The 57,671-nt window shown below is 62.2% G+C and carries 45 protein-coding genes, 3 tRNA genes and 1 pseudogene (2 of these 49 only partly in view); 33 read left to right on the forward strand and 16 right to left on the reverse strand.

Annotation, left to right across the window (positions count from 1 at the left end; genetic code table 11):
* From AC54AF_RS00920 to AC54AF_RS00965, 10 genes are all read left to right on the forward strand, one after another.
* Positions 1 to 408, forward strand: the end of a protein-coding gene (locus AC54AF_RS00920; RefSeq protein WP_496634653.1) for an efflux RND transporter permease subunit. The gene continues 2,691 nt to the left of window position 1, outside the view; 408 of the gene's 3,099 nt are visible here — the last part of the coding sequence; its start codon lies beyond the left edge, outside the window; the stop codon is at positions 406 to 408.
* A gap of 171 nt (positions 409 to 579) precedes the next feature.
* Positions 580 to 662, forward strand: a tRNA-Leu gene (locus AC54AF_RS00925).
* Positions 663 to 1,386: 724 nt separating this feature from the next.
* Positions 1,387 to 2,727: a trigger factor gene (tig, locus tag AC54AF_RS00930; RefSeq protein WP_496634956.1), complete on the forward strand. Its 1,341-nt coding sequence runs from the start codon at positions 1,387 to 1,389 to the stop codon at positions 2,725 to 2,727.
* A gap of 84 nt (positions 2,728 to 2,811) precedes the next feature.
* A complete protein-coding gene (gene clpP, locus AC54AF_RS00935; RefSeq protein WP_369811567.1) occupies positions 2,812 to 3,429 on the forward strand; it encodes an ATP-dependent Clp endopeptidase proteolytic subunit ClpP in 618 nt (205 codons plus the stop codon).
* A gap of 200 nt (positions 3,430 to 3,629) precedes the next feature.
* Positions 3,630 to 4,898 (forward strand): ATP-dependent Clp protease ATP-binding subunit ClpX, encoded by a 1,269-nt coding sequence (gene clpX / locus AC54AF_RS00940; protein ID WP_010398446.1) that lies wholly within the window; start codon positions 3,630 to 3,632, stop codon positions 4,896 to 4,898.
* Positions 4,899 to 5,171: 273 nt separating this feature from the next.
* A complete protein-coding gene (lon, locus tag AC54AF_RS00945; RefSeq protein WP_131686103.1) occupies positions 5,172 to 7,583 on the forward strand; it encodes an endopeptidase La in 2,412 nt (803 codons plus the stop codon).
* A 204-nt stretch (positions 7,584 to 7,787) separates the two neighbouring features.
* On the forward strand, positions 7,788 to 8,060 hold the full coding sequence (locus tag AC54AF_RS00950; RefSeq protein ID WP_010398442.1) for an HU family DNA-binding protein: 273 nt from the start codon (positions 7,788 to 7,790) through the stop codon (positions 8,058 to 8,060).
* A 125-nt stretch (positions 8,061 to 8,185) separates the two neighbouring features.
* Positions 8,186 to 8,262, forward strand: a tRNA-Asp gene (locus AC54AF_RS00955).
* Positions 8,263 to 8,279: 17 nt separating this feature from the next.
* Positions 8,280 to 8,356 (forward strand) — tRNA-Asp (locus AC54AF_RS00960).
* A gap of 410 nt (positions 8,357 to 8,766) precedes the next feature.
* Positions 8,767 to 10,692 carry a SurA N-terminal domain-containing protein gene (locus AC54AF_RS00965; protein ID WP_496634655.1) on the forward strand — a complete coding sequence of 642 codons (1,926 nt, stop codon included), beginning with the start codon at positions 8,767 to 8,769 and terminating at the stop codon, positions 10,690 to 10,692.
* Positions 10,693 to 10,761: 69 nt separating this feature from the next.
* Here AC54AF_RS00965 and AC54AF_RS00970 read toward each other — a convergent pair whose 3' ends face one another.
* Positions 10,762 to 11,394 (reverse strand): arylesterase, encoded by a 633-nt coding sequence (locus AC54AF_RS00970; RefSeq protein WP_496634958.1) that lies wholly within the window; start codon positions 11,392 to 11,394, stop codon positions 10,762 to 10,764.
* A gap of 55 nt (positions 11,395 to 11,449) precedes the next feature.
* Between AC54AF_RS00970 and AC54AF_RS00975 the strand changes: the two genes are divergently transcribed.
* Positions 11,450 to 12,202, forward strand: a complete 753-nt coding sequence (locus AC54AF_RS00975) for an ABC transporter ATP-binding protein (RefSeq protein WP_496634657.1) — start codon at positions 11,450 to 11,452, stop codon at positions 12,200 to 12,202.
* A 117-nt stretch (positions 12,203 to 12,319) separates the two neighbouring features.
* On the opposite strand, the gene AC54AF_RS00980 is transcribed toward AC54AF_RS00975, so the two are convergent.
* The gene (locus AC54AF_RS00980) at positions 12,320 to 13,873 is read right to left on the reverse strand and encodes an NAD(P)H-hydrate dehydratase (protein ID WP_496634659.1); all 1,554 of its coding nucleotides are present in this window, start codon (positions 13,871 to 13,873) and stop codon (positions 12,320 to 12,322) included.
* 130 nt (positions 13,874 to 14,003) lie between these two features.
* On the opposite strand from AC54AF_RS00980, the gene AC54AF_RS00985 reads away from it, so the two are divergent.
* Complete coding sequence (locus AC54AF_RS00985; protein WP_496634660.1) at positions 14,004 to 17,576, forward strand: hydantoinase B/oxoprolinase family protein; 3,573 nt, start codon at positions 14,004 to 14,006, stop codon at positions 17,574 to 17,576.
* Here the strand turns inward: AC54AF_RS00985 and AC54AF_RS00990 are convergent.
* Entirely contained in the window at positions 17,558 to 18,529 is a 972-nt protein-coding gene (locus tag AC54AF_RS00990; RefSeq protein WP_496634662.1) for an AraC family transcriptional regulator, read from the reverse strand. The two genes, AC54AF_RS00985 and AC54AF_RS00990, sit on opposite strands and share 19 nt — an antisense overlap.
* Positions 18,530 to 18,705: 176 nt before the next feature.
* Here AC54AF_RS00990 and AC54AF_RS00995 point away from each other — a divergent pair, with 176 nt between their 5' ends.
* From AC54AF_RS00995 to AC54AF_RS01005, 3 genes are all read left to right on the forward strand, one after another.
* Positions 18,706 to 19,752, forward strand: a complete 1,047-nt coding sequence (locus tag AC54AF_RS00995) for an alcohol dehydrogenase catalytic domain-containing protein (RefSeq protein WP_131686097.1) — start codon at positions 18,706 to 18,708, stop codon at positions 19,750 to 19,752.
* A 308-nt stretch (positions 19,753 to 20,060) separates the two neighbouring features.
* Complete coding sequence (locus AC54AF_RS01000; RefSeq protein ID WP_496634663.1) at positions 20,061 to 22,487, forward strand: membrane-bound PQQ-dependent dehydrogenase, glucose/quinate/shikimate family; 2,427 nt, start codon at positions 20,061 to 20,063, stop codon at positions 22,485 to 22,487.
* 11 nt (positions 22,488 to 22,498) lie between these two features.
* Positions 22,499 to 23,134: a TetR/AcrR family transcriptional regulator gene (locus AC54AF_RS01005; protein ID WP_496634665.1), complete on the forward strand. Its 636-nt coding sequence runs from the start codon at positions 22,499 to 22,501 to the stop codon at positions 23,132 to 23,134.
* 28 nt (positions 23,135 to 23,162) lie between these two features.
* Here the strand turns inward: AC54AF_RS01005 and AC54AF_RS01010 are convergent.
* Positions 23,163 to 23,330 (reverse strand): annotated as a pseudogene (locus tag AC54AF_RS01010) (IS481 family transposase); the annotation flags it as partial.
* Positions 23,331 to 23,397: 67 nt separating this feature from the next.
* Between AC54AF_RS01010 and AC54AF_RS01015 the strand changes: the two are divergent.
* The 3 genes from AC54AF_RS01015 (at position 23,398) to AC54AF_RS01025 (ending at position 25,619) form a co-directional block, all read left to right on the forward strand.
* Positions 23,398 to 23,700: an HNH endonuclease gene (locus AC54AF_RS01015; RefSeq protein WP_131686092.1), complete on the forward strand. Its 303-nt coding sequence runs from the start codon at positions 23,398 to 23,400 to the stop codon at positions 23,698 to 23,700.
* Between the two features lie 230 nt (positions 23,701 to 23,930).
* A complete protein-coding gene (locus AC54AF_RS01020) occupies positions 23,931 to 24,416 on the forward strand; it encodes a MarR family winged helix-turn-helix transcriptional regulator (protein ID WP_496634667.1) in 486 nt (161 codons plus the stop codon).
* 108 nt (positions 24,417 to 24,524) lie between these two features.
* The gene (locus AC54AF_RS01025; RefSeq protein WP_496634669.1) at positions 24,525 to 25,619 is read left to right on the forward strand and encodes a S41 family peptidase; all 1,095 of its coding nucleotides are present in this window, start codon (positions 24,525 to 24,527) and stop codon (positions 25,617 to 25,619) included.
* 137 nt (positions 25,620 to 25,756) lie between these two features.
* Here AC54AF_RS01025 and AC54AF_RS01030 read toward each other — a convergent pair whose 3' ends face one another.
* Positions 25,757 to 27,382 carry a response regulator gene (locus tag AC54AF_RS01030; protein WP_496634671.1) on the reverse strand — a complete coding sequence of 542 codons (1,626 nt, stop codon included), beginning with the start codon at positions 27,380 to 27,382 and terminating at the stop codon, positions 25,757 to 25,759.
* 337 nt (positions 27,383 to 27,719) lie between these two features.
* Here AC54AF_RS01030 and AC54AF_RS01035 point away from each other — a divergent pair, with 337 nt between their 5' ends.
* On the forward strand, positions 27,720 to 28,784 hold the full coding sequence (locus AC54AF_RS01035) for a GGDEF domain-containing protein (protein WP_496634673.1): 1,065 nt from the start codon (positions 27,720 to 27,722) through the stop codon (positions 28,782 to 28,784).
* 182 nt (positions 28,785 to 28,966) lie between these two features.
* Positions 28,967 to 33,004 carry a phosphoribosylformylglycinamidine synthase gene (gene purL, locus AC54AF_RS01040; protein WP_496634675.1) on the forward strand — a complete coding sequence of 1,346 codons (4,038 nt, stop codon included), beginning with the start codon at positions 28,967 to 28,969 and terminating at the stop codon, positions 33,002 to 33,004.
* A gap of 154 nt (positions 33,005 to 33,158) precedes the next feature.
* Here purL and AC54AF_RS01045 read toward each other — a convergent pair whose 3' ends face one another.
* On the reverse strand, positions 33,159 to 34,187 hold the full coding sequence (locus AC54AF_RS01045) for a toll/interleukin-1 receptor domain-containing protein (RefSeq protein WP_496634677.1): 1,029 nt from the start codon (positions 34,185 to 34,187) through the stop codon (positions 33,159 to 33,161).
* A 47-nt stretch (positions 34,188 to 34,234) separates the two neighbouring features.
* Complete coding sequence (locus AC54AF_RS01050; RefSeq protein WP_496634679.1) at positions 34,235 to 35,041, reverse strand: lipid II flippase Amj family protein; 807 nt, start codon at positions 35,039 to 35,041, stop codon at positions 34,235 to 34,237.
* 383 nt (positions 35,042 to 35,424) lie between these two features.
* On the opposite strand from AC54AF_RS01050, the gene AC54AF_RS01055 reads away from it, so the two are divergent.
* Positions 35,425 to 35,880 carry a tellurite resistance TerB family protein gene (locus AC54AF_RS01055; RefSeq protein ID WP_099763903.1) on the forward strand — a complete coding sequence of 152 codons (456 nt, stop codon included), beginning with the start codon at positions 35,425 to 35,427 and terminating at the stop codon, positions 35,878 to 35,880.
* A 70-nt stretch (positions 35,881 to 35,950) separates the two neighbouring features.
* On the opposite strand, the gene AC54AF_RS01060 is transcribed toward AC54AF_RS01055, so the two are convergent.
* The 3 genes from AC54AF_RS01060 to AC54AF_RS01070 all read right to left on the reverse strand — a co-directional run bounded on the left by AC54AF_RS01060 (position 35,951) and on the right by AC54AF_RS01070 (position 37,716).
* Complete coding sequence (locus AC54AF_RS01060; RefSeq protein WP_496634682.1) at positions 35,951 to 36,343, reverse strand: hypothetical protein; 393 nt, start codon at positions 36,341 to 36,343, stop codon at positions 35,951 to 35,953.
* A 32-nt stretch (positions 36,344 to 36,375) separates the two neighbouring features.
* The gene (locus AC54AF_RS01065; protein WP_496634684.1) at positions 36,376 to 36,825 is read right to left on the reverse strand and encodes a hypothetical protein; all 450 of its coding nucleotides are present in this window, start codon (positions 36,823 to 36,825) and stop codon (positions 36,376 to 36,378) included.
* A 183-nt stretch (positions 36,826 to 37,008) separates the two neighbouring features.
* Positions 37,009 to 37,716, reverse strand: a complete 708-nt coding sequence (locus tag AC54AF_RS01070) for a helix-turn-helix transcriptional regulator (protein WP_496634686.1) — start codon at positions 37,714 to 37,716, stop codon at positions 37,009 to 37,011.
* Positions 37,717 to 38,018: 302 nt separating this feature from the next.
* Between AC54AF_RS01070 and AC54AF_RS01075 the strand changes: the two genes are divergently transcribed.
* From AC54AF_RS01075 to AC54AF_RS01095, 5 genes are read left to right on the forward strand one after another with little or no spacing between them, the layout of a single operon-like run.
* A complete protein-coding gene (locus tag AC54AF_RS01075; protein ID WP_496634688.1) occupies positions 38,019 to 38,702 on the forward strand; it encodes a vWA domain-containing protein in 684 nt (227 codons plus the stop codon).
* A gap of 3 nt (positions 38,703 to 38,705) precedes the next feature.
* A complete protein-coding gene (locus AC54AF_RS01080) occupies positions 38,706 to 39,464 on the forward strand; it encodes a PP2C family serine/threonine-protein phosphatase (RefSeq protein WP_496634690.1) in 759 nt (252 codons plus the stop codon).
* On the forward strand, positions 39,461 to 41,800 hold the full coding sequence (locus AC54AF_RS01085; protein WP_496634692.1) for a hypothetical protein: 2,340 nt from the start codon (positions 39,461 to 39,463) through the stop codon (positions 41,798 to 41,800). The genes AC54AF_RS01080 and AC54AF_RS01085 overlap by 4 nt, the downstream gene beginning before the upstream one ends.
* 9 nt (positions 41,801 to 41,809) lie before the next feature.
* Complete coding sequence (locus tag AC54AF_RS01090; RefSeq protein ID WP_496634694.1) at positions 41,810 to 43,156, forward strand: toxin-antitoxin system YwqK family antitoxin; 1,347 nt, start codon at positions 41,810 to 41,812, stop codon at positions 43,154 to 43,156.
* Positions 43,141 to 44,289 (forward strand): toxin-antitoxin system YwqK family antitoxin, encoded by a 1,149-nt coding sequence (locus AC54AF_RS01095; protein WP_496634696.1) that lies wholly within the window; start codon positions 43,141 to 43,143, stop codon positions 44,287 to 44,289. Before AC54AF_RS01090 ends, AC54AF_RS01095 begins: the two co-directional genes overlap by 16 nt.
* Positions 44,290 to 44,332: 43 nt before the next feature.
* Here AC54AF_RS01095 and nadB read toward each other — a convergent pair whose 3' ends face one another.
* Complete coding sequence (gene nadB / locus AC54AF_RS01100; protein ID WP_353657322.1) at positions 44,333 to 45,946, reverse strand: L-aspartate oxidase; 1,614 nt, start codon at positions 45,944 to 45,946, stop codon at positions 44,333 to 44,335.
* A 204-nt stretch (positions 45,947 to 46,150) separates the two neighbouring features.
* Here nadB and AC54AF_RS01105 point away from each other — a divergent pair, with 204 nt between their 5' ends.
* The 6 genes from AC54AF_RS01105 to AC54AF_RS01130 all read left to right on the forward strand — a co-directional run bounded on the left by AC54AF_RS01105 (position 46,151) and on the right by AC54AF_RS01130 (position 53,189).
* Positions 46,151 to 47,539: a TIGR03013 family XrtA/PEP-CTERM system glycosyltransferase gene (locus AC54AF_RS01105; RefSeq protein ID WP_496634698.1), complete on the forward strand. Its 1,389-nt coding sequence runs from the start codon at positions 46,151 to 46,153 to the stop codon at positions 47,537 to 47,539.
* On the forward strand, positions 47,536 to 49,587 hold the full coding sequence (gene prsK, locus AC54AF_RS01110) for an XrtA/PEP-CTERM system histidine kinase PrsK (RefSeq protein ID WP_496634700.1): 2,052 nt from the start codon (positions 47,536 to 47,538) through the stop codon (positions 49,585 to 49,587). The genes AC54AF_RS01105 and prsK overlap by 4 nt, the downstream gene beginning before the upstream one ends.
* 12 nt (positions 49,588 to 49,599) lie before the next feature.
* Positions 49,600 to 50,955 (forward strand): PEP-CTERM-box response regulator transcription factor, encoded by a 1,356-nt coding sequence (gene prsR / locus AC54AF_RS01115; protein WP_496634702.1) that lies wholly within the window; start codon positions 49,600 to 49,602, stop codon positions 50,953 to 50,955.
* 92 nt (positions 50,956 to 51,047) lie between these two features.
* On the forward strand, positions 51,048 to 51,500 hold the full coding sequence (locus AC54AF_RS01120; RefSeq protein WP_496634704.1) for a hemerythrin domain-containing protein: 453 nt from the start codon (positions 51,048 to 51,050) through the stop codon (positions 51,498 to 51,500).
* Positions 51,501 to 51,526: 26 nt separating this feature from the next.
* A complete protein-coding gene (locus AC54AF_RS01125; RefSeq protein ID WP_496634706.1) occupies positions 51,527 to 52,408 on the forward strand; it encodes a hypothetical protein in 882 nt (293 codons plus the stop codon).
* Between the two features lie 211 nt (positions 52,409 to 52,619).
* Positions 52,620 to 53,189 (forward strand): DUF1439 domain-containing protein, encoded by a 570-nt coding sequence (locus tag AC54AF_RS01130; RefSeq protein ID WP_496634708.1) that lies wholly within the window; start codon positions 52,620 to 52,622, stop codon positions 53,187 to 53,189.
* Positions 53,190 to 53,212: 23 nt separating this feature from the next.
* On the opposite strand, the gene AC54AF_RS01135 is transcribed toward AC54AF_RS01130, so the two are convergent.
* Together AC54AF_RS01135 and AC54AF_RS01140 are read right to left on the reverse strand one after the other, a co-directional pair.
* Entirely contained in the window at positions 53,213 to 53,701 is a 489-nt protein-coding gene (locus AC54AF_RS01135; protein WP_496634710.1) for a hypothetical protein, read from the reverse strand.
* Positions 53,702 to 53,709: 8 nt separating this feature from the next.
* Positions 53,710 to 53,967, reverse strand: a complete 258-nt coding sequence (locus AC54AF_RS01140; RefSeq protein ID WP_496634712.1) for a DUF7661 family protein — start codon at positions 53,965 to 53,967, stop codon at positions 53,710 to 53,712.
* A 242-nt stretch (positions 53,968 to 54,209) separates the two neighbouring features.
* On the opposite strand from AC54AF_RS01140, the gene AC54AF_RS01145 reads away from it, so the two are divergent.
* Positions 54,210 to 56,258, forward strand: a complete 2,049-nt coding sequence (locus tag AC54AF_RS01145; protein WP_496634714.1) for a M13 family metallopeptidase — start codon at positions 54,210 to 54,212, stop codon at positions 56,256 to 56,258.
* A 44-nt stretch (positions 56,259 to 56,302) separates the two neighbouring features.
* Here the strand turns inward: AC54AF_RS01145 and fdx are convergent, their stop codons facing one another.
* From fdx to AC54AF_RS01160, 3 genes are all read right to left on the reverse strand, one after another.
* Positions 56,303 to 56,635, reverse strand: a complete 333-nt coding sequence (fdx, locus tag AC54AF_RS01150; RefSeq protein ID WP_496634716.1) for an ISC system 2Fe-2S type ferredoxin — start codon at positions 56,633 to 56,635, stop codon at positions 56,303 to 56,305.
* 88 nt (positions 56,636 to 56,723) lie between these two features.
* Positions 56,724 to 57,356: a carbonic anhydrase gene (locus tag AC54AF_RS01155; protein WP_131686068.1), complete on the reverse strand. Its 633-nt coding sequence runs from the start codon at positions 57,354 to 57,356 to the stop codon at positions 56,724 to 56,726.
* A 64-nt stretch (positions 57,357 to 57,420) separates the two neighbouring features.
* Positions 57,421 to 57,671, reverse strand: the 3' portion of a protein-coding gene (locus AC54AF_RS01160) for a DUF6331 family protein (RefSeq protein ID WP_496634718.1). The gene runs 142 nt beyond the window's last position; 251 of the gene's 393 nt are visible here — the last part of the coding sequence; its start codon lies beyond the right edge, outside the window; its stop codon occupies positions 57,421 to 57,423.

The raw sequence follows: 57,671 nt of genomic DNA on the forward strand, positions 1-57,671 counted from the left end.
CTGACGGGGCCGCTGGGCGTGGCGGGCGCTGCCTTTGCCTTGCTGCTGCTGCACCGTCCGCTGGGCTTCGTCGCCAACCTGGGCATCATCGCGCTGTTCGGCATGATCATCCGCAACTCGGTGATCCTGGTCGACCAGATCGAGCAAGACATCAACGATGGTTCGGCCCCATGGGACGCCATCATCGACTCGGCCGTGCGCCGCTGCCGCCCCATCGTGCTGACGGCGGCAGCCGCCGCGCTGGCCATGATCCCCCTGTCGCGCTCCGTGTTCTGGGGGCCGATGGCCGTCGCCATCATGGGCGGCCTGATCCTGGCGACGGCCTTGACCTTGCTGTTCCTGCCGGCGCTGTATGCGGCGTGGTTCCGGGTCAAGAAGCCGGCGCCGGTGAGCGCAAAAGAAGGCTAGCAGCCAGCGCCAGGGTGCTGGCATAAAAAAGGCGGCATTCCTCTGGGAAATCCAGTAGAATGCCGCCTTTGCTTTACCGAGGGCTTGCTCGTTTAGTCCGCGGTAGCCAGATCGCTCCCGAGTTGTTAAAATCAGGAGCAGCCTGTGGCAAGCAGTACGGTAGTAAAAAATGCGGATGTGGTGGAATTGGTAGACACGCTGGTCTTAGAAGCCAGTGCTTCGGCTTGGGAGTTCGAGTCTCCCCATCCGCACCAATCCGGGTTGTTCCAGCCCGGAGGTGCAGCGCCATCAAGTTGTTCTTCAGCCTCGTTGCAGGCGTCTTTCCTGTTTTCCACTTGCCTTGCCTGTCTTTCCGTCATTCGGAATGCCTTTGTTTGCGCTATTTTTTACCAGAGACCGGGCGGCGGGGCAGGGCTCGGACAGAGATTTGCCTGAAAAATGGCCAAATTGAGGTAAATCAAAGGTTTTTTGGCCGAAATCTTCGCTGTGAGCGCATTTCTTTGTTTCGGACGGGGCGCCAGTTCGCATATACTAATGAACGAAGCAGGCTGGAAAGCCTGTCTCTGGCGAAATAAAGAATGCCGGGGCAAGAGTAAAGACAGGGCACCCCCAGGCTGTGGCGACTGGTTCGCCGCCGCTGGTATCCTCTGTGGCCGGGCTGCAAAGCCAGCCACTTTCCCGAAGTCCTTTGTTATAATGCCACGCTTTACCGAATGATGGCCGGCCCTGCATTTACTTAGAAGCAAGGCTGGACGCTCGGAGCCCTGTCGCAGTACTGGAAGCGGCGGATTGTTTGGTGCCTGGTGCGGGTTCTCCCTCAGCCGGGTAGACCAGGTCCATTGTCCTGTTTGCAGTACTTTTACAGATGAATATGCGAGCGAGTGAAGCTGGACCCATGTCTTGCCGCCAGTGATGGCGCAAGGGGTCGGGTCTTCTTTTCTCGCACCAACAGTGTTTATTTTTTGGACGATTTTTTACATGGCAACTGCAGTCGAAACCTTGGGCAAACTCGAACGTCGTATCACGATCTCCTTCCCGCTGACGGACGTCCGCACGGAAGTTGAGAAGCGCTTGAAAGTGCAAGCCCGTACGGCTAAGGCACCGGGCTTCCGTCCGGGCAAAGTGCCGTTGAAAATGGTCGCAGCACAATACGGCTACCAAATTGAATCGGAAGTGCTGAATGATAAAGTCGGCCGCGCGTTCAACGACGCCGCCAACGAAAACAATCTGCGCGTGGCCGGTTTCCCGAACATCGTGCCGAAAGAAGAAGCAGGCGAAGGCCAGCTGGCTTTCGACGCAACCTTCGAAGTGTATCCGGAAGTCGCCATCGGCGACCTGACGGCCGTTGAAATCGAAACTGTGCAAGCCGACGTGTCGGAAGCCGAAATCGACAAGACCATCGACATCCTGCGCAAGCAGCGCGTGCACTTCCACACCAAGGGCGAAGCTGGGGAACACGGCGACGGCGGTGAGCCGATCGCTGCCAACGGCGACCGCGTGACCGTCGACTTCGTCGGTGCTATCGACGGCGTTGAATTCCCAGGCGGCAAAGCTGAAGGCTACGCTTTCGTGCTGGGCGAAGGCCGCATGCTGCCAGAATTCGAAGCAGCGACCCTGGGCCTGAAAGTGGGCGAGTCCAAGACTTTCCCATTGTCGTTCCCTGAGGACTACCATGGCAAGGACGTGGCTGGCAAAACCGCTTCGTTCACCATCACGCTGCAAAAGCTGGAATGGGCGCACCTGCCGGAAGTCGATGCCGAATTCGCCAAATCGCTGGGCGTTGCCGATGGCGACCTGGCCAAAATGCGCGAAGACATCAAAGTCAACCTGCAACGTGAAGTCGCTGGCCGCGTGAAAGCACGCAACAAGGAAGCCGTCATGGACGCGCTGATCAAAGTTGCTGAGCTGGAAGTGCCCAAAACGCTGATCGCTCAGGATTCCGAGCGCCTGGCCGAAATGACCCGTCAAGACATGGCGCAGCGCGGCATGAACGTCAAGGACGTACCTTTCCCAGCAGAACTGTTCGCAGAAAAAGCCGAGCGTCGCGTACGCCTGGGCCTGATCCTGTCGCAACTGGTGGGCGACAACAATCTGCAGGCAACGCCTGAGCAAGTCAAGGCGCAAATCGAAGATTTCGCCCAAAGCTACGAAGATCCACGCGAAGTGCTGAAGTACTACTACAGCGACCGTCGTCGTCTGGGTGAGATCGAAGCCCTTGTATTGGAAGAAAACGTCGTCACTTACGTGTTGGGCCTGTCGAAAGTCACGACGAAAGCAGTTGCTTTCGACGAACTGATGGGAAGCAACGCACAAGCGTAAACCAGTTGGTATCCGGATGCCATGATTGCTGAAAAGTACTGATGGCTTCCTCTAACTGCTTCACAAGGAAATGAAATGACAGGTATGAACCGTAATCCGGCGCTGGACACAGAGATGCTCGGCCTGGTGCCGATGGTGGTGGAACAAAGCGGTCGCGGCGAGCGCTCGTATGATATTTACTCGCGCCTGCTGAAGGAACGCTTGATTTTCATGGTTGGCCCGGTCAATGACCAGATGGCCAACCTGGTTGTCGCCCAGCTGCTGTTCCTGGAAAGCGAAAATCCGGAAAAGGAAATCTCGCTCTACATCAACTCGCCAGGTGGTTCGGTCTCGGCCGGCATGGCCATCTACGACACCATGCAGTTCATCAAGCCGGACGTCTCGACCCTGTGCACGGGCATGGCTGCCTCGATGGGCGCTTTCCTGCTGGCCGCTGGCGCCAAGGGCAAGCGTTTCTCGCTGCCGAACTCGCGCATCATGATTCACCAGCCGTCCGGTGGTTCGCAAGGCATGGCGTCCGATATCGAGATCCAGGCGAAGGAAATCCTTTACCTGCGCACCCGCTTGAACGGCATCATGGCCGAGCGCACGGGCCAGACGATCGAACAGATCGCCAAGGACACTGACCGCGACCGTTTCATGTCCGCCGACGAGGCCGTTGAGTATGGTTTGATCGACAAAGTGTTGACCAGCCGCGCTTGATGAGCCCCTACCGGTATTGCTAAGTACGTAAGTTAACGCCCGGGCGATCAAACGTTCGGGCGTTTCGCTTTTATTTCGGGTAGCATGGAGCTTGTGCGCGTTGTTGACTTGCGCCATGGGTCGTAGCCTTTCCGGGCAGCAACCATTATCCGGCTTGCGATTTTGCAATATTGTTAATGCAGTTCCAACCAAAATGCCTTATGTCAGACAAAAAATCCTCTAGCGGCGAAAAATTACTGTATTGCTCGTTCTGCGGCAAAAGCCAGCACGAGGTGAAGAAACTCATCGCCGGCCCGTCCGTGTTCATTTGCGACGAGTGCATCGACCTGTGCAACGACATCATCCGTGATGAAACGTCGAGCATCGAGACGGTGACCGGTACCAAATCCGACCTGCCGACGCCGCAAGAAATTGCCGCCTTGCTCGATCAGTACGTGATCGGCCAGCAGACTGCCAAGCGCATCCTGTCGGTGGCGGTGTACAACCATTACAAGCGCCTCAAGCACCTGGGCAAGAAAGACGACATCGAACTGGCCAAGAGCAATATCTTGCTGGTCGGTCCTACCGGCTCGGGCAAGACCCTGCTGGCACAGACCCTGGCGCGCATGCTCAACGTGCCGTTCGTGATCGCCGACGCCACCACCCTGACCGAAGCCGGTTACGTGGGTGAAGATGTGGAAAACATCATCCAGAAGTTGCTGCAAAGCTGCAACTATGACGTCGAGAAAGCCCAGCGCGGCATCGTCTACATCGATGAGATCGACAAGATTTCGCGCAAGTCCGACAATCCGTCCATCACGCGCGACGTGTCGGGCGAGGGCGTGCAGCAAGCCTTGTTGAAACTCATCGAAGGCACGATGGCTTCCGTGCCGCCACAAGGCGGCCGCAAGCATCCGAACCAGGATTTCGTGCAGATCGACACGACCAACATCATGTTCATCTGCGGCGGCGCCTTCGACGGCCTGTCGAAAGTGATCGCCAACCGTTCCGAAAAGAGCGGCATCGGCTTCTCTGCCACGGTGCGCAGCAAGTCGCAAAGCTCGGCCAGCGAACTGATGTTGCAAGCGGAACCGGAAGATCTGGTCAAGTTCGGCCTGATCCCTGAGCTGGTCGGCCGTCTGCCCGTCATCGCCACCCTGGCGGAATTGACGGAAGAGGCGCTGATCCAGATCCTGGTCGAGCCGAAGAATGCGCTGATCAAGCAGTATTCGAAGCTGCTCGAGATGGAAGGCGCGGAACTGGAGATTCGTCCGGCCGCCCTGCATGCGATCGCCAAGAAGGCGCTGGCGCGCAAGACCGGTGCCCGTGGCCTGCGTTCCATCCTGGAACATGCTTTGCTGGACGTCATGTACGAACTGCCGAGCGAACAAAATGTGGTGAAGGTCGTCATCGACGAAAATACCATCACCAGCGGCGCCAAACCTTTGTTGATTTATCAAGAGACTGCCAAAGCCTCCGGAGAAAATTGATTACTGCCGAGACAAATGCATAAAAAGGGTTTTGATTCCTTAATGCATGGCAGTACAATTTAAATCAATGAGTGCAGGCTTCAATCGTAAAGCCACTCGCGGCGCTTAGCTGCGCGTGGCTTTTTTACTGTGAAAACTGCATTTGTTACAGTCATGCGGGTGTGTTTTGCGAAATAGACTTTATGTTTGTTTCACAGAATTATTTATTCTCGCCGGTCTTGTGTTTTGGCAGCGAGCGCCAACATCGTAAACACGCTTTCTATAAGGTACGCCATGACAACTTCCAAATTAACTGAGCAAACTCAACTGCCGTTATTGCCGTTGCGGGATGTCGTCGTTTTCCCGCATATGGTGATACCGCTGTTCGTTGGCCGTCCAAAGTCGATCAAGGCGCTGGAAGCTGCGATGGAGCAGGGCAAGAGCATCATGCTTGCCGCTCAAAAAGCAGCCGCGAAGGACGAGCCGTCTCCTTCGGACATCTATGAAATTGGCTGTGTCGCCAATATTCTGCAAATGCTGAAGCTGCCCGATGGCACCGTCAAGGTGCTGGTCGAAGGCGCGCAGCGTGCCCGAATCAACCATATCAGCGATGCGCCGACGCACTTCATCGCCGACCTGACGCCGCTCGAGTCCGAGCCGGGCGACGAGTCGGAAGTCGAAGCCATGCGCCGCGCGATCGTGCAGCAGTTCGACCAGTACGTCAAACTGAACAAAAAGATCCCTCCAGAAATCCTCGCTTCGCTGTCGGGCATCGACGACGCCGGCCGCCTGGCCGACACGGTGGCCGCGCATCTGCCCCTGAAGCTTGAGCAAAAGCAAGTCATCCTGGAAATTTTCAGCGTGGCCAAGCGCCTCGAGCACCTGCTGGGTCAGCTCGAAGGCGAGCTCGACATCCTGCAGGTGGAAAAGCGCATCCGCGGCAGAGTCAAGCGCCAGATGGAAAAGTCGCAGCGCGAGTACTACCTGAACGAGCAAGTCAAGGCGATCCAGAAAGAACTGGGCGAGGGCGAAGATGGCGCCGACCTCGACGAGCTGGAGAAAAAAGTCGCTTCGGCAAAAATGCCGAAGGAAGCGCTCGACAAGGCCACCAACGAGCTGAAAAAGCTGAAATTGATGTCGCCGATGTCGGCCGAAGCCACCGTCGTGCGCAACTACATCGACACCCTGGTCAACTTGCCTTGGAAAAAGAAATCCAAGGTCAATAACGACCTGGCGAATGCGGAAAAAGTGCTCGAAGGCGACCACTACGGCCTCGACAAGGTCAAGGAACGCATCCTGGAGTACCTCGCGGTGCAACAGCGCGTCGACAAGCTGAAAGCGCCTATCCTGTGCTTCGTCGGTCCTCCGGGCGTGGGCAAGACCTCGCTGGGCCAGTCCATCGCCCGCGCGACGAACCGCAAGTTCGTGCGCATGGCCCTGGGCGGCGTGCGCGACGAAGCCGAGATCCGCGGCCACCGCCGCACCTACATCGGCTCGATGCCGGGCAAGATCTTGCAATCGCTGTCGAAAGTCGGCGTGCGCAATCCTTTGTTCCTGCTCGATGAAGTCGACAAGATGGGTGCCGATTTCCGTGGCGATCCTTCGTCGGCCCTGCTGGAAGTGCTCGATCCGGAACAGAACCACACGTTCTCCGACCATTACATCGAAGTCGATTTCGACTTGTCCGACGTGATGTTCGTGGCCACGTCGAACTCGTACAACATTCCGCCAGCCTTGCTTGACCGCATGGAAGTGATCCGTCTGTCCGGTTACACGGAAGATGAGAAGACCAGCATTGCGCAGCGTTATCTGCTGCCGAAGCAGATCAAGAACAATGGCTTGAAGGAAGAGGAAATCTCGGTGGCCGAGTCGGCTTTGCGCGACATCATCCGCTACTACACGCGGGAAGCCGGTGTGCGTTCGCTCGAGCGGGAAGTGTCGAAGATCTGCCGCAAGGTGGTGAAGATGCTGCTGCTGAAGAAATCCGACAAGAAAGTCATCGTCAACTCGAAGAACCTGGATAAATTCCTCGGCGTGCGCCGCTATGATTTCGGTGTCGCAGAGAAAGAAAACCAGGTAGGCCAGGTGGTCGGTCTGGCATGGACGGAAGTGGGCGGCGATCTGCTGACCATCGAAGCCGTGTCGATGCCGGGCAAGGGCGGCATTATCCGCACGGGTACCCTGGGCGACGTCATGAAAGAGTCGATCGAGGCAGCCCGCACGGTGGTGCGCAGCCGGGCACAGCGCCTGGGCATCAAGGCGGACGTGTTCGAGAAGAGCGACATCCACATCCACGTGCCGGAAGGCGCGACACCGAAGGACGGTCCTTCGGCTGGCGCAGCCATGACGGTGGCGATGGTATCGGTCTTCACGGGCATCCCCGTGCGCGCCGACGTGGCGATGACGGGCGAGATCACCTTGCGCGGCGAAGTACTGCCGATTGGCGGCCTGAAAGAAAAGCTGCTGGCGGCCCATCGCGGCGGCATCAAGACGGTCCTGATTCCAGAGCAAAATGTGAAAGACCTGGCCGACATTCCGGACAACGTCAAGAACAAGCTGGAGATTGTGCCCGTGCGCTGGATCGACAAAGTGCTGGAAATCGCCCTCGAGCGCATGCCTGAACCGTTGGCGGAAGTCGCGGCAGTGGAGGCCGTCACGGCTGCCGCAGCCAAGCCTGATGCGGCCGGCGAGGTGGTAAAACACTAACGTTTTACCCCTGTTTTCCCCAAACAAGCGCTTTTAGAGCGCTTGTTTTATATTGAAACGTGAATTGCGCCCCCAAAGCGCTTGACACATATACAGTGTGGCTTGTTTAATACGCCTGCACATTTTTTTCGCCGGACAGCTGTGGTGCCAAAAGTGCCGCAACGATACGGTAAACGTTTTATACCTTTGTAATTGGGGATGCTAGTGAACAAGACTGAATTGATCGACCACATTGCTGAAAAAGCTGACATTTCCAAAGCCGCCGCTGCGCGCGCACTCGACGCTGTTATCGGCGGCGTGACGGAAACTTTGAAAAACAACGACAGCGTGACGCTGGTTGGTTTTGGCACTTTCTCGGTCAGCGAACGCGCTGAGCGTACCGGCCGCAATCCGCGTACCAAGGAAGCGATCACGATCGAAGCAGCAAAAGTTCCAAAATTTAAAGCTGGTAAAGCTTTGAAGGATGCTGTAAACTAACGGACTTCGGTGAGGTGACAATCACCGGAAACATTTGGCGGCGCCCCCGGGTGCCGCAATTTCAGGGTTGAAGTTCTTCGAATCGCAACCCTGGATGCAAATGCAAGCAGTACTGTGTATTTTTCGGAGTGGTAGTTCAGTTGGTTAGAATGCCGGCCTGTCACGTCGGAGGTCGCGGGTTCGAGTCCCGTCCGCTCCGCCAAAAAAATACGCTCTTAAGGAGTGGTAGTTCAGTTGGTTAGAATACCGGCCTGTCACGTCGGGGGTCGCGGGTTCGAGTCCCGTCCGCTCCGCCAGAATATAGAAGCCCGCGCTGCTGAATAAGTAGCGCGGGTTTTTCTTTTCCAGCGCCAGATTATCTCGGCGCGCCTGCTTTTAAAATCCCATCGTGCCGTTTTGAATAAAAACGCCTGCGTTTAAATCCCCTTTAAGCTGCGTCGGGTTAAATGCCTGAGCCTGGCGCCTTGTCGCCCGCGCGGCGCCAGAGCAGGGCGCGCGCCCTGATTTACTCTTGCTATAGCGCTATGGGCATTGTAGAATCAGGAGATAATGGCTTGGGCGTCAGAATCCTGCTTTAGTTCCAGCGCCAAGTTGTTGAATCTAAAGGGGAAGTGGACATCTGTCCCGTCCATTCCGCCGAAGAAATCAAGGCGAACGCATGTTCGCCTTTTTTTATAGTGATCCACTCATCCCGAATTGGCTGACCATGTTTGAATTTATTCGTACCCATCGACGCTTGATGCAGTTTCTCTTGATGCTGGTCATCGTCCCGTCTTTTGCACTGGTCGGTATCAGCGGCTACCAAAGCTTCGGCGATGGCGCGAACACCATCGCCAAGGTCGGCGACCAGGTCGTTACGCAGCAGCAATATGAAGAAGCGCAACGCCAGCAGATCGACCGCTATCGCCAGATGATGGGCGAGCAGTTCGACCAGAAAATGTTTGACACGCCGGAAGCGCGCCAGAGCATCCTCGACAACCTGATCGCCGAGCGCGCCGTGGCCGCCGAAGTGGGCCGTAGCCACTTGGTCATCAGCGATGCCGTGCTGCAAAAGGAAGTGCTGGAAATCCCGGGCTTGACCTTGCCGGACGGTAAATTTGACCTGGAACGCTACAAGGCCATGCTGGCCGCCCAAGGCATGACGCCGCAGATGTACGATGCGCGCCGTCGCAGCGACCTGGCCCTGCAGCAACTGGCCGGCGCAGTGCAAGGCACCGCCTTCGCGCCTAGCACCGTCTCCAAGCGCCTGTCCGACATCACCTCGGAAGAGCGTGAAGTGCAGGAACTGCTGCTGCCGATTGCCCAGTACGTGCCGGAAGTCAAAGTGACGGATGCCATGATCAAGGCTTTCTATGACAAGAACGGCAAGTTCTTCGAAATTCCGGAACAAGCCAAGGTCGAATACGTCGTGCTCGACGACAGCGCCGCCGGCGAACAAGTCGATGTCACCGATGCCGACGTGACCAGCTACTACGCGAAGAACCAGAAAGCCTACACGACGGAAGAAGCGCGCCAGGCCAGCCATATCCTCGTAGCCGTCAAGAAAGACGCATCGGCCGCCGACAAGGCCGCCGCCAAGGCCAAGGCTGAAGCCATCCTGGCTGACGTGCGCAAGACGCCTGCCAGCTTTGCCGCCGTGGCGAAAGCCAAGTCGGAAGATCCGGCCTCCGCCGAGCAGGGCGGCGATCTGGGCGTGATTGGCAAGGATGGCTTGCCTGCGCCGTTGCTGAACGCCGTAGCGAAACTCAAGCAAGGCGAAATCAGCGATGTCGTCGCTTCCGATTTCGGCTTCCACATCCTGACGGTCACTTCGCTCAAGCCACAGCACGTGAAAGCGCTGGACGAAGTGCGCGGCGAAATCACGGCCGATCTGCGCAAGCAATTTGCTGCCAAGAAGTATTCGGAAATGGCGGAAACGTTCACCAACACGGTCTACGAGCAATCGGATAGCCTGAAGCCGGTGGCCGACAAGCTGAAACTGAAAGTGGAAACCGTCGCCAACCTGTCGCGCACGCCGTCGCCGGCACTGGGCACGGCGCCGTTCAACAACGCCAAGTTCCTGACCGTCATCTTCTCGAACGACTCGCTGAAAGACAAGCGCAACACGGAAGCCGTCACCGTCGCACCGAACGTGCTGATCGCCGGCCGCGTGGTGGAATTCAAGCCAGCCTCGAAGCGTCCGCTGGCCGAAGTCGAAGCGATGATCCGTCAGCGCGTGACACTGGAAGAAGCGGAAAAGCTGGCCAGGAAAGCGGGCGAGACCAAGCTGGCGGCCTTGAAAGCCTCGGGCGACGCGACCGGTTTCGGCGCCGCGCAATGGGTATCGCGCAGCAAGCTTGACGGCATCAACCGTGCCGCCATCGCGCAAGTCATGAAAGCTGACACGAGCAAGCTGCCAGCCTATGTGGGCGTGGATCTGCCAGCCCTGGGCTACGGCATCTACCGCATCGCCAAGGTGCAGCAGCCGGCGCAAGTGGATGCAGCGCGCCGCCAGCAAGAGAAAGACCAGATCAGCGGCATCCTGGCACAACAGGAAATGTTCGATTACGTCGAATACCTGAAAGCCAAGGCCAAGGTGAAGATCGTCAAGCCGGTCACCACCCCAGCCGCCGCAGCGCCGGAAGCGCCGTAAGATTTAGTTTCTTCGCATAAAAATAGCCGCTTTCAAGCGGCTATTTTTTTGTCTGCGGAATCGACGGACTTACTTGGCTTTCAGCAACGGCGCCAGTTGCGGCCAGATATTTTTCAGAATGGTCGGATGCGCCTTTGCGTTCGGGTGCATGCGGTCGGCCTGGAACAGCTGCGGCTGGTCGGCGATGCCTTCGAACATGAAGGGCACCAATGGCGCCTTCCATTCCTTGGCCAGCTTGCCGTACACGCCATAGAACTGCTCGCCATAGGCGCGGCCATAGTTGGGCGGCATGCGCATGCCTACCAGCACCACTTGCGCGCCCGATTTTTTGGCCGCCTCGCCCATGGCGCGCAGATTCGCCTCGGCCGCCGCCACGGGCAAGCCGCGCAAGCCGTCGTTGGCGCCCAGTTCGATCAGCACGACATCGGGCTGGTGCTTGGCCAGCAGGGCAGGCAGGCGCGCGCGTCCGCCGCTGGTGGTCTCGCCGCTGATGCTGGCGTTGACGATGCGCGTATCGTTCTTTTGCGCTGCCAGCCGCTGTTCCAGCAGCGCCACCCAGCCCGTGCCCCGTGCCAGCCCATACTCGGCCGAGAGACTGTCGCCGAGCACCAGCAGCGTTTTTGGTGCAGAATAGGCGTTCGCCATGCCGGATACCAGCAGCAGGGCTGCCGCAGGAAGCAGGGACAGCGTGCGCCGCCGCATGCGGTTGTTGCCCTTGACACTTATTTGTTCACGAAATTTTTTAAGATAGATCAGCATGCCCGAATTCCCTAAAGCGACTTCCACCAGTTTTCTCCCGTCAGAAGCAGCGGCCCAGCGGCCCGCCGCACCCAGCAGCCAAAATGCCCAGCCGGCCATCGAAGTGGTCCAGCTGGCCAAGCGCGTACCCGATGCCGATGGTGAGCTGACCATCCTGCATCAAGTCGATTTTACCGTGCAAACGGCGGAGACGCTGGCCATCGTCGGCGCCTCCGGTTCCGGCAAGTCCACTTTGCTGGGCTTGCTGGCCGGCCTGGACACGCCCAGCGAAGGCAAGGTCATCCTCGATGGCACCGATATCTTCGCGCTCGACGAAGACGGCCGCGCCGGTTTCCGCAAGGAAAAGCTCGGTTTCGTGTTCCAGTCGTTCCAGCTGCTGGCCCACCTGACGGCGCTGGAAAACGTCATGCTGCCGCTGGAATTGCGCGGCGACCCGGATGCGAAGGAAAAGGCGCAAGCCATGCTGGGCAGAGTGAACCTGGGCAGCCGCCTGAAGCACTATCCGAAATACCTGTCCGGCGGCGAGCAGCAGCGCGTGGCGCTGGCGCGCGCCTTCGTCACGGAACCGCCGCTGCTGTTCGCCGACGAACCGACGGGCAGCCTCGATGCGACCACGGGCGAGGCCGTGATCCAGCTGATGTTCGAGCTGAACCGCGAACGGGGCTCGACCCTGGTGCTCGTCACGCACGACAGTTCGATCGCGGCCCGCTGTGGCCGCACCATCACGATTGCGGCGGGCAGGCTGGTGTGATTGCTGCTGGTGATTGTCGGATTACGCGCTGCGCTAATCCGACCTACCCGACCTACCCGACCTCCGGGCCGTAGGTTGGATTAGCGCAGCGTAATCCAACACCACCGCACCGCATATCTATGCCGACAAGGCATTGATCAGCTTGCGTATCGCCGGGATCAATTCCCCCGCCGTCAGGCCGATGGGGCCGCTGCCTGCGGCCACCAGCGCGTCAGCGGCCGCCCCATGCAGCCACACGGCGCCAAGCGCCGCTTCCCATTCCGGCCAGCCCTGCGCCAGCAAGCTGCCGCACAGGCCGGACAACACGTCGCCCGTGCCGGCCGTCGCCAGCGCGGGGCCGCCCGTGTTGTTGATGACGATGCCACCATCGGGCGCGGCGATCACCGTGCCCGAACCTTTCAGCACCACGATGACGCCCAGCTGCGTGGCCAGCTGGCGCGCCGCGCCCAGGCGGTCGGCTTGCACCTCGGCTACCGTCATGTCGAGCAAACGCGCCGCTTCCAGCGGATGCGGGGTCAATATCGTCGCCCCCGCGCCCGTGCGCACGGCCAGCGCCGATTGCAGTTCCGGCTCGGCCGCCATCAGGTTCAGCGCGTCCGCGTCCAGCAGCAGCGGGCTGTCGCTCTCGAACGTGCGCTGCAGCAGCTCCACCGTATCGACGTCGTCGCCGAGGCCGGGGCCCGCCACCAGCGCGGCGAAGTGCAGGCCCGAGAAATCCACGTCCCTGGCGTGCCGGCACATCAGCTCCGGCTGGCCGCTGTCAAACGGGGGCGGTGCGTCGGGAAAGGCGATATACACTCTTCCCGCGCCCGCATGCAGGGCCGTGCGGGCCGCCAGGATGGGCGCGCCGGCCATGCCTTGTGCGCCGCCGATGATGGCCACGCTGCCGTAGCTGCCCTTGTGCGTGTTCTGGCGGCGCGGCTGCAACTGGCGGGCGAACAGGTGCAGGCCGCCCAGCTGGGCCCTGGCGGGAGGCAGCAGGGAAGGGTCGATGGCCAGCGCGGCCACTTCCACTTCCCCCGCGTAGTCGCGGCCGTTCGCCGTGTGCAGGCCCGGCTTGTCGCCGATGAAGGTGAGCGTATGCGTGGCGCGGATGGCGACGCCGTCGATGGCGCCCGTGTCCGCGTGCAGGCCGCTGGGCACGTCGAGCGCCAGCACGGGGCAATCGAGATTGTTGACCAGCTGCGCCATGTCACGGCACTCGCCATCCAGGGGCCGCGACGCGCCGATGCCGAACAGGCCATCGATGACGAGGTGCCATGGCGCCGCGCCCACCGCAGCCGAAGCCATGGAGGTCGTCCCGTCCATGAAGCGGGCGGCGCTGTTGCGCGCGCGGCTCAGCGCCTGTTCGCGTTCGGGCGACGTGGCTTGCGCCTCGGGCGCCAGCCAGACGAGCACCTCGGTGCCGCTGCCGGCCAGGTGCGCGGCCGCTTCCAGCGCGTCGCCGCCGTTGTCGCCCGGGCCGGCCAGCACCAGCACGCGCCGGTGGCCCGCGCCGTCCTCATTTTCCTGGGCGTGCAGCAGCTTCAGGGCGGCACTGGCGGCGGCCTGGCCCGCGCGCTGCATCAGCAACCCTTGCGGCAGGTCTTGCATGGCCGCTTGTTCGATGGCGCGCAGTTCGGCGATGGAGTACAGCGCAAGGGTGCTACCGGCAGTGTCAATCAGGGTCATGGGGTGTTCCGTTAGTCAGCATGTCTTCAACATAAGGCCGAAGCGCGCGAAAGGCAAGGTGCACACGTATGAAACGCCTCCCTGTTTGGCGGCTACAATAGCCATCTCACATAAGCGCGGGGGCAGGACGATGGACTGGCAATTCTGGATCGACCGGGGCGGCACCTTTACGGACATCGTGGCGCGCCGTCCTGACGGCAGCCTGGCCACGCACAAGCTGCTGTCGGAGAACCCGGGCCAGTACCGCGACGCGGCGCTGGCCGGCATGCGCCAGTTGATGGGCCTTGCCGCCGATGCGCCCCTGCCCGTGGAACAGGTAGGCGCCATCAAGATGGGCACGACGGTTGCCACCAATGCGCTGCTCGAACGCAAGGGCGAGCCCACCGTGCTGGCCATCACGCGCGGTTTTCGCGACGCGCTGCGCATCGCCTACCAGAACCGTCCGCAGCTGTTCGCGCGCCAGATCATCCTGCCCGAACTGCTGTACGGCGACGTGATCGAGATCGACGAACGCGTGGGCGCCCACGGTGACGTCGTGACCCCGCTCGACGAGGCCGCCGCGCGGGTGGCGCTGGCACACGCCCATGCGCGCGGCGCGCGCGCCATCGCCATCGTGCTGATGCACGGTTACCGTCATCACGCGCACGAGGCGCGGCTGGCGCAGCTGGCGCGCGCGGCCGGTTTTACGCAGGTCTCCGTATCGCACGAAGTGAGCCCCATGATGAAACTGGTGGCGCGCGGCGATACCACGGTGGTCGACGCCTATCTGTCGCCGATTTTGCGCCGCTATGTCGACCAGTTGGCGATGGAGCTGCCCGGCGTGCACCTGCAATTCATGCAGTCGAACGGCGGCTTGACGGATGCGCGCGCCTTTCAGGGCAAGGACAGCATTCTGTCCGGCCCCGCGGGCGGCATCGTCGGCATGGTGCGCGCCAGCGCGCTGGCCGGCTTCGATAAAGTCATCGGCTTCGACATGGGCGGCACCTCGACGGACGTGTCGCATTACGCGGGCGAGTTCGAACGCGTGTTCGAGACGCAGATCGCCGGCGTGCGCATGCGCGCGCCCATGATGAGCATCCACACGGTGGCCGCCGGCGGCGGCTCCATCCTGCACTTCGACGGCGCCCGCTACAAGGTGGGCCCGGACAGCGCGGGCGCCAATCCCGGCCCCGCCAGCTACCGGCGCGGCGGCCCATTGGCCGTCACCGATTGCAACGTCATGCTGGGCAAGCTGCAGCCCGACTTCTTTCCCCGCGTCTTCGGCCCCGACGCCAATGAAGCGCTGGACGCGGCCACCGTGCGGGCCCAGTTCGAGGCCCTGGCCCGCACGGTGAACTCGACGCCGGAGCAGGTGGCCGAAGGCTATATCGCCATCGCCGTGGGGAATATGGCCAACGCCATCAAGCAGATTTCCGTGCAGCGCGGCCACGACGTCACCGAGTACACCTTGACCAGCTTTGGCGGCGCGGGGGGGCAGCATGCCTGCCTGGTGGCCGACGCGCTGGGCATGCGCACGGTCTTCATCCACAGCCTTGCGGGCGTGATGTCGGCCTACGGCATGGGCCTGGCCGACCAGAGCGCCATGCGCGAAAGGGCCATTGAAGCGGCATTGGGCGTGGATCTGGCCGCCGATTTTATGCAACTGGGCGAACTGGCGCGGGGCGATTTGCTGCGCCAGGGCGTGGCAGGGGAGCGCATCGCGCTGGTGCGGCGCGTGCACCTGCGCTACGAAGGCACGGATTCGGCCCTCGTCGTGCTGTTCGATACGGTCACCGGCATGCAGGCGCAGTTCGAAGCGGCCTACAAAAAGCGCTTTTCCTTCCTGATGCCGGCGCGCGCCTTGATCGTCGAAGCCATTTCCGTGGAAGCCATCGGCGCCTCAAGTGCGCCGCAGCCGGCCGCGCCGGCGTATGCGGCGCGCGCGGGAGCGCTGGCGCCCCTGCAGACGGTGGCCATGTACTGCGCCGGAGGGTGGCGGCCAAGCGGCCTGTATGGCGCAGACAGCCTGCGTCCCGGCGATGCCATCGATGGCCCGGCCATCGTCAGCGACGCCAACGCCACCACCGTCGTCGAACCGGGCTGGCGCGCGGAAGTCACGGCGCATGGCCATCTGATCCTGCGCAGAGTGGTGGCCTTGCCCGAGCGGCGTGCCATCGGGACGAATGCCGATCCCGTGATGCTGGAAATTTTCAACAACCTGTTCATGTCGATCGCCGAGCAGATGGGGCTGCGCCTGCAGAATACGGCCCATTCCGTCAATATCAAGGAGCGGCTCGATTTCAGCTGCGCCATTTTCGACGCGCACGGCCATTTGATCGCCAACGCGCCGCACATGCCCGTGCACCTGGGCTCCATGGGCGAGAGCATCCGCACGGTCATGACGCGCAATGCGGGCGCCATGCGGCCGGGCGACGTGTACATGCTGAACGACCCGTATCACGGCGGCACGCACTTGCCTGACGTGACGGTGATTTCGCCCGTCTTCGATGAAGCGGGCGGCGCCATCCTGTTCTATGTCGGTTCGCGCGGCCACCATGCCGATATCGGCGGCACCACCCCCGGCTCCATGCCGCCCGACTCCACGCGCATCGAGGAAGAGGGCGTGTTGATCGACAATTTCAAGCTGGTCGACGGCGCCACGGGGCTGTTGCGCGAGGCGGAAACACTGACCCTGCTGGCGGGCGCCTGCTGGCCGGCGCGCAACCCGCAGCAGAATTTGGCCGACTTGCGCGCCCAAGTGGCGGCCAACCAGAAGGGGGCCGAAGAACTGCACAAGATGGTCGCGCATTTCGGCCTGGACGTGGTGCAGGCGTACATGGGCCACGTGCAGGACAACGCGGAGGAAGCCGTGCGCCGGGTCATCACGACACTGAAGGATGGCAGCTACGCGTTGGACCTGGACAACGGCGCGCGCATCCAGGTGGCGATCAAGGTCGACGTGGCCGGGCGCAGCGCCGTCATCGACTTTACGGGCACGTCCGCCCAGCTGCCGAACAATTTCAACGCGCCGTCCGCCGTCTGCATGGCGGCCGTGCTGTACGTGTTCCGCACCCTCGTCGACGACGACATTCCGCTCAACGCGGGCTGTTTGAAACCTTTGAGCGTGATCATCCCGCCCGGCTCCATGCTCAACCCGCAGTACCCGGCCTCCGTCGTCTCGGGCAATGTGGAAACCTCGACCTGCATCACCAACGCCCTGTATGGCGCGCTGGGGGCCATGGCGGCGTCGCAGGGAACGATGAACAATTTCACGTTTGGCAGTGAAAAGTACCAGTATTACGAGACGATATCGGGCGGCTCGGGCGCCGGTCCCGGCTTCGACGGCACGGACGTGGTGCAGACGAACATGACCAATTCGCGTCTGACGGACCCGGAAATCCTCGAGTGGCGCTTTCCCGTGCGCCTGGACAGCTACAGCATCCGTGCCGGATCGGGCGGAGCGGGGCGCTGGCATGGCGGCAATGGCGGCGTGCGCCGCGTGCGCTTCCTCGAACCGATGACGGCGGCGATCCTGTCGAACAACCGTATCCATCCTCCTTTCGGCATGGATGGCGGCGCGCCGGGCGCGCTGGGGCGCAATTATGTGGAGCGGGCGGACGGCACGCTGGAGCACCTGGCGCATATCGGCAAGACCTCCATGCAGCCAGGCGACGTGTTCGTCATCGAGACGCCGGGCGGCGGCGGTTACGGCAAGGTGGAGTAGGCCATGTCAGCACTGGCACTGGCACTGGCACTGGCGCCGCTCAGGTGCGCGCGCACCTGGCCCACGTCGCGCATGGGCGCGCGGCCGAACTGGCGGCTGTATTCGCGGCTGAACTGCGATTCGCTGGCGTAGCCGACCCGGTAGCCGGCCGTGCCCGCGTCGATCTGCTCGACCAGCATCAAGCGCCGCGCTTCCTGCAGGCGCAGCAGCTTCTGGTACTGCATCGGCGTCATGGCGGTGATCGCCTTGAAATGGTGGTGCAGCGACGACATGCTCATGTTGGCCATGCCGGCCAGGTGCTCGATGCGCAGCGGCTGCGCGTAATGCTGCTTGATCCAGTCGATGGCTTGCGCCACCTGGTGCGACTGGCTGCTGGCCAGCGCCATGTGGCGCAGGCGCGCGCCGACGGGGCCATTCAGCAGGCGATAGGTCAGCTCGCGGCGGATCAAGGGCGCCAGCGCGGCGATTTCGCCCGGTTTGTCGAGCAGGCGCACGAGGCGCAGCATGGCGTCGAGCAGCTCGGGCGACACGTCGCTGACGGATATGCCGCGCGCGGCGGGCAGGATTTTCTGCTGCGCGGTGCCACCTGCGCCGCTGGTGCTTTCGCTGTCGAGCAGCGCCGCCACGTCGGCGATGTCGATGCCCAGCACCACGCACAGGTGCGGCTTGTCCACGCTCGCTTCCACCACGCGCACCTGCACCGGCAGGTCGACGGAGGTCAGCAGATACTGCATGCGGCTGTAGTGAAAGGTTTCGCTGCCCAGGGTGACGTCCTTCGCCCCCTGCGCGATGATGGCCACGCTGGGGCGCGCCGCATGGAACAGGGACTCCGTGACGGACGACTGGCGGTGGAAGGTGAGGTTGCCGATGGCCGTCGCGTAGTCGCCCGTGCGCGGAGCGTGACGGATGATCAGGGCGGCGATTTCGTCTTGGGGCAGGAGCAGGGTAGGCATGGGTGGCAGTATGCGGAAGGCGAGGATGGGCAGGGGCTGATCTTACGCAGATTTGGAGGATCGTGCAAAGGTCTTGCAGGATCGCGGTAACTGCGGACGGACTTCTCGGGCACACTTGTGCAATCGCATGCATGGCACGCGCCTCTCTCGTTCGCAACACCACCCAAGGAGTTTTCATGACCACCATCGCCAAAGGCTACGCCGCACTGGGCCCGACTTCCGCACTGCAACCGTTCACGTTCGAGCGCCGCGCCCCGCGCGAAGACGACGTGGCCATCTCGATCAAATACTGTGGCGTGTGCCATTCCGACATCCACCAGGCGCGCGACGAATGGGGCGGCGCCGCCTTCCCCATGGTGCCCGGCCACGAAATCGCCGGCCTCGTCACGGCCGTTGGCGCCAATGTGACCAAGTTCAAGGTGGGCGACCACGTGGGCGTGGGCTGTTTCGTCGATTCCTGCACCACCTGCAAGACGCGCAACGTGGACCTGGAACAGTACATGCCAGGCCTGATCCAGACCTACAACGGCGTTGAAGCCGATGGCAAGACGGCCACGCAGGGCGGCTACTCGGACAGCATCGTCGTCAAGGAAGGCTATGTGCTGTCGATTCCCGACAACCTGCCGCTGGACGCCGCCGCGCCGCTGCTGTGTGCCGGCATCACCCTGTATTCGCCGCTGAACCACTGGAAGGCCGGTCCTGGCAAGCAGGTCGCCATCCTGGGCATGGGTGGCCTGGGCCACATGGGCGTGAAGATCGCCCACGCCATGGGCGCCGAAGTGACGGTGCTGAGCCAGACTTTGTCGAAGCGCGAAGACGGCCTGCGCCTGGGCGCCACGCATTACTACGCCACCAACGACGCGGAAACGTTCACCAAACTGGCCGGCACCTTTGATCTGATCATCTGCACCGTGGGCGCGTCCATCGACTGGAACCAGTACATCAATCTGCTGAAAGTCGATGGCAGCATGGTCATCGTCGGCATCCCGGACGGCGCCGTGCCGCCGATCAGCGCCTTCGGCCTGGTGGGCGCACGCCGCAGCCTGTCCGGTTCCATGATCGGCTCGATCAAGGAAACCCAGGAAATGCTGGACTTCTGCGGCAAGCACAATATCGTGTCGGACATCGAGATCATCCGCATCCAGGATATCAATGAGGCGTTTGAGCGCGTAGTGAAGAGCGATGTACGCTATCGCTTCGTGATCGACATGGCATCTTTGTAACACCCGAGAAAACGCCCAGGGCGTTGTTGCTCCGCCTCGCCGTACTATTCGTACTGTCTTCGGCGGGGCGCCTAGCCCTGGGCGTTTTTCGGGCGTTCCAACGGCATTTGTTTAAACGTCAAAAGCGGCAGACAAGTCCGCCAACACCTCATCCCCGCCAAAAATCAAGCTCCGACCTCAATTTTTCTTTCCTTGCGTCAAAAATCGGCATAAAATGAAACCGTACAGTACAGTTTCACTACGTAGATTCAAAAAATCAGCCATCCTCGGCGTATTTGCCTGGGCAGGGGAGGCGTCATGGATAAAAAATGGACACTTCAGTAAATAAAGGAGCGCCGGCGATCCCGGTGGTCTTCAGGGGCAAGCGGCTTGCCCTGACGGTTTTTGGCATTTTTCTTGGCTTTTCCGGCCTGGCTCTGGTGGCGGGCGGCATCGAACTCATCACCCTTGGCGGTTCCTGGTATTACCTGCCGGCCGGCCTCGGCTTGCTACTGGCCGGCGTGCTGTATTTGCGCCGCAAGGCGCTGGCGAGCGGCATCGTCGCCGCGCTGGTGATCGCCACCGTGGTCTGGGCCGTGTGGGAAATCGGCTTCGCCTTCTGGCCCATGGTGCCGCGCCTGGCGCCGTTTCTCGTCATCGGCCTGGTGGCCGCCTTGCTGCATCCGTGGCTGGCGGGGCGCAAGCACAGTGGCCAGTCGCGCGGCTTCGCCGCCCTGTTTGCCGTCGTGCTGGTAGCCGGTTTCGCTGCCATGTTCAAGCCGCACGGCGTGCTGGAGGCCACGGTGCAGCCGCAGCAGGATGCCGTGACGGCCATCAATGACGGCAGCGCCAACTGGGCACACTATGCAAATGGACCGCAGGGCACGCGCTTCGCGCCGTACACGCAGATCGACAAGGCTAACGTCGACAAGCTGCAAGTGGCGTGGACTTACCGCTCGGGCGAGCTGGCCGAGGGCGCGTCCGAATCGCAAAACACGCCGCTGCAGATCGGCGACACCATCTATACGTGCACGCCGACGAGCAAGGTCATCGCGCTCGACGCGGACACGGGCAAGCAGCGCTGGACCTTCGATCCGAAGCCGGCCAACACCAAGACGTGGAACCGCTGCCGCGGCGTCGGCTATTACGAGCCGGCCAAGGTGACAAAACCATTTCATTTCGACGGCATGCAGGCGGCCGGCGCGCCTGTCGCGGGCGCGTGCGCCAAACGCATCGTGCAGGTGACCATGGATGCGCGCCTGATCGAGATCGACGCGCAGACGGGCAAGCAGTGCGAAGGCTTCGGCGACAAGGGCTCAGTCGACCTGACGGTCGGCCTGGGCAAGGTCAAGATGAACGTGCCGTACTACGCCTATACTTCCGCGCCCACGGTGGCGCGCAACCTGATCATCCTCGGCGGCTGGGTCTTCGACGGCCGCTCCACCGATGAACCATCGGGCGTCGTGCGCGCCTACAGCGCCGACACGGGTGAACTGGTGTGGGCCTGGGACCTGGGCAATCCGGCCATCACCAAGCTGCCGCCGGAAGGGCAGACTTACACGCGCAGCACGCCGAACATGTGGTCGGCGCCAGCGTTCGATGATGCACTGGGCCTGGTGTATCTGCCGACGGGGAACGAGCAACCCGATTTCTGGGGCGGCAAGCGTCCGCCGCTGACGGAAAAATACGCGTCGGCCATCGTTGCCCTCGACATGGCCACGGGCCGCGAGCGCTGGACGTATCAAACCGTTCACCACGATATCTGGGATTACGACGTCGCCGCGCAGCCGGCCCTGTACGACGTCCCGGACGGCAAAGGCGGCAAGATCCCTGCGCTGGTGCAGCTGACCAAGCGCGGCCAGATCTTCATGCTGGACCGCCGCACGGGCAAACCGATTGCCGACGTGGTGGAAAGGCCGGTGCCACAGGAGCACGCGGCCGGCGACTGGGTGGCAAAGACGCAGCCATACTCCACCGGCATGCCGGCCTTCGGTGCGGAGACCCTGACGGAACGCGACATGTGGGGCGCCACCTTCTTCGACCAGCTGGCCTGCCGCATCAGCTTCCGCAAGCTCAATTACCAGGGCGAGTTCACGGCGCCAAGTACCAGGGAAACCTTGATCTACCCAGGCTACTACGGTGGCTTCAACTGGGGCGGCGCGGCCGTCGATGAAAGCAATGGCTATATGTTCGTCAACGATATCCGCATGCCGCAAGTGGTCAGGCTGGTGCCGCGCGAAACGGTGGACGTGGCCAAGCTGACCTCGGGTCACGGCGTGGGCAGCACCTATCCGATGGACGGCACGCCGTTCGTCATCGACCACAAGGCCTTCAATTCGCCGCTGGGAATTCCCTGCCAAAGCCCGCCGTGGGGCGTGTTCGCCGCCATCGACTTGAAGACGCGCACGAAAGTGTGGGAGCGGCCGGCCGGCACGGTGCAGGACGCCGTCATCAATGGCGTGCGCGCCCGCTTGCCGATCCCGCTGGGCATGCCCACGCTGGGCGGCGGCGTCAGCACGGCGTCGGGCCTCGTGTTTTATGCGGGCACGCAGGATTACTATCTGCGCGCCATGGATATCGCCACGGGGCGTGAAGTGTGGAAGGCGCGCATGCCGGTCGGTTCGCAAGGCACGCCGATGACGTATGTGTCGCCGAAGTCGGGCCGCCAGTACGTGGTAGTCGTGGCGGGCGGCGCCCGCCAGAGTCCGGATCGGGGAGATTACGTGATAGCATACGCGCTTCCCAAGACACAGTAAGAGTTTGCTTCATGCCCCAGTTGCGCACCGTTCCAGCTTCCCCGAGTACCCGAAGCGAGGAGCGGCGGCGCAAGCTGCTGGCGGCGGCAGCGGACCTCTTCCTCGCCTCCGGCTACGACGGCGTCAGCATGGACGCCATCGTGGCCGCGGCGGGCGGCTCGAAAGCCACGGCCTACCGCTACTTCGGCAGCAAGCAGGAGCTGCTGGTGGCCGTGGTCGAATACCTGTGCGCCGACTTCATCATCGACTTGCGCCAGCTCGACACCTCGCAAGCGGGTCTGGAGCAGGGCTTGCAGCTGATCCTCGATGAACTGGTGGCCGTCGTCACCAGCCCCCGCCACGTGGATTTCTACCGCCTCGTCGTCACGGGCGCGGCCGCCGTGCCGGCCGTGGGCCTGACCTGGTACGAGCACGGCCCGCAAGTGTGGCACGCATTGATTCTGCGCCTGCTGGAGCAGCAGCGCGCCCAGGGCCGCATCGCGCCCGACACCTCGTTTTCCAACCTGCCGCAAATCCTCTTCGACGCCGTCTTCTCGCACCTGACCACGCGCACCGTGATGCTGGGGCAGGGCGGCAACGCGGCCACGTTCCGGCCCTTGATTGCGGAGCTGATCGAGCTGGTGGTGGCGAGGGTGGAACGCAGGTGAGCAGCTGAAGCCATTGCGCAGCATTGATTTAGTTGTCAAGACCCGCCTGCCTGTAAACATGTTTCAGGAATAATTCTGGCTTTTTCGCCTGCCATTTCTTCATCGCCTGAATCGGCGTTTCGTTATTGAGGGCACGCTATGGGATGTTGTGGTTATAGATTTTCAGGTAATTGCGCAGTGTCGATTCGAGCGTGGCCCCTGGTCGCGTTGCGCCAGGGGCGAATGTTATACTGGCGGAAATGTATACACTGAAAGAAACTGCCATGAAAAACGACGCAACTGCTCGCCCGCAAGCAAACCAGGCACCTGTCCGGCTCAGCAAAGGGGACTTCGTCACCGCACTGCGCAAGCTGCTGCAAGAAGCCGGAAATGCCGGCAAGACCAGTGTGGACGTACGCGCTGCGAACCTGCACACCGACGTCGGCATTTATCCGGCCCGCGGCCACTCGATGCCGACCTGTTGCACGGTGATGCATGAAGAGATGCAGCCTGGTGACGAGATATTGCTGACGCCACCCGGCGGCAAGGGGCCGACGCTGCTGGTACGGTATAAACTCCCGCGCTGATGTAGGCGATGCAGTGGCAGCGAACCCATTGCCGAGTAAATCATGTTCTCTGCTACGTCAATGCGCTGCGCGCAATCACGCCCCCATCGTCGATAACTGATTCCTGAGTTCCACACGGCAGCATCCTGCGGCGACCCGCCGCAAACGTTTTCAAATATAGAACAATTTTATATAAGCTCTTATATAAACAGTGCTACCATGGCTACATGAAACCTGGACTAGGCACGCAATTGCGACATCTCATCGAACTGCTCGACGGCGCGGTCGAGCAGGCTTACGTGGAAGCGGGGCTCGATTACCGGCCGCGCTACACGCCGGTGATGCGGGTGCTGGCCGAGCAGCCGAGCGCGACTATCGGAGAATTGGCGACCCTGGCCGGCCTCACGCAGCCCGCCGCGACCCAGACAGTGGCCTTGATGGTGAAGAAGGGCCTGTTGACGGTGGCCGCCGGCGGCGAAGACGGCAGGCAGCGCGTGGTGTGCCTCAGCGCCGTTGGCGAAGCACTGCTGCCGCGCCTGCGGGTGTGCTGGCCGGCGACCAAATCCGCGGCCGACAGCCTCGATGCAGAACTGGCCTTTCCCTTGTCCGCCTGCCTCGAACAGGCGATCGCCGTACTCGGGACGCGCTCCTTCGGCGCGCGCATCCGCGACGGCAGGCCGCTCCTCGGTACCCGCTCTGACGCAGACACGACAACACCTGACGAGCAACCCGAATGATGCAGCCAGGCCTGCCCAAGCGCCGATTCGATGATGCCGGCAGGAGCACGCCACGCAGATTTTTTCACACAACGATCAAATGCTTCGTAGTCCAACTTGGAGGAACGTATGTCAGGTAGAAAGAAGGTTGTCGCAGGCGTCGTATTGGGCACGTTGTTGTCGTTTCACGCCTTGGCGGCGGAGGATACCGCGTTGAACGCGGCTGATCGCAAGGCGATCGTGCAGACACTGGTAGTGAAAATGAACGCGAATTACATCGAGCCAGCGGTGGCCGAACGGGTCGGTAGTGCGATCGCCAGGAAAAATGCCGAAGGAGGGTATGCGACTGCCGCCAGCGTGAAGGCGTTCAGTGCGGCGCTGGAGAAGGACTTGCGGGAATTGAGCGGTGACTTGCATTTCGGCGCCGCGTTTTACGCAGGTCTTCGTGAGCGCAGCGGTGCCGACGAACTGCCCAGCCGCGCCAAGATTGACGAATGGCGCGACCAGGCCGCGCGGCGCGGCTATGGCATCGAGAAGATCGAACGCCTTCCCGGCAACGTCGGCTATATCGAACTGCGCGGCTTTGGCGGCCCGGAATTCGTCGGCACGGCGTACACGGCGGCGATGTCGCTCATGGCGGGGACGGATGCGCTGATCCTCGACCTGCGCCGCAACGGCGGCGGCAGCCCGGCCAGCGTGGCTTACCTGATGAGTCATTTCTTCCCGTTCGGCGACGAGCGTCACCTGATCGACATGTACGACCGTCCGACCGGTCTGACGCGGCAGTTCTGGACCGTGAAGACGGTCGCGCAGCGTTACGACAAGCCCGTGTACGTGCTGACCTCGGCCCGCACGTTTTCCGGCGGGGAGGATTTTTCCTATGGCATCCAGGCGCAGAAGCGCGGCACGGTGGTCGGCGAAACCACCGGGGGCGGCTCCAATCCCGTGAGCTGGTACAACGTGGGAAAGGACATCATTGTCGCGATCCCGACCGCGCGCACGACCAATGTCGTCACCAAAACCAACTGGGAGCATGTCGGCGTGAAACCGGACATCGCCGTGCCCGCTGCGCAGGCTTTGCAGACGGCGCATGCCGCCATCCTGCGCAATCTGGTGTCATCGGCCAAGGAGGGCAAGGAGCGCAAGGAACTGCAGCGCGTGCTGGCGATGGTGGAGAAAGGGGAGTCCGAGAAGCCGGTCTACACGCTCAGGGGAGAGCCTTGAGCGAAGCCCGTGCGCATGCAAGATGGGCTTGCCGCCATGCCGGAAATGATCGGAAATGGGCTGTGCATTTTTGACGCCAACGCACGTCACGACGCCTCTGAAAACCGTAGTAGCAGGTTTACAGTGCGTCCCTCAGATCAGGTAGCAATACCATACTTGTGCTGCGTCGCCTCGTACTGCTGCTTGAGCGACTCCAGCTTCGGATGCCTGGGGTCGATCTTGCGGATCACCTGCATCTGGTGCTGCGCCTGTTCAGCCAGCGGCGCTTCCCAGCCCAGCATGTTGAGCTGGCGCAAGATGGCGTCGACGGAGGCGAACAGCACGGGCAGGTTGCCCGGGGTCTTGCGCAGGGCCTGGCGCAGCACGAAGACGGCACCCTTGAGCTCGCCGCTCTCCGACTTGCTGGCCGCATCCTGCATCAGTTCCTGCACCTGGTTGCTGATCTGCTGGCCCATGCCTTGCGCCAGGTCATGGCGTCCCGCCTTTTCAAACACGTCGACGGCCGCTTCCATCGTCACTTCGCTGTCGGCTTCGTTGACGAGTTTCATCATCACGTCCGACGCGGCCTGTTCCAGGTTGTTCTTCAGGCAGCTTTGCACGAGGCCCACTTTCAGCTGCGTCGACAGGCCGCGCGCCGTGTCCAGGGCTGCGGCGGCCAGCTGCAGTTCGCCGGCGGCGGCGACGTCATTGCCCGACAATTCATGCAGCATGGCGGCCGAGATGGCGCGGCACGCTTCCACGTTGGCGCCGCCCCGCAAGGAGCGCTCCATGTCGCGCAGCACGCCGCTCGCTTGCGGCGCATCGCCTTTCTTGACCAGCGTCTTGACCAGGTTGACGTGGTCTTCCGGGTCGCGGAACTCCGAGTACTTCGCTTTCGTCACCACCTGCTTGTAGGCCCGCTCGGCCGCGCTGATGTCGCCCGTGTCGAACGCGATGCCGCCCAGGTGACGCAGGCGGCGCACCATGTGCGGCGAGATGGCTACCGCGTCCTCGAGGATTTTCTTCGCCTGCAGCTGCTGGCCCATGGCTTCATGGTTTTGCGCCAGCAAATCATAGGCGGCCATGAAGCGGGGATAGGCTTCCACCAGTTCCAGCAGCGCCTCCTGCGCATCTTCGTGGCGCTGCTGTTCGAACAGCGTGCGCGCCAGGCCCAGGTGGGCCCAGGCCATGGGCCGCGTGGCCAGCATGTCGGCGTAAATCTGCTCCGCTTCCCTCCATTCGCCCAGGTCGATGTGCAGCTCGGCGCGCAGGCGGGCGAAATCGGCCGCCAGGCGCGGGTGCTGCAGTTCGGCCGCGCGGCAGCTTTTCACGGCTTCGCGCAAGTCGCCCTTGTCGATCAGCTGGTAGGTGGGCAGAAAAATGGCGCGCCGTTCGATGGCGCGCGCGATGCGGCCGCTCAGCACATCGACGGTGAACGGTTTTAATATGTAGTCGGACGGGGTCAGTTCGGCCGCGCTGATCACCTTGCTGTGGATGGCTTCGGAGGTCAGCATGATGAAGATCGTCCACAGCCCGATCAGCTTGTGGTGGCGCAAGTCTTCCAGCAATTGCTGGCCATCCTGGCCGTCCGTGCCACTACCAAGATCGTATTCGCACAGGATGATATCGAACGGTTTCTTCGTCAGCAAGCGGATGGCCGTGCCGGAATTGACGGCATATTCCACCTTGCTGATGGCGGCCTGGTTCAGCATATTGTGCAGATTGCCCCGCATGCTGGGGTTCGGGTCGACGATCAGGACAGATAAATCGCTCGTTTCTGGCATGGTTCAGCTCTCGTTCATCTGTTCGGTCATTTGCGGGAACTCTTCTTATATGTCTCTGCCTGGCAGTATTGTTTTTTATCAGCATACTGCAAAGCCGGCCGGCACTGCCAGCAAAATGCATGCAATCGGGCGCGCTGCGCGAGGGCAGGCGCGCCCGGCGGCGTCCGGCGTTGTATTTCGTGACACGCGGGCCGCGGGTGCCTGTTTTTCCGGCGATTCCTTGATTGCCGTGATAGTATTCTAAAATGCAACACTTATTGCATGCCGCGCCATGTCGCGGCCCGGCACGCGCAAGGCTGTACGGGCGCTTTCTCCCTCTCTGGTCTCAATACCCTTCATGCGCGTTCCTGACCTTTCTACCTTGCGGCGCGTTGCGGTTCCGCTCGCCTTTGGCGGCAACAGCGAACAGCAGCACACCTATTTTGCGGAGCTGCACCGGGTCGGCATGGTCACGCAGTTGCTGGGCATCATCGCCTACAGCCTGACCTGGCTGATGATGCCGGAGCCCTATCATCCGAACCGCACGCACGCCGTGCTGGCCTTGCTGGGCATGGTGACGAGCCTGATCGTGCGCTACCGCTGCAGCACCTTGCACATGCTGACCATGACGGGCGCCTGCGCCGTGCTGACCCTGACTTTCGGCCTGCGCACCATGGCCGATGCCGTCCAGCACGCCAGCTTCTGGGTCTTGCCCGTGGGCGTCTTCATGACGCTGGCGATTGCCTCCATCTTCAATGGCGGCCTCAGCTATCTGGCCGTTGTCGCCGGCGTATGGTGGAACGTGGGCCATGGCCTGTACCCCGTCAACGCGGGCTTGCCCGACGAATCCTGGGCGCCGCTGATGATCGCCGTCAGCGTGCTGTTCGGGCTGGCGCTGAATGTCAGTTTCAGCTTATTACGTTTGCGCAACTATCACGCCAAGGTGGAGTTGACGCGGCTGGCCTTTCAGGACGGCCTGACAGGCTTGAACAACCGCCGCATGTTCACGCAGCGCGCCCAGCAGATGCATGGCGCACTGCATGGCGGCATGCTGCATTTCCTGATGATCGATATCGACGATTTCAAGATCATCAACGACCAGCAGGGGCACGATGCGGGCGACGAGGTGCTGGCGCGCACGGCCGCCATCATCGCCGACAGGTCGCAAGGCCATCTGTGCGGACGCCTGGGCGGCGAGGAATTCGGCGTCGTCTACGCGGGCAGCCGCGAAGATGCGGGCGCCTTTGCCGGCGCACTGGTCGCGGCCGTCAGCCAGGCTTTCCATGCCGCGCAGTTCGTGTCGATCAGCGTGGGCGTGGCCGAATTGGATCGGGGCAAGGAACTGGGCCACAGCTACCGGCTGGCCGACGAGGCCTTGTACCTTGCCAAGCGCCAGGGCAAGAACCGCTATGTGATCGCCTGAGGTTGTTGTTGTCGTGTCATAAATGGCCGCTTTGCGGGGCAAAAGGGGGGCAAAGCCCCAAGTTCCGGTCATAAGGCAGGGGCAAAACGGGTATAATGCGCGCAAAGGAAATTTGCCGTACGAAAGATATTGTCATACCTACCTTTAACCCGCAGCCACGCTGCATCAACCACCTTCCAATCATGTTGATACTGCCGGGTTCCAATGCCCTGTCCCATTTCCGTAGCCACCGTCTGTTAAGCCAACTGCAAGCCGTCTCGCCTGCGATTGTTGCCGTACAAGCACGCTATGTCCATTTCATCGATGCCAGCGCGCCGCTCACCAACGACGACAGCACGCGCCTTGGCGCCTTGCTGACGTACGGCGAACCGGCCCACGCCGACAATACGGAAGGCGCTGCCGAAGAATTCTTCGTCATCCCCCGTTTCGGCACGATCTCGCCATGGGCTTCGAAAGCCACCGACATCGCGCACAACTGCGGCATGGCGCACATCAAGCGCGTCGAACGCGGCATCGCTTTCCGCATCAACCTGAAATCGGGCATCCTGGGCAGCGCCATTGGCGCCGGCAAATTGACGGATGAGCAGGTGCAAGCCGTGGCCGACCTGCTGCACGACCGCATGACGGAATCCGTGCTGCGCAGCGCCGACGACGCCAGGGACCTGTTCCGCACGCTGGAAGCGCGTCCGCTCGAATCGATCGACTTGCTGGGGCAGGGCAAGGCGGCGCTGGAAACGGCGAACGTCGAGCTGGGCCTGGCGATGTCGGAAGACGAAATCGACTACCTGGACGCCGCCTTCACCAAGGCCGGCCGCAACCCGACGGACGTGGAACTGATGATGTTCGCGCAGGCGAACAGCGAGCATTGCCGCCACAAGATCTTCAACGCCGACTGGACCATCGACGGCGTGGCGCAGCCAAAGTCCTTGTTCGGCATGATCAAGAACACGCACGAACTGCAGCCGAAGGGCACCGTCGTCGCCTACAGCGACAACTCGTCCATCATGGAAGGCGCGACCGTGTCGCGCTTCTACCCGCGCGGCGCCAACCACGAATACGCGGCGTCGACCGAACTGACGCACACCCTGATGAAGGTGGAAACGCATAACCACCCGACGGCCATCTCCCCATTCCCAGGCGCCTCCACGGGCGCGGGCGGCGAGATCCGCGACGAAGGCGCAACGGGCCGCGGCGCCAAGCCAAAGGCCGGTTTGACCGGTTTCACCGTGTCGAACCTGTCGCTGCCGGATGCCGTGCGCAGCTGGGAAACGGCCGCTTCCGTGACGGCGCCACTGGCATCGCGCACGGACGCGGAGCAATATGGCAAACCGGAGCGCATCGCGTCGCCGCTGCAAATCATGATCGACGGCCCGCTGGGCGGCGCCGCGTTCTCGAACGAATTCGGCCGTCCTGTATTGGGCGGTTACTTCCGCACGTATGAACAGAACGTCGGCGTCGACAGCGATGCGGTGTTCGGCTACCACAAGCCGATCATGATCGCCGGCGGCATCGGCAATATCTCGGCGCAGCACACGCACAAGAACGATATCCCCGTCGGCAGCCTGCTGGTGCAGCTCGGTGGCCCGGGCATGCGCATCGGCATGGGCGGCAGCGCCGCCTCGTCGATGACCACCGGCAGCAACACGGCCGACCTGGACTTCGATTCCGTCCAGCGCGGCAATCCGGAAATGGAACGCCGCGCCCAGGAAGTCATCAACGCCTGCTGGCAAATGGGCGCGGACAATCCGATCATCTCCATCCACGACGTGGGTGCGGGCGGCTTGTCGAACGCTTTCCCGGAAATCACCAACGACGCCAAGCGCGGCGCGATTTTCGACCTGCGCAAAGTGCCGCTGGAAGAGTCGGGCATGGCGCCGAAGGAAATCTGGAGCAATGAATCGCAGGAACGCTACGTTCTCGCCATCGCCCCGGAAAGCCTGCCACTGTTCAAAGCCATGTGCGACCGCGAACGCTGTCTGTTCGCCGCCGTGGGCGTGGCCACCGAAGAGCGTCAACTCAAATTGATTGACCCGGAACTCGGTAACGAGCCGGTCGACATGCCGATGGACGTCTTGCTGGGCAAGCCGCCCAAGATGCAGCGCGACGTGGTCCACGTGGCCAACGATTTCCCCGCCATCGACCTGACCGGCATGGACTTGAAGGACGTGGCGCAAAAAGTGCTGCTGCTGCCCACCGTGGCCGACAAATCCTTCCTCATCACCATCGGCGACCGCAGCGTGGGCGGCATGACTGTGCGCGACCAGATGGTGGGGCCATGGCAAGTGCCGGTGGCCGATTGCGCCGTCACCACCATGAGCTTTGAAGGCTACCTGGGCGAAGCGATGGCCATGGGCGAACGCACGCCGCTGGCCGTCATCGACGCCGCCGCCTCGGGCCGCATGGCCGTGGGCGAAGCCGTCACCAATATCGCCGCTGCCGCGATTGGCGACATTTCCGACATCAAGCTGTCCGCCAACTGGATGGCCGCCTGCGGCCAGCCTGGCCAGGACGCGGCCCTGTACGACACGGTGAAAGCCGTCGGCATGGACCTGTGCCCGGCGCTGGGCATCAGCATCCCCGTCGGCAAGGATTCGCTGTCGATGCGCACGACGTGGAAAGACGAGAGCACGGGCGCGGCGAAATCCGTCACGTCGCCGGTGTCCTTGATCGTGTCCTCGTTCGCGCCAGTTCTGGATGTGCGCAAGTCGCTCACGCCGCAGCTGAAGACGGACAAGGGCGACACGTCCTTGATCCTGATCGACCTGGGTCGCGGCAAGAACCGTTTGGGCGCCTCCGCGCTGGCACAAGTCATGGGCCAGTTGGGCAATGAGACGCCGGACGTGGACAGCGCGGAAGACCTGAAAGGCTTCTTCGCCGCCATCCAAAAGCTCAATAGCGACGACAAGCTGCTGGCCTACCATGACCGTTCGGACGGCGGCCTGTACGCCACCCTGACGGAAATGGCCTTTGCCGGCCACACGGGCATGTCCGTCAACCTGGACATGCTGACCATGGAAGGCGAGCATTCGAGCGACTGGGGCGACGCCAAGAACTGGACCGGCCAGGTAGCGGAACGCCGCAACGAACTGACCCTGCGCGCCCTGTTCAGCGAAGAGCTGGGCGCCGTCATCCAGGTGCGCGCGGAAGAGAAATCGCTCGTCATGGACGTGCTGCGCACGTTTAACCTGGGCGCCTGCAGCCATATCATCGGCAAATTGAACGACCGCGACGTGATCGAATTCACGCGCGACGCCAAGCTGATTTACACCCAGCCGCGCGCGGAACTGCACCGCCTGTGGAGCGAAACGAGCTGGCGCATCGCCCGCCTGCGCGACAATCCGGCCTGCGCCGACGCCGAATACGACCGCCTGCTGGACGTGCAAGATCCGGGCATGTCGCCGATCGTCACGTTCGACCAGAACGAGAACATCGCCGCCCCATTCATCGCCACCGGCGTGCGTCCGCGCGTCGCCATCCTGCGCGAGCAGGGCGTCAACTCGCACATCGAGACGGCCTACGTGATGCACCAGGCAGGTTTTACGGCTGTCGACGTGCACATGAGCGACCTGATTGCCGGCCGCGTGAAACTGGACGACTTCCAGGGCGTCATCGCCGTGGGCGGTTTCTCGTACGGCGACGTGCTGGGCGCGGGCGAAGGCTGGGCGAAAACGATTCTGTTCAACGCCAGCCTGGCGGAGCAGTTCGCGCGCTTCTTCAACCGCACGGACAGCTTCGGCCTCGGTATCTGCAACGGCTGCCAGATGATGAGCAATTTGAAGTCCATCATCCCCGGCGCCCACGCCTGGCCTAAATTCACGCGCAACAAGTCGGAGAAATTCGAAGGCCGCTTTGCCATGGTCGAAGTGATGGACACCCCATCGATCTTCTTCAACGGCATGGCCGGCACCCAGGCCGGCATCGCCATCGCCCACGGCGAAGGCTACGCCGACTTCTCGCAAACGGGCGACATCACCCAGGTCAGCAAAGCCATGCGCTTCGTCGACAACAAGGGCGCCGCCACGGAAGCGTATCCGTACAACCCGAACGGCTCGCCGGAAGGCATCACCTCCGTGACCACGCCAGACGGCCGCTTTACGGTGCTGATGCCGCACGCGGAGCGCGTGTTCCGGTCAGTCCAGCAGTCGTATCACCCTGAAGCATGGGGTGAGGATTCGCCATGGATGCGCATGTTCAGGAATGCGCGGAAGTTTGTGGGGTAATTAGTTCGCTTGCAGGGCAGCGCTGGAGTTCGAGGCGCTGCTGCTGGGGTAGGAATGAGAAAGCCGCTGTCGGGAGATAGCGGCTTTTTAGTATCGATCAATTCGATGAGTTAATTGAATTTATTGAGAAAAGTGCATTTCTCCATGTTGCTTTTTAATAAATATCTTTTTCAATTAATGTACGTAAAAAGTATGGGAGTTCTCGGCCCATCATCCATACATCTTTGTCCGGAAAGTACACATCTCTCATCATTGAATTTTCAAAGGTGAAGCTGACTAACTGTGAGAATTTTTCTATTGCTCTTTCCCTTTTGTCCCTTGATAAGGTTGGCATGCGAAGGTTTTTTACGGTTTCCATTCCTGAATCATAAAGCCAAGGAAAATCCTCTTTCAATAAGCTTATTGCAATTTGAAAACCAGTAAATTTATCAAGGAATGAATGGTTGTTGTTCAGTAGTTCCTCAAAGAGCATAGGATGAAATCTTCGATTTTTCCTCATTCTACGAGGCTCTCCATCAAAATCTATTCGTTTCGCCACTTTTTCTACAGCCATTCTTATGGATTCCACTTCCTTAGTGAATTCTCCATCGGGATTTCTTAAGAGTTTTTGATTGCTTCTTGTTAAATCCAATATTTCTTCTAGTATTTTTCCTGTCGTATCAATGATTTCTTCTTTCTCTTCATTGAATGACGATTCTATGTTGCTTTTGTGTAGGGAATTAAGTTGTTCCTCAAGTGTTGGATACCAAACGGAGAATGCTTTTTCTAACCTTTCTTCACTTAGATTTTCTGCGGCGCATGCTCTATTTAAGGATGATATTAGTTTTCTAATATCTTCTTTTTCGAAAATTGTTGATTGAAATTGCAGAATCGGGCCGCTGACTTCTGATCGCTTTATGTCGAATAAAAAAGGGCTGACAGATGCCTTTTCCATTGTTTTTGATAGCGCACCAGCTTCAAAAGTTAACCAAGGAGCATGTACATTTTCTTTGGTCACACATAATATTCCGAAGCTAGAATCTTCTAGTTCTTGAGCGATGTCAGTGCTCCATCTTGCGCCTTTGTCAATATCCTCGGAAGATACGTAAGGGACAATAGACTGAATAACTGATGGTAGCCAATCTCTAAAAATTATTGCAGTCTTGTGGCTTGTTAGACCTGACCAGCTAAGAAAAACCTTCATGTTTACCTTTAAATTGCTTTAATAAAATTGTATTTCTAAAATTGCATTTACAAGTTATTCACCACCCCCACAATCACCACCGCCGACGGCACCAGCAAAAACTGCGCAATCAGCGTCCCCGCCAATCTGCTCCCCACCAGCCACACCACCGCGCGCCGGAACTGCGATTCTTCGATCTTGCCCTCGATGACGTCATCCGTCATGCCCGACATGTGCGGGTCGATGAAGACGGCCATCATGATGGTGGCGCCGCCGTTGATGATCGAGGAGAGGGTGCTGGAAGTGACTCTCACGCTCGGATCGAGCACGCCCGCGTATAGCGCGGCGAAGACGCCCACCGTCCACAGGGCCGTGGCGATGACGTTCATGGCCGTCATGGAGACGGATACGCCGGATTTTTCGCGCAGGCCCGTGACGTTGGCGGGCTTGGGCAGGCTGGCGGAGGTCTTGAGGTAGGACAAACCGCCCTTGAAGACGGCGTGCAGCAGCAGTTTGGGCACGGACCTGTGTACCTGGAAGTGCTCGACGGCGCGGCAGAAGGCGCGCTGGAAGGTGGGGATCAGTAGCGCGCCCAGTATCGTCGCCAGGCTGGCGGAGAACAGCAGCCAGCGGAAGTCTGTCAATAGCGCGCTGGCGGCCACGTGCTGGTCGATGCCCGTTTCCACGCGCTTGGCCAGGAATGGTCCCAGGAAAGAGTTCGACGTGCGCGACAGCAGCATCAGGATGCTGAACAGGGCCAGCGAGACGGCGATGCGCCGCGTGCGTATGCCTGCGATGCGCACGGAGTAGGCGAGGGTGCCGATGATGTGGATGATGAACGTCAGTGCGCAAATCAGCAGCAATTGCTTGTCCATCACAACCTTGCGTTAAAGAAAATGTAATTCCATGCTGCCATGAAGTTACTTATTTTTCAACTGCAAATAAGATAATTATCGCGTGATCTAGCTTTTGTGGTGTTTTATGCGCGTTAGTGTGGCGTTGGCTGAATTTCACACCAAGGCAGAAACTGGGGTCAGACCCAACAGGGGTAATCTCCCCCAATGGGGGGCATTACGATCACGAAGTGACTGACCCCGGCTCTTTGCCTGTGGGGTGAACTATGCCGCCACTGGCGCGCTAGTCACAATGGTGTTGCTAATATCGTAGTTCCTTGCTTGCATTCCACCCCCGCGCCCTCATCTTGGTGGCAATGGTAGCCTGTAGCGCTGCCTCATCCGAACCAACCAGGAGAACCACCATGAGTTTCGATTCCTTTCTGTCCAAACTGAAGACCAAAGCAAGTGAACTGAAAACCGAGGCGCTGAAGTACAAGAACAAGGATTTCCTGAATGCCGCCATGGCCGGCTCGGCCCTGATCGCCATGGCCGACGGCAGTGTCAGCGCGGAAGAGAAGCAGAAGATGGTGAAGTTTATTGAAAGCAATGATGCGCTGTCCGTGTTTACCACCACGGACGTGATCAAGGCTTTCCAGGACTATGTCAGCCAGCTGGAGTTCGACAAGGATATCGGCGAAGCCAAGGCGTATCAGGCGCTGGGCAAGATGAAGTCGAATGTGGAGGCGTCGCGCTTGCTGGTGCGCATGATTATCGCCGTCGCTTCGTCGGACGGCAATTTCGACGCCAACGAGCAGCGCGTGGCCAGCAAGATCGCGCGCGAACTGGGCTTGACTCCGGCGGAGTTCGAGCTGCAGTAAATCTGCCGGCAGGCTTGGCTTGCGGCGGCGCACGCCGGATCGTGGTCACCAGCCGCCAGGTTTTATCCGGCTAGGACGCGCCGCGATTCAATTCCTGCAGCACTTGCTTGCACAGCTCTCCGTACACCACGCCCTTGCCCCGTTTGTGTGTGGCCAGGTCGTAGCGTGCGCTGATGTCGTCCCACGCCACGCTGCCGGGCAAGGGGCGCAAGTCGTCGTCGAGGTCCATCTCGAAATGGATGAAGTGGCCGTCAGCGCTGAGCAGCTTGCCGTACACGGCGGGCATGCCGGGCCAGGCCAGCTGCAGGTCGAGCATGAGGGCCGTGCCCAGCGCCACGCCATGGCTGGCCGCGCACTGGCGCAGGGCGTCGGGCAGCGGACGCGCGCGCCACCAGGCCGCCGTCTGTCTGATGGCGGCCTGGGTCAGCGCGTTTTGCTGCTGGACAGAGTATTGCTTGCTCATGGCGTCACCCATGCGGCATGCCGCTTGCCGCCTTAGCGCGATGCCAGGCCCATGCTTTGCACATGGGCTGGCACGATCTCGCCGCTGGCCAGTTTTTCGGCCGGTACCCGCATCAGCACTTCGCCGCCCACGCTGCCATCGTCGCGCAAGTCGATGCGCATCGCCAGTTGCAGGTCGAGCGCCACGAAGCTGTCGCTGCCGGTGGCGATGATGCGGTGTTCTTCCTGGTCATCGATGCGCGCATACATGATGGCGCCGATGCTGCTTGTATTGCGCAGGTAGAGCACTTGTCCGTTCGACAGTTCATAGCCGCCGCGGAATGGGGCAAACGTCTCCGCGCTCATGAAATGCCTGTGTGCCGGCAGTTCTATCGTATGCAGGCGTCCGCCGGGAATGGTGACGGTCTGGCTGTCGGGAAGCGTTTGCGCATTTGCCAGCAGGGCGCAGACGCCCAGGGTGCCGGCCAGGATCCATGTTTTCATTTTTTTGCCCATCCTTGAATGTGGTGCCGTCCGCTACCGGCGCGGCGATGTCGTTGTCGGTCCAGGGGAACCGAGCCGGCAGAGCCGCCGCGCTGCTGTCACTCTGGCAAGGCGCCGGTTACCGGTGTTGCCAGTGTAGGCAGGCAAGATGCAGCGCGCATCATCCGATCGGATGACACGGCTTCATGCATCGAGTACGGCCAGGTGCGCCGTGGCGCCGTGGATCAGGGCGATCAGCTCGCCCTGGCGCCGCGTGTCCGTCTTCAGGTAAGCGTGGTGCAGATGCGTCTTGACGGTGTTGACGCTGATGTGGCCCTGCGCGGCGATTTCCTCGATGGTGGCCCCTTGCGCCAGCGCCTTGCCCACTTGCGCTTCGGCTTGCGTCAAGTCGAACAGCTGGCGCAAGGCCGGGACGGAGGTACACGTTTTTGTGGGGTCGCGCGCGATCAGCAGCGCGCATGGGGGCTGGCAATCGGCAAGCGCGGTAACGCTCAGTGCCAGGGGGCGCTGCTGCTTGCGCGCCAGGCGCAATGACTGGCAGTGCGGCGCGGCGCCTGCGCTGGCGATGACCAGGCGCACGGCGCGCACCAGGGCGGGCGGCACAGCGTGTTCCAGTTGCGCCGCATGCAGGGCATGGCCGGCGGGCGTGGCGAAGCGCAGTCCGAGACCGGCGTCGAGCACCAGCACGGCGGCACCCATGGCATCGAGCGCCGCCAGCGCGCAGTGGCTGGCCAGTTGCGCTTCGCGCAGGCGTTGCTGCAGGCACAGCGCGCGTTGCAGATGCGGCAAGAGCTCCTGCCATTGCTGGCCGCTCAGGCCCGCGCTGTCGAGCTGCGGCCAGTCGCCTGCGCCGCAGGCCGCGTCGTACATGGCGCCTATCAGTCTGCCCACATCCGCCGTTACTGTCTCAGTGCCCATGCTTGCCCCCATCCTGGTTACATCAGTGTGCCGCAGGCGTGCATGTGCGGAACTGGGTAAGGGCGGTCTTGCGCAGCGAGGCACCCCACCTTTGTGAGGAGGGGCTGGTCGCTGCCATCTGTCCTGGGCAACTATCAAGATAGTACAAAGATATCGGTGCTGCAATGGTGCGCGCCGATCGGCCTGGATAGTGTTCTGTAGGAAACTTGCGCGGCTAAAACACGGTCATGATGTAAGATTCGCACTATGTCCGATTTCACATTGACCGATTGCCCATGAGTTCCATAATGATCCCCGACGTCGCCCTGGTCGACAATACCGAACAACGCACGCCGCTGGTGCTCGTGCTCGACTGCTCCGGCAGCATGGATGGCGAACCCGTCTCGCTGCTCAACGAAGGCCTGGCCTTGCTGGAACAGGAACTCAAGTCCGACGTGATCGCCGCCAAGCGCGTGCGCATCCTGGTGATTCAATATGGCGCGCACGATGAAGCCGTGGTAGCCAGCAACTGGTGCGATGCCATGGATTTCACGGCGCCCCGCCTGGAAGCGAACGGCACCACGCCGACCGGCGCGGCCGTCGAACTGGCCTTGGCCGAGATTGAGCAGGAAAAGCAGCGCTTCCGCGCAGCGGGCGTGGCCTACACGCGGCCGTGGCTGTTCTTGATGTCGGACGGCGAACCGACGGACCGCTGGCAGCACGGCGCCGAACAGGCGCGCGCGGCCGAGCAGGCGAATAAAGTGGCGATCTTCCCCATCGCCGTGGGCGACCACGCGAATATGGATTCCCTGGGCGAATTCTCCAGCCGTGGCGAACGGGGCGTGAAGCAGCTGAAAGGCTTGCAGTTCCGCGAACTGTTCCTGTGGCTGAGCGCCAGCATGCAGGTGGTCTCGCAATCGCGGCCCGGTGCGCAGGCGCAGCTGGCCTCGACGGACGGCTGGTCGGTCGTCAGCACCTGACCCATGACGGCAGTACCGCATACCTGGCGCGTGTTCGGCGCCTCCGTCACGGGCAAGGCGCACCTGGATAAAGCCATCCCTTGCCAGGATGCGCACGCGCACGCCGTCGTGGGCGACGTCTTGGTGGCCATCGTCTGCGATGGCGCTGGTTCGGCCCGGCTCAGCGAGCAGGGCGCGCAGTTTGTCGCCACGCACGCGGTGCAGGCGCTGGCCGGGCGGCTGCAGCAGGGCGCCACCGTGCAGGATTTACATGACGGCGCGCTGGCCGGCACCCTGGCGCAGATCCGCGCCGCGCTGGACGACATCGCCCGCGCCGCCAACGCCACCCTCGATGACTACGCTTCCACTGTCGTCGGCGTGGTGATGGGCGCGGACGCAGGCTTTTTCTTCCATCTGGGCGATGGGCTGGGCGTGGCGCAGCTGCTTGACGGCAGCGAACTGATCTCGCTGCCGGCCAACGGCGAATACGCCAACGAAACATATTTCATCAGCGGCGAGCGCTGGCGCGAACAGCTGCGCCTGTTGCCGATTCCCCAGTCCGTGCGCGGCGTCGTGCTGATGTCGGACGGCTGCATGCCCTTTGCCATGAGCAAGAACAATGCAGGGCTGTACGCGCCATTCATGGATGCCGTGCAAGGCTATCTGCGCAAGGTCGAGAGTATCGAACTGGGCAACGAAGCGCTGGCGTCCACCCTGGCCGACCCGCGCACGCACCAGATCACGGGCGATGACAAGACCCTGCTGCTGGCCTTGCGCGCATGAGCAAGAAGCAGGGCGTGGCACCCGGCCTGAGTCCGGGTGGAAAAATTTGGCTGGATAAAGCCCGCAGTTTGATCCTGGGCAAACTCGTCAAGAGCGGCGGCGCGGGCAGCGTGTACCTGTTGCCCGGCGCGCCCGCGCAGGTGGCCAAGCTGTACCACCCGCACCTGGACCGGGCCGCCAACCGGCGCAAGCTCGAAGCGATGCTGGAACTGTCGCCCGAGCTGCCCGATCAATTGGAAAACGGCAAGCGCTACGTGCAGATCGCCTGGCCGCAAGCGGCCGTGTTCGACGGCCAGGGTGGCTTTGCCGGCTTCGTCATGCCCTTGCTGGACATGGCGCAGACGGCCGAGCTGGAACAAATCATGCAGGAGCGCCAGGCGCGCGCGGCCGGCCTGCCCACGGGGCTCGGTCCCAAGCTGACCCTGGCCGCCAACCTGGCCGCCGTCATCGATGCGCTGCACCAGCAGCAGCACTACGTGGTCGATCTGAAACCCGTGAATCTGCGTTTTTACCGCGATTTGCTGTACATCGCCATGCTCGATTGCGACGGTTTCAGCATCCAGGGCCATGCCGAGCGTTTTCCAGCCGAGCAATTCACGGCCGACTACCTGGCGCCGGAATTCCAGCGCAAGGGCATGCCGGCGGGCACGGAAATGGCGCAAGACCGTTTTGCGCTGGCCGTCATCATCTTTCAGTTGCTCAACTTTGGCATCCATCCGTACAGCGGGCGGCCTGGCAATGCGCAAGTGGCGACCGACATTCCCGGGCGCATCCGCGACGGCTGCTACGCGTATGGCGTGAAGCGCCACAAGCACCTGGCGCCGAACGCCACCAGCGGCCACGCGCTGATGCCGCCCGAATTGCGCGCCATGTTCGACCGCGCCTTTTCCCAGTCGCCAAATCCCCAGCGGCCGTCGGCGGCCGACTGGGCGCTGTTGCTGCGCGGCTATGCACAGCGCAGCGGCGGCAAGTTGACCGTTTGCGCCGTGCATCCCGAGCACCAGCATTTTGCGGGCCAGGGTTGCGCGGCGTGCGCGCGCGAGAAGGTCATCGGCGCGGCTGCGCAGGCATCTGTGCAGGCGCAGCAGATGCAACTGCAACAGCAATCGTTGCCGCCGCAGCGCAGTGCGCGCCGCACGACGCCGGGGCAGGCGCCCGTCGCCATTCCCATGGCGGGCAACCCGGGTGGTGGCATCACGGGCAAGGGCTGGGCCGTCGTGGTGCTGCTGATCGTGCTGTTCCTGATCGGCTTTGCGGCCTGGACCTCGTCGTCCGATGAGGTCAACAATAAAGCCAGCCTGCAGGCGCAAGCGGAGCAGGCGGCTGGCCTGGAAGTATTTGGCTGGCGCTCGCGCAAGGCGGCCGGCTTCCAGCCGTCGGACGCGCGCAAGGCCGTGCGCAGCCTGTCGCAGGCCGTCAGCAAGGGCGATGATGACGCTGTGACGCGCGGCTTGCAGCTGTTGTACCGTTCCGGGGAGGAAAAGTCGCCCGGCTACGGCGGCGACCGCACGCAGGCGCAACTGCGCGCCTCGTTGCTGGAAGGCCTGGGCTGGGTGCCCGGCTATGAGCCGGCGCTGGTCGCTACCTATCTCGACCTGCTGCAAGCGAACCCGCGTGACCATCTGGTGGCGGCGGCCATGGGCCGCATGCACCTGAGCCTGAACGAACCGCAGGCGGCGCGCCAGTACTTCGAGCAAGCCGTGTGGGCGCGCCCAACGGATGGCACGGCCTGGCTGGGCATCGCGGCTGCGGCGCAGCTGCGCGGCGGCGACGAGCGCGATGCCGTCAATCTGGTGGCGCTGGCGCGGCTGACGGCTTACCGTTATGCCGTGCAAAACGCCTTGCCGGCGGACCCGGGCGAGCCGGCCGACAATGGCGTCGCGCGCACGATGCAGCGCATGGACCTGACCGCCAAGGTGTTGCGCCTGGCGCAACCGGGCGCTTACCAGAAGCGCTGGGACAAGACGCTGGCCGATGGCAAGCTGCTGGCGCAAAAACTCCAGGCCATGCCGCCCCTGCGGGACCAGGTCGGCGGCGTGCAGCGCGAGACGATGACGACGGTCGACTATGGCGTGCTCGATGCAAAGCACGCGACGGGCGAAAACCGCTTGATCCTGTCGATTGCCGCTGACGGCAGCTTGACGCATGCGACAGCGGAATTGCCGATGGAACCCATGCTCAACAAGGTGCTGCTCGATAGCGTGAAGCGCTGGACCTACTTGCCGGCCGTGCAGCACGGTCAATTGCGGGATGCCAAGGTGGTGGTGCTGGTGCGCTACCGCGATGGCCGGGTCAGCTTCGTGCCGGGCGGTGTGGCCGCCACGGCGGAAAATTAAAGGAATAGCATGAAAATCAAGACCTTATGCGCCGTGTTGGGCGCTTGCTTGCTGACCCCAGGCATGGCGCAGGCGGAAATTGTGCAGCGCCAGGTGCTGACAAGCATGGCCAGCGAGCAGGATAGCGAGGGCGGCGATGTGTTTACCATTGCAGGCACGACGGCCTGCGGCGGCAAGCAGATACGCATGGATGCCCGCTCGGTCGGGCTGGACGAGGCGCCGTACGAGGCGCTGAAAGTCCAGCTTACTGAACGCATGCGCGCCAGGACGCCCATGCTCGTCACCCTGAAAAAATGCCCGGACGATGCGAGCGTGCCCATCGTGCGCCAGATCGCCGCCTGCACACAAGCCGCTTGCGCCGATGGCCGCGCGCGGCTGTACCTGCACGAGCGTTTCTTCCCCATCGAGCAGGAAAACGCGCCGAACGTGCTGCTGTTGCCCCTGCCGAAAGGCAAGTTGCCGGGCACGTGGAAAGTAGAGATTTATAGCGTCGCCGGCCACAAGCTGCGCCTGTCGGGCCAGGTCAACCGCGCCGATTATGCCTCCGGGGAACTGGTGGGCGGCTATGTCACGTATTACCCGAATGGCAAGATCGAGAAACAGGTGGCGCAGGATGGGCAGGGCCGGCAGCATGGCATTGGCAACAAGTATTTTCCCGACGGCACCCTGGAGTTGCGCGGCGACTGGCACCACGGCTTGCCCGAGGGTGAACACCAGCATTATCACGCCACAGGCAAGCTGCGCGAGACGAGCAGCTACCGCGATGGCAAGCAACTTGACGGGCCCGTGCAGACCTTCGACGAAAATGGCAAGCTGAGCAGTAGCTACACTTTGCACGGCGGCAAGATGGCAGGCGAGATGCTCACGTACTTCCCGGATGGAAAAATCTCCAGCCGCGCGGAAATGCAACACGGCAAGTTCAATGGCGTGAGCACGAATTACTACCCCGATGGCGCCGTGCGCGCCAGGATGACGCAGGTCGACGACCTGCCCACGGGCGAGGCAATGGAATTCTATCCGGACGGCAAGGTGCAAAGCCGCCAGCAGTATGGCGATGGCGGCGCCTTGCTCAAGCTACAGCGCTACAGCCCGCAGGGCGTGCTGGTGCTGGAGCGCAACTGGGACAAGCGGCTGCGCGAGCAGGGCACGTCGCGCTCGTGGTATGAGAATGGCAAGCCCGAGCAATCGATCGAGTACGTGAACGACCGGCGCGACGGCTGGAGCCGCGTCTGGCGCGAGGATGGCGGCTTGCAAAGCGAATGCCGCTATGTGGCCGGCAAGGCCCAGGGTGGATGCGGCGAAGCGCCGCCGGCCCCGGAACTGCAGCGCAAGGAGCAGGCATGGCGCGCCTTGTGAAGCACGTGCTTGGCGCCATGCTGCTGTTGCCGGCGCTGGCCCATGCCGAGATCGTGCAGCGCCAGGTGATCACGGCGATCAAGTCGGAACCCGGCAAGGGCGGCTGCGAGCCGCAAGCCTATGCCGATGGCAAGGCGCGCTTGTACCTGAATCACAATCTGTCGCGTCGCGAAGCCAAGGAACAGGCGCGCTATGCACTCGTGCTGCCGCTGCCGCCGGGCAAGACACCGGGCACCTGGCAAGTCGAGATCTATCATGTGCGCGAAGGCGAACCGAAGCGGCTGATTGGCCACGTCAACGATCCCGACTATCTGCGCGGCAAGCTGGTGGGCAACTACAGCATGTATTACCCGCATGGATCGCTGGAATTACAGGTGGAGCAGGACGGGCGCGGCGTGCAGGAGGGCACGCAGACCCGTTATTACCCGGACGGCAAGATTTCCATGCGCAACACGTGGCGCAATGGCGTGCAGGACGGGGAAGAACAGACGTATCACCAAAGTGGCAAGCTGATCGAATCGCGCACCTACCGCAACGGCGCCCGCGCCGATGGCCTGGTGGAAACCTTCGACCAGGATGGCAAGCTGCGCACGCGCATGACGCTAGTCAAGGGCCAGACGGATGGCGAGCTGCTGCTGTTCTATCCCGACGGCACCGTGGAAAGCCGCAGCGTGTATGTCAACGGCATCATGACGGGCCCCAGCACCGGCTATTTCCCGGATGGCAAGGTGCGCCGCTCCGCCAACTACGTTGACGGCAAGCCTGTCGGCGACAGCATCGAGTATTACCCGGACGGCAAGGTGGCCAGCAAGCGCACGCATAGCGGCCACTACGTCTTGCGCAGCGAACAGCGCTTCAGCCGGGCCGGCGTATTGATGGTGCAGAAACAATGGAACGCGGGCGGGCGCGAGGAGGGCGCGTTGCGTTCCTGGTATGCCGATGGCAAGCCGAGGCAGCTGATCGCGTATGTCGATGGCGAACGCCAGGGATGGACGCGGCACTGGCGCGCTGACGGCGGGGTGGAGAGCGAGTGCCGTTATGTGGCGGATGAAGCGCAGGGGGAGTGCGCGGGGAATTCCGCCAAGTTTTCCTATACGGAAGATGGCATCGAAGTCGAGATACCAGAGCAATAAAGAATGCGCGCCGGTGCAAGCCCGGCGCGCATTCCAGCCGCTGTCAGCGGTGCGGCGGCGTCAGCACGCTGGCGATCGCCTTCGGTAACGTTTCCGGATAATCGCGGCTGAAGTGCAGGCCGCGGCTTTCGCGGCGGGACAGGGCGCTGTTGACGATCATCGAGGCCACGTCGACGAGGTTGCGCAACTCCAGCAAATCGTGCGTGATGCGGAAGTTGCGGTAGTACTCGTCGATTTCTTCCTTCAGCAGCGCGATGCGGTGCTGGGCCCGTTCCAGGCGCTTGGTCGTGCGCACGATGCCCACGTAATTCCACATGAAGCGGCGCAGCTCGTCCCAATTGTGCGAAATCACCACTTCCTCATCCGCATCCGTGACGCGGCTTTCATCCCAGTCGGGCAGATATGGCGTGCCCAGCTTTTCCTTGCTTTCGATATCCTGCGCGCAGGCGCGGCCGATGACGATGCATTCGAGCAAGGAATTGCTCGCCAGGCGGTTGGCGCCATGCAGGCCCGTGCAGGCCGTCTCGCCCACCGCATACAGGCCCGGCAAGTCGGCGCGGCCGGACAGGTCCGTGACGACGCCGCCGCACGTGTAGTGGGCGGCGGGCACGATGGGGATCGGCTGCTTGGTGATGTCGATACCCAGTTCCAGGCAGCGCGCGTAGATGGTGGGGAAGTGTTCGATGAGGAATGCGGCCGGCTTGTGGCTGATGTCCAGGTGCACGTAGTCGAGACCGCGCTTCTTGATTTCGAAGTCGATGGCGCGCGCCACCACGTCGCGCGGCGCCAGTTCGGCCCGCTCGTCGTGGGCCAGCATGAAGCGCGTGCCTGCTGCCGCGCCCGCTTCAGGCGGCAGTTTCAGCAAGCCGCCTTCGCCGCGGATGGCCTCGGTGATCAGGAACGACTTCGCATACGGGTGGTACAAACACGTGGGGTGGAACTGGATGAATTCCATGTTCGACACGCGGCAGCCGGCGCGCCAGGCCATGGCGATGCCGTCGCCGCTGGCCGTGTCGGGATTCGTTGTATATAAATACACCTTGCCGGCGCCGCCCGTGGCCAGCACGGTGTGCTCGGCGGCAAAGGTGTGCACCTTGCCCGTTTGCTCATCCTGCACGTACAGGCCGTGGCAATGCGGTTGCGCGTTGCGCTGCGTGGGCTTCATGCCCAGCTTGTCGGAGGTGATCAGGTCGATGGCGCAATGGTGTTCGAACAGGCTGATGTTCGGGTGGGCGCGCACCTTTTCTTCCAGGGTCACCTGCACGGCGTGCCCGGTGGCGTCCGCCGCGTGGATGATGCGGCGCTGGCTGTGTCCGCCTTCGCGGGTCAGGTGGAAACCCAGCTCGGCCGTGGCGTCGCGCGTAAACGGCACGCCTTGCTCGATCAGCCATTCGATGGCTTCGCGGCCGTGTTCGACGATGTAGCGCGTGGCGCTCTCGTCGCACAGGCCGCCGCCCGCGATCAGGGTGTCTTCGATGTGCTGCTGGTGGCTGTCGCCCGAGTCCAGCACGGCCGCGATCCCGCCCTGCGCCCAGTTGCTGGCGCCATCGAGCAGCGCGCGTTTGGAAATGATCGCGACAGTGCGCGTCTCAGCTAAATGCAGTGCAACCGATAAACCCGCCAGGCCACTGCCGACAATCGCTACATCAAATTTCATGACATTTATCTTTTTTTAGGGGAAGCATACTATATGCCATTTCCCCTCATTCGGTAATGTGTTGAGATAAATTCTGCCAGCGAAAGATAGCTGGGGCCGTAGCTTGTGGCGCATCAATGTCCTTTTGGAACAGTTCGCCATGATGGCAAGACCGGTGGCAGACCGCCTGATGCGCGGCGTGCCGCCTTTGCCGCAGGAGGCCCCATGATCCGCATCTTCAGCCATTACGTCTCGAAAACAGCGTTTATCCTGCTGTTGCTGGAAATCATGATCCTGCTGCTGTCGGCCACCCTGACCTCGATGCTGTGGCTGGCCGATGGCAGCCGCCTGGTGCGGGCGGGCGAGGTCTACCTGTCGTCGTCGATCTTTGCGCTGGTCATCGTCCTGAGCATGAGCGCGCTGGGCATGTACCAGCACCGTTCGCGCGAAGACATCCGCAACACGCTATTGCGCATCCTGCCGTCGTTCGCGCTGGGTTTTGCCGTGCTCAGCGTCTTGATCCGTTTTATCCCTTCCTTGCATTTCGGGCGCGGCAGCGTGCTGATCTTCGGCCTGGGCGCCATCGGCGTGCTGCTGGCGCGCCTGGTGGTATTCAAATCCTCGCAGTCGGCGTTGATGGAAGGCCGGCTGATCCTGGTGGGCGGCGGGGCGCTGGCGCGCGAATGCATGGACCTGGCGGCCAGCAAGATCGGTTTCCACCAGTTTACCGTGGTCGGCTGCATCGACGTGGCTGGCGAACGATGCTGCGTGCCGGCCTCGGCCTTGCTGCCGGCCGAACCGTCGCTGCTGGCCATGGCCCAGCGCCATGCGGCGCATGAGATCGTCGTGTCCGTCAGCGACCGGCGCAATGGCGCGTTTCCTGCCAAGCAACTGCTGGAATGCGCGCTGGGTGGCGTGAAAGTGATCGACGCGGCTACGTTTTTCGAGCGCGAAGCATGCCAGATCCGCATCGATTCCTTGCAGCCGAGCTATCTGATCTATGGCGGCGGCTTCGACCAGAGCTTTTTCCGCGCCGCTTCGAAGCGCCTGTTCGACCTGGCCGCCAGCGGCGTCATCTGCCTGGCGGCGCTGCCCGTGATGCTGGTGACGGCCCTGTGCATCCGCCTGGAAGACGGCGGCCCCGTGTTTTATCAGCAAGAGCGGGTGGGGCGCGACGGCTTGCCCTTCAACGTGCTGAAATTTCGCAGCATGCGCTGCGATGCCGAGCGGGACGGCAAGCCTATCTGGGCGCTGGACAACGATGCGCGCATCACGCGCGTGGGCAAGCTGATCCGCAAGCTGCGCATCGACGAGCTGCCGCAGATGCTCAATGTGTTTCGTGGCGAAATGAGTTTCGTGGGTCCCCGTCCCGAGCGCGCGTATTTTGTCGAGCAATTGAAGCAGCAGGTGCCGTACTACAACATTCGTCACAGCATCAAGCCGGGCATCACGGGCCTGGCGCAGGTGCGCTATCAATATGGCGCCTCCGTCGACGATGCCGTCAAGAAGTTGCAATACGATTTGTATTATGTGAAAAACAATAGCCTGTTCCTCGACTTGCTGATCTTGCTCGACACGGTGCAGGTGGTGCTGTTTGGCAAGGGCAGCCGATGATGCGGGCGCAGTCGGACTGGTTGGCGGCGGCCGACGCGGCGGCCCTCAGCCATGGCCTGGCGTCGCTGGCCTTCTTCGTGCTGGCGCTGCTGCTCATCAGCAACTGGCGCGCGCGGCAAAATGTGCGCGCCTTGCTGGTGGCTTGCCTGGCGACGGGCGGCTGGGCCACGGGCACGGTGGTGCTGGTGCTGCTGGGACAGCGCATGGCGCTGGCCGGCGATGCGCTGGAACTGCTGCGCACCCTGGCCTGGCTGGTGTTCCTGCTGCTGCTGATCGAACCGTCGCGGCCCCGTTTGCGCCTCGTGCTGGCCGGCATCGTCCTCACGGCGCTGGCGCCCTGGCTGTTTTCCATGGCCTCATCCTGGCTGGCGTTGCCTTTGCCGGCGCGCATCATCGCCAGTGTCTGCCGTTTGCTGCTGGCCGTGCTGGGCATGTTGCTGGTGGAACAGTGGTACCGCAATACGCCACCGTTGAAACGCTGGGGCATCAAGTTTGCGTGCCTGGGCGTGGGCGGCCTGTTCGCCTACGATTTTTACCTGTACAGCGACGCCTTGCTGTTTCGCGCGGTCAACGATGACATCTGGGCCGCGCGCGGCATCGTCGACGCCCTGTGCGCGCCGCTGCTGGCCGTCTCGGCCGCGCGCAATCCGGGCTGGGCGCTGGGCCTGTCCGTCTCGCGCCAGATGCTGTACCGCTCGGCCGCCTTGCTGGGTTCGGCCATCTACCTGCTGGCCATGGCGGCCAGCGCCTATTATTTGCGCTATTTCGGCGGCACCTGGGGGTCATTGATGCAGATGGCCTACCTGGGCGGCGCGGGCCTGCTGCTGGCGGGCGTGCTGTTTTCCGGCAGCCTGCGCGCCAAGCTCAAGGTGACTATCAATAAACATTTTTACAATGCCATCTTCGATTACCGCGAGGAATGGCTCAGGTTTACGCGCGCCTTGTCCGAAGATGGCCCGGCGCTGGGAGAACGCACGATACAGGCCATGGCGCAGCTGGTGGAAAGCCGCGCCGGCGCGCTGTGGATCTTGCGCGAGCATGGGCAGTTTGCTCCGGCCGCCAGCTGGAACTGGCCGCCCTGCGCTTGGAGCGAGCCGGCGTCCGGTGCCCTGTGCCAGTTCCTCGAAGCGCGGCACTGGGTGATCGACGTGCCCGACTGCCGGCACAACCCGCGCCAGTACGGCGGCTTGCGCCTGCCGCCCGCGCTGCTGGCGCTGCCTGACGTGTGGCTGCTGGTGCCCTTGATGTTGCATGGCCAGCTGTTCGCCTTTGTCGCGCTGGCGCGGCCCCGCACGCGCATCGGCCTGAACTGGGAAATCCGCGACGTGCTGAAAATTGCCGGCAGCCAGGCCGCCAGCTACCTGGCGCACCGCGAGTCGCTCGACACCCTGACGGTGGCGCGCCAGTTCGATTCGTTCAACCGCATGTCCACGTTTATCGTGCACGACCTCAAAAACCTCGTGTTTCAATTGTCGCTGCTACTGAGCAATGCGGAAAAGCACCGCGCCAATCCCGCTTTCCAGGAAGACATGCTGGGCACCCTCGATCATTCCGTGCAGAAAATGAAGACCCTGCTGCAAAAGCTGGCGCGCGGCGAGGCGCCGGAAGCGCCGGCGCCGCTGCAGCTCGACGGCTTGCTGCGCCAGGCCGTGGCCGCCAAGGCCAGCCTGGCGCCGGCACCCCGGCTGGAAATCGTCGATGGCGAGCTGACGGTGCTGGCCAACCGCGCGCGCCTGGAGCGTGTGCTGGGCCACCTGATCCAGAACGCCATCGAGGCGACGGCCAGCGATGGCAAGGTGGCCGTGCGGCTGCGGCGCGAGCAGCACACGGCCGTCGTCGAGCTCGACGATACGGGGCAGGGCATGAGCGAGCAATTCATCCGCGAACGCCTGTTCAAGCCGTTCGACACGACCAAGACGGCGGGCATGGGCATCGGCGTGTTCGAAAGCCGCGAATACCTGCGCGAAGTGGGCGGCAGCCTGGAAGTGCGCAGCGAGCCGCAGGTGGGCACGACGTTTCGCGTGATCCTGCCGCTGCATGCGGCATAGCAAAGGAGTGCCATGGGCAAGCAAAAACTGCTGGTCATCGAAGATGATCCCGGCCTGCAAAAGCAGTTGCACTGGAGTTTTGACGGCTACGACGTCTTGCTGGCGGGCGAGCGCGAGGCCGCGCTGGCGCTGGTGCGGCGCCACCAGCCGGCCGTCGTGACGATGGACCTGGGCTTGCCGCCCGACCCGGACGGCGCCACGGAAGGCCTGGCCACCCTGCAGCAAATCCTCGCGCTGGCGCCGGACACGAAAGTCATCATTCTGTCGGGCAACCAGGAACGGGCGCATGCCTTGAAAGCCATCGCGCTGGGCGCCTACGATTTCCACCAGAAACCGTTCGAGGCCGACATGCTGGGCCTGGTCATCGCCCGCGCGTTCTATCTGCACGCGATGCAGCAGGAAAACCGCCGCATGCTGCAGACGCAGGCGGACTCACCGCTGGCGGGCATCGTCAGCCGCGACCCGGGCATGCTGAAACTGTGCCGCAGCGTGGAAAAAGTGGCGCCCTCGTCGGCCAGCGTGATGCTGCTGGGCGACTCGGGCAGCGGCAAGGAGCTGATTGCGCGGGGACTGCATGCGCTGTCGAGCCGCCACGCGCAGCGTTTCGTTGCCATCAATTGCGCGGCCATCCCCGAAAACCTGCTGGAAAGCGAGCTGTTCGGCTATGAGCGGGGCGCGTTTACGGGCGCGGCCCGGCAAACCCTGGGCAAGATCGAGCTGGCCCACGGCGGCACCTTCTTTCTCGATGAAATCGGCGACATGCCGATGGCGCTGCAGGCGAAATTGCTGCGCTTCCTGCAGGAAAGAGTCATCGAAAGGGTGGGCGGACGCGCCGAGATCGCCGTCGACGTGCGCATCGTCTGCGCCACGCACCAGGATTTGAAAGTGCTGGCGGAACAGGGGCGTTTCCGCGAAGACCTGTTTTACCGCCTCAGCGAAATCGTCTTGCGCATCCCCCCGCTGCGCGAGCGGGCCGGCGATTGCACCTTGCTGGCCCAGCATTTCAAGAACAAGTTCTGCGCCAGCGAAGGCCGCAGCAATCTGCATTTCAGCACCGGCGCGCTGCAGCTGATCGAAAGCTATGGCTGGCCCGGCAATGTGCGCGAAGTGGAAAACTGCATCAAGCGGGCCGTCATCATGTGCGACGGGCCGCAGATCGCCGCCGACGACCTGGGTTTGCCCGCCAGCGCACAGCCGGCGCTCCAGGATGAACCGCTGAACCTGCGCCAGGCCCGCGAAGGGGCCGAATACAAGGTCATGGTGCGCGCGCTGGCGCGGGCCGACGGCAATATCGCCAAGGCGGCCGAGCTGCTGGGCGTGAGCCGGCCCACCCTGTACGACCTGATGGGCCATCACGGCATCAAGTAGGCAGTAACGCAATATCAGGATTGTGTAAGGCGTCGCACATACGCTGGCGCCACCGTGGCGCATCCTTGCCTCATCCACAACGAGGAGGCACCATGAACGCGATCAGTTTATTAATGCAGGACCACAAGGCCGTGAAAGCCTTGTTTGCCCAATATGAAGGCTTGAGCGACCGCTCATTTGCCACCAAGAAAAAGCTGGCCGACCAGATCTGTCAGGAATTGACCGTGCATACGCAACTGGAAGAAGAAATCTTCTACCCGGCCGTGCGCCGCCCCATCCACGATAGCGACCTGATGGATGAGGCCGTCGTCGAGCACGCGAGCGCCAAGGAACTCATCGCGCAAATTACCGCGATGGATCCCGCCGACGACCTGTACGACGCCAAGGTCAAGGTGCTGTCCGAGCAGATCGACCACCACGTCAAGGAAGAAGAGGGCGACATGTTTCCCAAGGTGCGCGATACGGCCGTCGACCTCGACGCGCTGGGCCAGGAAATGGCTGCGCGCAAGGAACAGCTGAAGGGCGTGGCCGCCTGTACGGTTTAAAAAATCAACAACCAAGGGAGTATCCCATGCAAGCTACACAATTGTCCGTGTCTGACCTGAACAATCCGGGCGTCTCCTGGGGCGCCGTATTGGCGGGCGCGGCCGCAGCGGCTGCCTTGTCCTTCATCCTGCTGATCCTCGGCGTGGGCCTGGGCCTGTCGTCCGTGTCGCCGTGGTCGTTCAACGCGACGGCCATCGGCGTATCGACGATCGCCTGGCTGGCTTTCATGCAACTGGCCGCGTCCGGCGTCGGCGGCTACATGGCGGGCCGCCTGCGCGTGAAATGGAGTGCCGTGCATACGGATGAAGTGCATTTCCGCGATACGGCGCATGGCTTGCTGGCCTGGGCTATCGCCACCCTGGTCACGGTAGCCCTGCTGGCCGGCGGCACGCGCGCCGTGCTCAGCGGCGCCATCGACGCGGGCAGCGGCGTGGCGGCTGCCGTTGCCCCGGCGGCGGCAGGCGCCAAGGCGGGGGAGGGCAGTGCCAATCCGCTCGACTATTTCTCGGACATGCTGCTGCGCGCCGCGTCAGCGCCCGAGGCGGGTGGCACGGTCGCCGAGCAGCGCATGGAAATCGGCAAGATCTTCGCCACGAGCCTGTCCACGGGCAGCCTGGCCGCCGATGACCGCGCCTACCTGGGCCAGGTCGTGGCCAGCCGCACGGGCTTGACGCAGGCTGAGGCGCAAGCCCGGGTCGACGCTGTCTACGCGCGCGCCGCCAAGGCCGCCGCCGATGCCAAGGCGGCTGCTCAGCAGGCGGCCGAGACGGCCCGCAAGGCCGGTGCCCACACGGCCCTGTGGATGTTCGTGGCCTTGCTGCTGGGCGCATTCGTGGCCAGCCTGGCGGCAACGTTCGGCGGGCGCCAGCGCGACCATGAGCGCGTGCTGCGCCATGTGACCATCTAAATCATCCATTTCAATCCAGGAGTCTGCCATGCGTTCCATCCTTTTGCTGCTGCTGGGCATTCCATTGCCCATCATCATACTCATCGCCCTGTTCGTGCATTAAGCTCCAAGACCTTGACGTACACAAACGGCGCCCGCCGCAAGCCGGGCGCCGTTTGTCTTGCAGCTGGCGCATGTGTAAGATGGCGCCATCTTTCCACCGAGACTATCCATGACCTTGACTGCCCTGCGCCCATTGCTGAAAACTGCCGCCATTGCCGCTCTTGCCTGCACCGTACTGGCCGCGTGTTCCACCCTGATCGGCCCGCGCGACGTGAATGTGTCGCTGAGCAAGATGCAGCAAGGCCTGGAGCGCCGCTTTCCCATCGATAAACGGGTGCTGTCCGTGCTGGACGTCAAGCTGACCCACCCGCAACTGTCCTTGCAGCCCGAGCGCGAAAGAGTCGCCCTGAGTGTCGACGCCAGCGTCTTGCCGCCCTTCATACGCCAGAGCTGGCGCGGCAGCCTGGCCATGTCGGGCCGTCTCGTGCTCGACGCGCAGCGCAACGCCGTCTACCTGAGCGAGGCGAGCGTCGACAAGGTGGTCATCGACGGCATGGACGAGTCGCAGCAGCGCCAGTTCGCCAAGGTGGCCAGCTTGGTGGCCGACCAGCTCATGCATGAAACGCCGATCTACACCTTCAAGCCCGACGAATTGCGCTATGCGGGCGTGCAATTCGTGCCCACGCAGATCAGGACCACGGGCAACGGGCTGACGGTGACGTTCGAGCCGGTGAAGTAGGGGTGCATTGCATCAGGATGCTATTACGGGCAAAAGTAATGACGGCTCTCGGCAGGCGGATCGATCCGCTCAAGAGCCACTCGGGCGAGCAGCGTTTCGATCACAGCAGCGTCGCGGACATTCTGCTCTGACACTACATAGCCATCATGTAAAGAAATTTTCACCACCCCGGCGTGGCACCAGATGAAGACTTCGATACCCATGATGTCGCAGTGGCCGGGCTGTTGCCACAAGGTACCATCAATCAGCGATGGAAACTGCAAGAATACATCGCCCTGGTAGGCGACGCCCGGCAAGGGCTGCGGTGGCGGCGCGTCAAATTTCACCAGCTTGATGCCCAGGCCCGCAAAGAATGTGTCGAGTTGTGCTGGTTCGTTGTAGGCAAAGGCGACATCCAATGAGTCGCCGTCATTGGCATGCCCTCCAAGCGCCCTGAAAAAACGGAAGAACTTCAGCCGTCGTGCCCATCTGCGCAGCTTCTTTTCGTCATGTTCCGCGAACAGGTATTGCATTCATCTATTCACGGCGATCCTTCGGTACGATTGATGCCGGTGGGCGTATAAGATAGCTCTGTCGCTGTGTTATTGCGCGGCGTCGCCTCTTCATGGAACAGGTCCGCCAGGTATTCGCACAAGGCATCGGCGCCAATATCATCGGGAATAATGAAATCGGCGGGCCGACGCTTGCCTTCCACGCCGTAATAGAAGGCGCGCCATGCGCCCTGATTCCCCCGGACGCCAATCAGCGTGCCGAAAATATTGAATCTGAATTCCTGCATCAAACTTCTCCAGTCAAAGACCCAGGCAAAAACAGGTGGTGAACGACAGGTATGGCTATTGCCAGATGGTAACATTTGCTGATCATCGGCGCGGGCTTGAGGCGTGCTGCAGCGAACATCGGTGCACTGGAATTGTTCAACCGACATTGTTGCGCGGCAGGCAGGCCGACTATAATTCGGCCTCCCATGCCTGGACACAGCATGTTCCCCAACATGAAGTCAAAACAATTAAAGGAATCTTCGTGAAACGTTCACTCATCAGCGCCGCCTGCTGCGCCTTGTTCGCCTTATCCTCGCCATCGCTGTACGCCCAGCAAGGTGCTGCCGTCGCCGCGCCAGTCTCCGGCATCGACCTGAAAACCCTGGACCCGGCAGTGAGCCCCCGGGATGATTTCTATGGCTACGTCAACGGCGTCTGGACCCGCAACACGGACATCCCGGCCGACAAATCCGTGTGGGGCACGTATATCGAACTGCGCGAAATCGCCCAGGGCCAGTTGCGCGGCCTGATCGACGCCACCGTCAAGAATCCGGGCAAGCCCGGCAGCGAAGCGCACAAGATCGCCGACCTGTACACGAGTTTCATGAACGACAAGGCGCGCAATGCGGCCGGCTTCAAGCCCCTGCGCGCCGAACTGGCCCGCGTGGCTGCCGTGAAAGACAAGAAAGACTTGCCGGCGCTGTTCGCCTACCTGCAGGGCAATGGCGTTGCCACGCCGTTTTCCGTCTATGTGGCGCCCGATGCGCAAGACCCCGAGCAGTACACGGTCAACATCAGCCAGTCCGGCCTGGGCTTGCCCGACCGCGATTACTACCTGAAGGAGGACGACGCCAAGCTGCACGCCGTGCGCGCCAAATACCTCAAGCATATCGAAACCATGCTGGCCATGAGCGGCGACAAGGCCGCTGCCGAGCACGCGGCGCAGATCCTCGACATCGAGACGCGCCTGGCGGCCGTGCAGTGGACGCGCGTGCAGATGCGCGACCCCGTCAAATCGTACAACCGCGTCGACTTCGACAAATTTACGGCACTGGCGCCGGCCTTCGACTGGAACGCCTACTTTACGGCCGCCGGCCTGGCGCCAAAGGCTTCTTCTGCCGTCGTGCGCCAGCCCAGCTTCATGACAGGTTTTTCCGAGACCGTGGCCGCCGTGCCGCTGGAAGCGTGGAAGAGCTACCTGAACTGGCGCATCATCGAAAGCTATGCGTCTTACCTGGACAGCGCCACGGTCAAGGAGCGCTTCGCCTTCGACGGCACGGTGCTGCGCGGCGTGCCGCAAAGCGAACCGCAGTGGCAGCTGGCGCTGCGCTTCACGGATGGCGCCATCAGCGACGCCGTCGGCAAGCGCTACGTGCAAATGTATCTGCCGCCGGAAACGAAGCCACGCGTGATGGCCATGTTCGACAATTTCGTCGCCTCGTTCAAGGATGGCATCGAGCAGCTGGACTGGATGGGCCCGGAAACCAAGAAGGAAGCCCAGCTCAAGCTGGCAGCCTTGAAGCCGAAGATCGCCTACCCGGATACCTGGCGCGACTACAGCAGCATGCAGACGCAGCCGAACGACCTGATCGCCAACGTGCGCGCCGCGCGCGCATGGAGCCGCCAGCAAAACCTGGCCAAGCTGGGCAAACCGGTGGACCGCGACGAATGGTCGATGACGCCGCAAACCGTCAACGCCAGCTACAGCCCGGCCCTGAACGCCATCACGATCCCGGCCGCCATCTTGCAGCCGCCATTCTTCAACGTGAAAGCGGAAGATGCCGTCAATTACGGCTTGCTGGGCATCACCTTCGGTCATGAGATCAGCCATGCCTTCGACGATTCCGGCAGCCAATATGACGCCAAGGGCCGCTTGCGCAACTGGTGGACGGCGCAAGACCGCGCGGCCTTCAAGGCGCTGGCCGCAGGGCTCGTCAAGCAATACGCCGCCTACAGCCCTGTGCCTGGCTACCATATCAACGGCGAGCTGACCCTGGGTGAAAACATCGGCGACAATTCCGGCCTGTCGATCACCTACAAGGCGTACCAGCGTTCCTTGCACGGCAAGCCATCGCCCGTCATCGATGGCTTGACGGGCGAACAGCGCCTGTACATCGGCTTCGCGCAGAAATGGCGCGCGAAATTGCGTCCCGAAGCGGCGATTGCGCAGATCAAGAGCGACCCGCATTCGCCGGGCGAATTCCGCGCCAAGGGCACGGTCAAAAACCAGCCCGGCTTCTACGAAGCGTTCGGCATCAAGCCGGGCGACCCGATGTATCTGCCGCCCGAGCAGCGCGTGATCATGTGGTAAATCATGTGGTAAGCCCGTAGGGCAGTCGCGCACCGCGCCGGGGACTATTCCTTGGCGTGGTTGAGCGTGTACCTGGGCAGCTCCAGCGTCAGGTCTGCGTGGCTGACGCGCGCCTGGCACGACAGGCGCGAGTGGGGCTGCAAGCCCCAGGCCTGGTCGAGCATGTCTTCCTCATTGTCGCCCAGTGCATTGAGCGAGTCGAAACCCTGCACCACGATCACATGGCAGGTGGAACAGGCGCCGACTTGGCCGCAGGCGTGCTCGATGTCTATTCTGTTGAGCAGCAAGGCGTCGCAAATGCTCATGTTTTCCGGCGCGTCAAACACGGCGCCATCCGGGGCCAGCTCGGGATGGGGTAATACTGTGATGGTTGGCATACGATAATCTCCTTGAGTACCGCTACCTTGAACCTTCCCGCCTGGATAAGGTCAAGCGCAACTTGCGCCTGACGTCGATTGCCTGCGCTTACAGCTTCGAGGCCGGATGTTCGGCCAGTGGGACAAATTGCCCGGTAGATTCGTCGAGCGCGTCGAGCGAACCGTTTTCGATGTCATACACCCAGCCATGCAGGGTCAGGCGTTTTTGCGTGATGCCCAGCGCTACCGAGGGGTGGGTACGGATGTTGTTGAGTTGCGCCACGACATTGGCGCGCACCATGCCATCGATGCGCTCCTGTTCCGTCGCATGCTCGACGGACTCATTGATCATGCGCGCCGCATCCGCGTGCCGCAGCCAGTTCTTGACTGCCGGCATGTGATCGAGGCAGGTGCAGGTGGCGATGGCTTTCATCGCGCCGCAATCGGAATGGCCGCAAATGACGATGTCCGTCACGTTCAGGGCCGCGACCGCGAATTCGACGGACGCGCTCACGCCGCCAGGTTCCGGGCCAAACGAGGGCACGATATTGCCCGCGTTGCGGATCACGAACAGTTCGCCAGGTTCGCGCTGCGTCACCAGTTCCGGCACCATCCGGCTGTCGGAGCAGGAAATGAACAAGGCCTTGGGCGTCTGTCCCGTGGCCAATGTCTTGAACAGCTCTCGGCGTTCAGGAAAGACTTCCTTCTGGAAACGTAGAAATCCGGCAATGATGTCGCGCATAAATAAAAGAAGAGAGTGGTGTGAGCCCGTATTATCGCCGATGTTGGCGCGGCTGGCTTGCCGGCTAGGCCGTTTGCGGGTCCACAAGACAGCGATCGAGATGCGTGAGCAATTGCAGAAACACGCGTTTGTCGGCCATGTGATTCATCGTGTTGCTCGTGAAGACGTCGCTGGCGGCCGCCGCCACGGCACTGCGGGCTTGCGCGCAGGCGGCATGCAGTGGCGCGCGGTCAAGCTCAAGCAGCGCCGCGGCGATGCCTTCGCGCGTGAAATCGAAGGCATCCATGCCGCAACAGCCGGCCACGCAATGGGTTT

Source organism: Janthinobacterium sp. JF4, from assembly GCF_059617925.1.

Bases quoted from the DNA above. Each gene is read 5' to 3' on its own strand.
- tig (WP_496634956.1), top strand. From the start codon at position 1,387: ATGGCAACTGCAGTCGAAACCTTGGGCAAACTCGAACGTCGTATCACG.
- clpP (WP_369811567.1), top strand. From the start codon at position 2,812: ATGAACCGTAATCCGGCGCTGGACACAGAGATGCTCGGCCTGGTGCCG.
- clpX (WP_010398446.1), top strand. From the start codon at position 3,630: ATGTCAGACAAAAAATCCTCTAGCGGCGAAAAATTACTGTATTGCTCG.
- lon (WP_131686103.1), top strand. From the start codon at position 5,172: ATGACAACTTCCAAATTAACTGAGCAAACTCAACTGCCGTTATTGCCG.
- AC54AF_RS00965 (WP_496634655.1), top strand. From the start codon at position 8,767: ATGTTTGAATTTATTCGTACCCATCGACGCTTGATGCAGTTTCTCTTG.
- AC54AF_RS00970 (WP_496634958.1), bottom strand. From the start codon at position 11,394: ATGCGGCGGCGCACGCTGTCCCTGCTTCCTGCGGCAGCCCTGCTGCTG.
- AC54AF_RS00975 (WP_496634657.1), top strand. From the start codon at position 11,450: ATGCCCGAATTCCCTAAAGCGACTTCCACCAGTTTTCTCCCGTCAGAA.
- AC54AF_RS00980 (WP_496634659.1), bottom strand. From the start codon at position 13,873: ATGACCCTGATTGACACTGCCGGTAGCACCCTTGCGCTGTACTCCATC.
- AC54AF_RS00985 (WP_496634660.1), top strand. From the start codon at position 14,004: ATGGACTGGCAATTCTGGATCGACCGGGGCGGCACCTTTACGGACATC.
- AC54AF_RS00990 (WP_496634662.1), bottom strand. From the start codon at position 18,529: ATGCCTACCCTGCTCCTGCCCCAAGACGAAATCGCCGCCCTGATCATC.
- AC54AF_RS00995 (WP_131686097.1), top strand. From the start codon at position 18,706: ATGACCACCATCGCCAAAGGCTACGCCGCACTGGGCCCGACTTCCGCA.
- AC54AF_RS01000 (WP_496634663.1), top strand. From the start codon at position 20,061: ATGGACACTTCAGTAAATAAAGGAGCGCCGGCGATCCCGGTGGTCTTC.
- AC54AF_RS01005 (WP_496634665.1), top strand. From the start codon at position 22,499: ATGCCCCAGTTGCGCACCGTTCCAGCTTCCCCGAGTACCCGAAGCGAG.
- AC54AF_RS01015 (WP_131686092.1), top strand. From the start codon at position 23,398: ATGAAAAACGACGCAACTGCTCGCCCGCAAGCAAACCAGGCACCTGTC.
- AC54AF_RS01025 (WP_496634669.1), top strand. From the start codon at position 24,525: ATGTCAGGTAGAAAGAAGGTTGTCGCAGGCGTCGTATTGGGCACGTTG.
- AC54AF_RS01030 (WP_496634671.1), bottom strand. From the start codon at position 27,382: ATGCCAGAAACGAGCGATTTATCTGTCCTGATCGTCGACCCGAACCCC.
- AC54AF_RS01035 (WP_496634673.1), top strand. From the start codon at position 27,720: ATGCGCGTTCCTGACCTTTCTACCTTGCGGCGCGTTGCGGTTCCGCTC.
- purL (WP_496634675.1), top strand. From the start codon at position 28,967: ATGTTGATACTGCCGGGTTCCAATGCCCTGTCCCATTTCCGTAGCCAC.
- AC54AF_RS01045 (WP_496634677.1), bottom strand. From the start codon at position 34,187: ATGAAGGTTTTTCTTAGCTGGTCAGGTCTAACAAGCCACAAGACTGCA.
- AC54AF_RS01050 (WP_496634679.1), bottom strand. From the start codon at position 35,041: ATGGACAAGCAATTGCTGCTGATTTGCGCACTGACGTTCATCATCCAC.
- AC54AF_RS01055 (WP_099763903.1), top strand. From the start codon at position 35,425: ATGAGTTTCGATTCCTTTCTGTCCAAACTGAAGACCAAAGCAAGTGAA.
- AC54AF_RS01060 (WP_496634682.1), bottom strand. From the start codon at position 36,343: ATGAGCAAGCAATACTCTGTCCAGCAGCAAAACGCGCTGACCCAGGCC.
- AC54AF_RS01065 (WP_496634684.1), bottom strand. From the start codon at position 36,825: ATGAAAACATGGATCCTGGCCGGCACCCTGGGCGTCTGCGCCCTGCTG.
- AC54AF_RS01075 (WP_496634688.1), top strand. From the start codon at position 38,019: ATGAGTTCCATAATGATCCCCGACGTCGCCCTGGTCGACAATACCGAA.
- AC54AF_RS01080 (WP_496634690.1), top strand. From the start codon at position 38,706: ATGACGGCAGTACCGCATACCTGGCGCGTGTTCGGCGCCTCCGTCACG.
- AC54AF_RS01085 (WP_496634692.1), top strand. From the start codon at position 39,461: ATGAGCAAGAAGCAGGGCGTGGCACCCGGCCTGAGTCCGGGTGGAAAA.
- AC54AF_RS01090 (WP_496634694.1), top strand. From the start codon at position 41,810: ATGAAAATCAAGACCTTATGCGCCGTGTTGGGCGCTTGCTTGCTGACC.
- AC54AF_RS01095 (WP_496634696.1), top strand. From the start codon at position 43,141: ATGGCGCGCCTTGTGAAGCACGTGCTTGGCGCCATGCTGCTGTTGCCG.
- nadB (WP_353657322.1), bottom strand. From the start codon at position 45,946: ATGAAATTTGATGTAGCGATTGTCGGCAGTGGCCTGGCGGGTTTATCG.
- AC54AF_RS01105 (WP_496634698.1), top strand. From the start codon at position 46,151: ATGATCCGCATCTTCAGCCATTACGTCTCGAAAACAGCGTTTATCCTG.
- prsK (WP_496634700.1), top strand. From the start codon at position 47,536: ATGATGCGGGCGCAGTCGGACTGGTTGGCGGCGGCCGACGCGGCGGCC.
- prsR (WP_496634702.1), top strand. From the start codon at position 49,600: ATGGGCAAGCAAAAACTGCTGGTCATCGAAGATGATCCCGGCCTGCAA.
- AC54AF_RS01120 (WP_496634704.1), top strand. From the start codon at position 51,048: ATGAACGCGATCAGTTTATTAATGCAGGACCACAAGGCCGTGAAAGCC.
- AC54AF_RS01125 (WP_496634706.1), top strand. From the start codon at position 51,527: ATGCAAGCTACACAATTGTCCGTGTCTGACCTGAACAATCCGGGCGTC.
- AC54AF_RS01130 (WP_496634708.1), top strand. From the start codon at position 52,620: ATGACCTTGACTGCCCTGCGCCCATTGCTGAAAACTGCCGCCATTGCC.
- AC54AF_RS01135 (WP_496634710.1), bottom strand. From the start codon at position 53,701: ATGCAATACCTGTTCGCGGAACATGACGAAAAGAAGCTGCGCAGATGG.
- AC54AF_RS01140 (WP_496634712.1), bottom strand. From the start codon at position 53,967: ATGCAGGAATTCAGATTCAATATTTTCGGCACGCTGATTGGCGTCCGG.
- fdx (WP_496634716.1), bottom strand. From the start codon at position 56,635: ATGCCAACCATCACAGTATTACCCCATCCCGAGCTGGCCCCGGATGGC.
- AC54AF_RS01155 (WP_131686068.1), bottom strand. From the start codon at position 57,356: ATGCGCGACATCATTGCCGGATTTCTACGTTTCCAGAAGGAAGTCTTT.